The organism is Yonghaparkia sp. Root332, assembly GCF_001425665.1.
GTDB lineage: Bacteria > Actinomycetota > Actinomycetes > Actinomycetales > Microbacteriaceae > Microcella.
The window spans coordinates 964,138-1,015,765 of sequence record NZ_LMCX01000002.1 but is presented as its reverse complement, the minus strand read 5'-3'; the positions used below and the strand labels follow the sequence as shown (position 1 = coordinate 1,015,765).

Sequence of the window (51,628 nt, the reverse complement as noted above, 5' to 3'; positions counted from 1 at the left end):
TGGGTTGATAGGCAGGATGTGGAAGAGGGGACTAAAGACCCTTGCAGCTGACCTGTACTAATAAGCCGATGACTTGACAACACCCCCACCCTCGCGGTGGGGTGAGTATGCGCTTGCGTCCACTTTGTGGTTCTCGATTGACGGTCGGGATCCGCGCACAGAAACACTTGTTGTGTTCTGTCCGTAAACGATTGATAAATCAATAGTGTTTCGGCGGCCATAGCGAAGGGGAAACGCCCGGTTACATTCCGAACCCGGAAGCTAAGACCTTCTGCGCCGATGGTACTGCGAGGGTGACCTCGTGGGAGAGTAGGACACCGCCGGACTTCTTTGTGAAATGGCCACCCAGTAATGGGTGGCCATTTTGCGTTAACGCAGCGTCACGACGACGCGCATCGAGACAACACCACAGGAGTCACCATGGCCGAGCGCCCCGATCGACCCGAGCGCGACCGCGATCGACCCCGCCGAGACGTTCGGCCGTCGAGCGGGAACGGCCGTGGTGGTCCCAGTGGCGCGCCGCGGAGCGGCGGGACCGGCGGAGGCTCTCGCGGTGCCGCCGGTTCCGGCGGCGCGGGCGGCGGAGCTCGATCGGCGTCAAGTGCGTCACGCCCCCGTCGGGAGGGCGACGCGCCCCGAGGGGATCGCCCGTGGAAGCGGGACGGCGAGGCTCCGCGTGGTGCTCGCCCGGAACGCACCGATCGGCCCCGGCGGGACGGCGAGGCCCCGCGTCGCGACCAGCCCTGGAAGCGGGACGGCGAGGCCCCGCGTCGCGGTCAGCCGTGGAAGCGCGATGGCGAGGCTCCGCGTGGCGCTCGCCCGGATCGCACCGATCGGCCCCGCCGTGAGGGCGACGCGCCCCGCAGCGATCGCCCGTGGAAGAAGGACGGCGCGCCTAGCGGCGACCGGCCGTGGAAGCGGGATGGCGAGGCTCCGCGTCGCGATCAGCCGTGGAAGCGTGACGGCGATGCTCCTCGCGGGGCACGGCCGGACCGCGCCGATCGTCCTCGCCGTGACGGCGATGCGCCTCGAGGCGACCGCTCGTGGAAGAAGGACGGCGCCCCGAGCCGCGACCGCCCCGGGAAGCGCGACGGGGATGCGCCGCGCTACGACCGTCCGCGGCGCGATGACGCGCCGCGCGGTGCGCGGCCCGAGCGGAGCGACCGCCCGGCTCGGAGCGCCGGCGCACGCCAGGAGGGCGTGCGGACGCGCCGAACGGACGAAGTGGAGGCTCCTCGTCACGTCGACCCGAGCATCCCTGAGGAGATCACGGGGCGCGAGCTCGACAAGAGCGCGCGCTTCGAGCTGAAGACCCTCAGCAAGGAGAACGCCGACCGCGTCGCGCAGCACCTCGTCATGGCGGCGACGCTCATCGAGGAGGACCCTGCGCTCGCGCACGAGCACGCCCTCGCGGCCGGGCGTCGCGCGGGTCGTGTCGCGGTCGTGCGCGAGACGCTCGCGATCACGGCGTACGCGACGGGCGACTTCGCCCTCGCGCTGCGCGAGCTGCGCACCTATCGCCGGCTCTCGGGATCGAACGAGCAGCTGCCGCTCATGGTCGACTGCGAGCGCGGGCTCGGCCGGCCGGAGAAGGGCCTCGAGCTCGGCCGTTCGGTCGACCGCTCGACGCTGAGCGAGCCGACCCGGGTCGAGCTCGCGATCGCGATGTCGGGCGCGCGCCTCGACCTCGGTCAGAACGAGCTCGCGCTCACCGAGCTGGAGATCCCGCAGCTCGACCCGACGACGGCGTACAGCTACAGCCCGGCGCTGTTCGACTCCTACGCGGTCGTGCTCGCCGAGCTCGGGCGCGACGAGGAGGCCGCCACGTGGGCCTCTCGCGCCGATGTCGCCGCGCAGGCGATCGGCGACGCCGAGGGCGACGTCGACGAGATCATCGAGATCGTCGAGGAGGAGCTCGAGGAGCTCGACGGCGAAGCGGCCTCCGAGCCGACCGTCGAGCGCGTCGCCGAGAGGGCCGCCGAGGCGGGGGAGGACGAGGCCGGGAAGAACGAGGCCGGGGAGGGCGCGGATGCTCGGTAGGTTCCGCAAGGCGCTCCCGACGCCGCTGACCGACCGGGATGCTCTGCTGCTCGACCTCGATGGCGTCGTGTACACCGGGCCCGGGGCGATCCCGCACGCGGTCGAGTCGATCAACCGCGCGGCCGAGCAGCTGCGGGTCGGGTACATCACGAACAACGCCTCGCGCACCGATGAGTCGGTCGCCGAGCACCTGCGCGAGCTGGGCCTGCACGTCTCGGCGCCGGACGTCGTGACGAGCCCGCAGGCCGCGGTCCGCGTGCTCGCGACGCTCGTCGAGCCCGGGTCGCGCATCCTCGTCGTCGGCGGCGACGGCCTCGTGAGCGAGGTCGAGAGCGCCGGGTTCACGGTCACGCGATCGGCCGAGGACGACCCGGCCGCGGTCATCCAGGGCTTCGCGCCGCACGTCGGGTGGGAGCACCTCGCGGAGGCGAGCTTCGCGCTGCACACGGGCATCCCGTGGGTCGCGACCAACACCGATTGGACGATCCCCGTCGCGCGCGGCATCGCTCCCGGCAACGGGACGCTCGTCTCGGCCGTGCACCTCGCCGTCGGCCGCCTGCCCGTGTTCGCCGGCAAGCCGGAGAAGGCGATCTTCGACGTCGCGGCCGAGCGGTTCGGGGCATCCCGCGCTCTCGTCGTCGGCGACCGCCTCGACACCGACATCCTCGGCGGCAACCGCGCCGGCATGGACACCGCGCTCGTGCTCACGGGCATCGACCGCGCCAAGCAGGTGCTCGCGGCCAATGCGACGATGCGGCCCACGTACATCCTCGACGACCTGCGCGGGCTGTTCGAGCCGTACCCGGAGGTGCGCGAGACGACCGATGTCGACGGCGTGCGCACGATCGAGGTGGGCGAGACGGTCGTGATGATGCGTGAGAACGTCGTGCGCGTCGCCTCGCGCGGTCGCGACGACCTCGACCTGCTGCGCGCGGGCGCCGCGGCGATCCACGGCAGCGGGCTGCAGATCTACGGGATCGACGTCGACCCCGCCCTGCTCGCCCTCGCCGGAGGCTGAGGAGTAGCCTCGACGCATGAGCGACCCCGAGGGAATCAGCAGCAGCGGTGGCGCCCCGGTCAACGACCCGGGCGTCGTGCACGAGGTGCAGGTCGACGAGGCCTTCCTCACGCGCATCTCGCTCATCGACGACCAGCCGCTCGGCGACCGCGCCGCGTCCTTCGGTCAGCTCGCGGACGAGCTCCGGGCGCACCTCGAGGGCACTGACGGCGACGTGCGCCGGCCCGGCGCCTGACCGCGGCGTGATCGACGACTCGATCTCCCGACTCGACGTCGCCCTCGTGGAGCGCGGGCTGGCTCGCAGCCGCGCCACGGCCCGCGCCGCGATCGAAGCGGGCCGCGTCTCGGTCGACGGGCGCGCGGTCGTGAAGGCCGCGCATCCGGTCGCCGCAGCGTCGGTCGTCGCGGTCGAGGGCGAGGACCACTACGTGAGCCGCGCGGCACACAAGCTCGTCGCCGCGCTCGACTCGAGCGGCATCGATCCGGCGGGGATGCTCTGCCTCGACCTCGGCGCGAGCACGGGCGGGTTCACGCAGGTGCTGCTCGACCGCGGCGCCCAACAGGTCATCGCGCTCGACGTCGGGCACGGACAGCTCGCCGCGAGCATCGCGCTCGACCCCCGTGTGGTGTCGGTCGAGGGCGAGAACGCGCGTAATCTGACGGCCGAGCGGCTCGCCGAGGTCAGTGGTGTCGCCGAGCGGCCCGACCTCGTCGTGGGCGACCTGAGCTTCATCTCGCTCGCGCACATCCTGCCCGCGATCGTCGAGACGGTCGGCACCGGGGTGCCGGTCATCCTGCTCGTGAAGCCGCAGTTCGAGGTGGGCCGGACGGGCATTCGCGAGGGCATCGTGCACGACGCGGCGCTGCGGGAGGACGCGATCATGGGCGTGCTGTGGGCGGCGTTCGACCTCGGGCTGCTCGCGAGCGACGTCCGCTCCTCGCCCATCGTGGGGACGAACGGCAATTCCGAGTATCTGGCGGTCTTCCGGCCGGGCGCGGGGGAGCATCCGACAGAATGGAGGAGCCGCGTCGCCGCGATCGCGCGAGCGGCACTCGCCCCGTAAGGAAGGCTCCCCGTGACCGCTCGCCACATCCTCGTCGTCGCCCATACGGGGCGGCGCGAGACGCTCGACGCGGCCGTCACGGTGTGCGGGCTCCTGCGCGACGCGGGGCTCGTGCCCGTCGTCGACGCCGAGGCGGTCGATGACCTCCAGGGCGCGATGAGCGACGGCGAGCTGCACGTGCTCGGCGCCGATACCGCCGCCGGTCAGATCGGCGTCGGCGACATCGAGCTCGCGATCGTGCTCGGCGGCGACGGCACCATCCTGCGCGCGGCGGAGCTCGTCCGCGGGGGCAGCGCGCCGCTGCTCGGCATCAACCTCGGCCACGTCGGCTTCCTCGCCGAGAGCGAGCGCGACGACCTGGGTGCCGCGGTCGGTCGCGCCCTCGACCGCGACTACCTCGTCGAGGAGCGCATGACGCTCTCCGTGCGGGTCAAGCTCGACAACGAGATCATCCACGAGACGTGGGCGCTCAACGAGGCGACCGTCGAGAAGGCGAGCCGCGAGCGCATGCTCGACGTCGTCATCGAGGTCGACGGGCGCCCCCTGTCGAGCTTCGGCTGCGACGGCGTCGTCATGGCCACGCCGACCGGCTCGACCGCCTACGCGTTCTCGGCCGGCGGCCCGATCGTGTGGCCGAGCCTCGACGCGCTGCTGCTCGTGCCGCTCAGCGCGCACGCGCTGTTCGCCCGCCCGCTCGTGGTCGGCCCGAACTCGTCGCTCGCGGTCGAGCTGCTCGACCGCACTCCCGGCCTCGGCATCCTCTGGTGCGACGGGCGTCGCGCGTTCGATCTGCCGATCGGCGCACGCGTCGTCGCCCGCCGCTCGTCCACGCCCGTGCGGCTCGCGCGACTCCACCAGGGGCCGTTCACCGACCGGCTCGTCAACAAGTTCGCGCTGCCCGTGACGGGGTGGCGCGGTCCGGTCGACGGCCCGGAGGGAGGCGCCGCGGCGTGATCGACGAGATCAGCATCCGCAGCCTCGGCGTCATCGGCGAGGCCACGCTGCCGCTCGGGCCCGGCTTCACGGCGCTCACGGGCGAGACCGGCGCTGGCAAGACGATGGTCGTCACCGCGCTCGGGCTCCTGCTCGGATCGCGCGCCGACTCCGGCGCCGTGCGCCTCGGCAGCGACCAGGCGCTCGTCGAGGGCCGCTGGCGCGTCGACCCCGAGGGGGCCGTCGCCGAGCGGGTGCGGGATGCCGGGGGCGACATCGACGGCGACGAACTGATCCTGAGCCGCTCGCTCTCGACCGAGGGCCGCAGCCGCGCGGTCGTCGGGGGTCGCTCCGCCCCCGTCGGTGTGCTCACCGAGATCGGCGAGCAGCTCGTCGTCGTCCACGGCCAGAGCGACCAGCTGCGCCTGCGCTCGACCGCCGCGCAGCGCGACACCCTCGACCGCTTCGCCGGCGCCGAGCTGCAGACGGTGCTCGGGGACTACCGCGAGGTCCACGAGCGCTGGATGGAGGCGCGTGCCGACCTCGACACGCTCATCGCCCACCGCGACGCGCGCGTGCGGGAGGCGGAGGAGCTGCGGCTCGCCCTCGACGAGATCGAGGCCGCAGCGCCGCAGCGCGGCGAGGACGACGAGCTCGCCGTGCGCGCCGATCGGCTCGCGAACGTCGAAGATCTCCGTCTTGCCGCGGCGCAGGCGCACGACCTGCTCTCGAGCGAGTCGCTCGACGACGGGCGCGATGCCGTGAGCCTCGTCGAGGCCGCGCGCCGCGCCGTCGACCGGGTGGCCGGGCACGACGCGCAGCTCGAGCCCATCGTCGAGGCCATCGCGAACGCCGGCTACGTGCTCGGCGAGGCCGCCGTGCAGCTCTCCGGCTACCTCGCCTCGCTCGACACCGACGGCGGCCGCGAGCTGGAGACCGTGCAGGAGCGCCGAGCCGCGCTCTCCGCGCTCGTGCGCAAGCACGGTTCGAGCCTCGACGACGTGATCGATACCCTCGAGCAGGGCTCGGCGCGGCTGCTCGAGCTCGACCAGGACGACCTGCGGGTCGAGCAGCTGCGGGCGAGCGTCGACGCCGACCTCGCAGCGCTCACCGCTCTCGCCGAGCGCCTGACCGCGCTGCGGACGGCGGCGGCCGAGCGACTCGGCGAGGCCGTCACCGCCGAGCTCGCCGCCCTCGCGATGCCCAACGCGCGCCTCACGGTCGAGGTCGCCACGCGTGACGACTTCGCCGCGCACGGCCGCGACGACGTCGCCATCCTGCTGCAGCCCCACGCGGGCGCCGAGCCCCGGCCGATCGCGAAGGGCGCGAGCGGCGGCGAGCTGTCGCGCGTCATGCTCGCCCTCGAGGTCGTCATCGCCGGCTCCGACCCCGTGCCGACGTTCATCTTCGACGAGGTCGACGCGGGCGTCGGCGGCGCGAGCGCGATCGAGATCGGTCGGCGGCTCGCGCGCCTCGCCGAGACCGCGCAGGTCATCGTCGTCACCCACCTCGCCCAGGTCGCCGCGTTCGCGACCAACCACCTGCGGGTCATCAAGGGCGACGACGGCGAGGTGACCGCCTCGAGCGTGCAGCAGCTCGACGGGGAGGAGCGCATCGCCGAGATGGCGCGCCTGCTGAGCGGCCTGCCCGACAGCGAGAGCGGCCTCGCCCACGCGCGCGAGCTCATCGACGTCGCGCAGGAGCGCGCGCGGGCCTAGGGCGCTGTTGCCGGAGGGTCTGCAGCCATCGGTGCGACCGACCGTACGCTCACGGCGTGCGCGCGTCGAGGTGCGGCAGGTCACGATTCGGATAGCATGGAACCCCGTGGCGAACACTTCCGACCAGGGCCCTTCATCCGACCGAACCGCGCGGATCACCAAGCACATCTTCGTGACCGGGGGTGTCGTCTCCTCTCTGGGCAAGGGCCTCACCGCCGCGAGTCTGGGCAATCTGCTCACTGCGCGCGGGCTGCGCGTCGTCATGCAGAAGCTCGACCCGTACCTCAACGTCGACCCGGGAACGATGAACCCGTTCCAGCACGGCGAGGTCTTCGTGACCGACGATGGCGCCGAGACCGACCTCGACATCGGGCACTACGAGCGCTTCCTCGACATCAACCTCAGCCAGGCCGCGAACGTCACGACCGGCCAGATCTACTCGCAGGTGATCGCCAAGGAGCGCCGTGGCGAGTACCTCGGCGACACCGTGCAGGTGATTCCGCACATCACCGACGAGATCAAGCGCCGCATGCGGCTGCAGGCGCAGGACGACCCGCAGCCCGACGTCATCATCACCGAGATCGGCGGCACGGTCGGCGACATCGAGTCGCAGCCGTTCATCGAGTCGGCCCGCCAGGTGCGCCACGAGCTCGGCCGCAGGAACGTGTTCTTCGTGCACGTGAGCCTCGTGCCGTTCATGGGAGCCTCGGGCGAGCAGAAGACCAAGCCGACGCAGCACTCGGTCGCGGCCCTGCGCTCCATCGGCATCCAGCCGGATGCCCTGGTCCTGCGATCGGACCGCCCCGTCACGAGCGCCAACCGCCGCAAGATCGCGCTCATGTGCGACGTCGAGGAGGCCGGTGTCGTGAACGCGGTCGACGTGCCGTCGATCTACGACATCCCGTCGATGCTGCACAGCCAGGGTCTCGACGCCTACATCATCGACCAGCTCGATCTCGAGGCCGGCGAGGTCGTGTGGGACGGCTGGCGCGAGCTGCTCACGGCCGTCCACGAGCCCAAGCGCGAGGTCACGATCGGCCTCGTCGGCAAGTACATCGACCTGCCCGACGCCTATCTGAGCGTCACCGAGGCGCTGCGGGCCGGCGGCTTCGCGCACCAGGCGAAGGTCGTCATCCGGTGGATCCCCAGCGACGAGTGCGAGACCCCCGAGGGCGCGGCGAAGATGCTCGGCGACCTCGATGGCATCTGCGTGCCGGGCGGCTTCGGCGTCCGCGGCATCGAGGGCAAGCTCGGGGCGCTGAAGTTCGCCCGCGAGAACAAGATCCCGACGCTCGGCCTGTGCCTGGGACTGCAGTGCATGGTCATCGAGTACGCGCGCAACGAGGCGGACCTGCCGGGCGCATCCTCGACCGAGTTCGACCCCGAGACCGAGTTCCCCGTCATCGCGACGATGGCCGAGCAGGTTGCTCATCTCGCCGGCGGCGACCTCGGCGGCACGATGCGTCTGGGCCTGTACGAGGCGAAGCTCGCGCCCGGGTCGATCGTGGCCGAGGTGTACGGCTCTGAGGTCTCGCACGAGCGCCACCGCCACCGCTACGAGGTCAACAACGCCTACCGCGAGCAGATCGCCGCCGCGGGCCTGAACTTCTCGGGCACGAGCCCCGACGGCACGCTCGTCGAGTACGTCGAGCTTCCGCGAGAGCAGCACCCGTACTACGTCGCGACGCAGGCGCACCCCGAGCTGCGGTCGCGCCCCAATAACGCGCACCCCCTGTTCGCCGGGCTCGTCGGCGCCGCGATCGAGCGCCAGCTCGCGAGCCGGCTGTTCGACGACGAGGCGTCGGCCGAGGCGTGAGCGCGAGTGCGAGTGCGAGTGCGAGTGCGAGTGCGAGTGCCAGCATGAGCGCGGGCGGCGCGGCGGCCGGCGACGCGAGCGACGACCTGCTCGCCGACGCGGCCCACTCGGTCGAGGTGCTCGACTCCGAGGTCGTGTTCGATGGGAAGGTGTGGGACATCCGGCGCGAGCGCTTCGCGTACGGCGACGTCACGCTCGTCCGCGAGTTCCTGGAGCACCCCGGCGCCGTCGCGGTGCTCGTCATGGACGAGGCGGAGCGCATCCTGCTGATCCAGCAGTACCGCCACCCGATCCAGTCGCGCGACTGGGAGATGCCCGCGGGGCTCCTCGACATCGAGGGGGAGGATCCTCTCGCGGCCGCGCAGCGCGAGCTCGCCGAGGAGGTCGACCTCGTCGCCGAGCACTGGGAGCCGCTGCTGACCCTCCACACGAGCCCGGGCGGCTCGGACGAGGTCATCACGATCTACCTCGCGACGGGTCTCTCGCCCACCGAGGAGGCCTTCGCCCGCGAGGCGGAGGAGGTCGACATGACCCTGCGCTGGGTGTCGCTCGACGAGGCCGTCGACGCCGTGCTCGCGGGCCGCGTTCGCAACGGAATCCTCATCGCGGCGGTGCTCGCCGCGCACGCCCGGCGCAGCCGGCCATGACCGCGCGCGCGACGATCGCGGGGGATGCCCCTCCCGCTCTCGTGCGCGCGATCGAGACGTACGTGAGGCACGTCGCCCTCGAGCGCGGACGAAGCCCGCACACTGTGGCGGCGTACCGCCGCGACCTGCTCCGCTACGCCGCCTTCGTCGGCGGGCTCGGACGGCAGGAGCCCGTCGAGATCACGAGCGCGGACGTCGCGGCGTTCGTGACCGAGCTGCGCGACCCGAGCGTGCCCCTCGACGAGAGCGGTGCGGCTCCGGCGGCCGTGAGCGCGTCGAGCGCCGCGCGCATGCTGTCGAGCGTGCGCGGCTGGCACCGGTTCCTCGTCGAGGAGGGCATCCTCACCGCCGACGTCGCGCGCGATCAGAAGCCGCCCCGACAGCCCAAGCGCCTGCCGAAGGCGATCTCGATCGCCGAGGTCGAGGCGCTGCTGGAGGCGTGCGCGGGGGACGACCCGCTCATGCTGCGCGACCGCGCCCTGCTCGAGCTGCTGTACGCGACGGGCGCGCGCGTGAGCGAGGCGATCGACCTCAACGTCGACGACGTGATCGGCGACGACGCGCGCGTCGGCACGGCCGTGCGGCTCTTCGGCAAGGGCCGCAAGCAGCGCATCGTTCCGCTCGGCCGCTACGCGCAGGAGGCCTTGGACGCCTACCTCGTGCGGGCGCGACCGCTCGCGGCTCCGCGCGGGGCGGCGACTCCGGCGCTCTTCCTCGGCGCGCGCGGGGCGCGGCTCAGTCGGCAGTCGGCGTGGCTGGTGATCCGCGCGGCGGCGCAGCGCGCGCACCTCGACGTCGAGCTCTCGCCGCACACGCTGCGGCACTCGTTCGCGACGCACCTCATCGAGGGCGGTGCCGACGTGCGCGTCGTGCAGGAGCTCCTCGGCCACGCGAGCGTCGCGACGACCCAGATCTACACGCTCGTCACGGCCGACGCGATGCGCGAGGCGTGGGCGACGGCGCACCCGCGGGCCCGGTAGCGGCGGCAGCGCAGCGGCTGCTGCGGAACTGTCCGTGCGCGGCGGATCCCGCGCGGCGCCTACCCCGCGGGCTCGGCTGTGCGGCGCGGCTCGAGTCGGGCATCCCCGGTCGGACCCCACCGCACGATCTGCTGCTCGCCGTCGACCGTGACGATCGGGGGCGGCTCGTCCAGCGGCAGGAAGCCGCGGCGCGCGACGTCGAGCGTGCGCATGCAGCCGGCGAAGAACTCCTGCTCGGATCCGCGGCGCGTCGTGAGCAGGCAGATCTCGGAGTCCGGCGCGCCATCGCCGGCGTCGAGTCGCAGCGCCCACACGTCCTGCGACCGCTCTCCCTCCTCGGTCGTCAGCAGGAGCCGGACGTCGGGTCGCTCCTGGAGGTAGAACACGGAGCCGGTCGCGAACTGCTCGGCGCGCTCGCGCTCGGTCGCGGTCGGCGGTCGCTCGAAGACCGCGAGCGAGCGCGGCGGCGGGGTCGTCAGGGCGGCGGTGCCGGCGGCGCTGACAGCGAGGATGCCCGTCGCGACCGCGGCGGCGACCAGGCTCGCGCGGCTCACGACGAGGCCTCTTCGTCGGCAGCGCGCTCCTCGAGCACGAGCTCGCCGGAGGGGAGCCACGTCGCCGCGAAGGGCTGGCTCGCCCCGCCCGCGACGCCCCCGACCTCGGGCGCCTCCATGCCGTTCTCCGCGAAGTCCTCGACGCTCGTGCAGGCCCCGGCGTTGCCGCTGCGATCGCCGACCCACAGGCAGAACTGCGGGGCGTCGCCGAGGCGTCCGAAGCCGTCCTGGTCGTCGGTGAGCAGGCCGACCCACTGCGTGCCCTCGACCTCGGCGAGCAGGAGCGGCCCGGCGATCGTGCCCGGGGAGTAGTTCCAGATCAGCTGGTCGGCCGGGGTCGGCCCGGCCTCGAGCTGCTCCAGCGCCGGGATGTCGAGGGCGCGGACCTCATCGAGCGTGATCGCGCCCCGCTGCTCGACCTCGAGCGTCGACGACCCATCGGGCCGCCAGGCGTAGACGACGGTGAAGGCCCCGCCGTCCGTCCACTCCTGTTCGAGCCCCTCGGTGCGGAAGGCCTCCTCGGTCGTGCACGTGTGCCCGGTCAGGAACCCCCGATCGATGAGCAGCGCCATGCAGGGCTCGGTGATCGAATCGGAGACCCGCTGACGGTAGACCACGAGCCGCGGGTCGCTGCGCGGCTCGCCGAGCGCGCGCGGGCCGGCCGCGAGCTCGACGGCCGCGCTCTCGAGGTCGCGTGCGGCGCTCTCCTCATCGCGCTCGGAGCTCGCGCCGCCCGCCGAGCTGCCGTCGGCGCCGTCGGCACGCGCGCCGTCGGCGAAGACGGCGTACGCGGGCGGCGGGGAAGTGAGCGCGACGTGCACCCCGGCGAGGATGCCCGTGGCGGCGAGCAGCGCGACCGCGGCGATCGCGGCACCGCGCCGCTCGGCGCGGGTCGCGCCGCGCATCCGCGCGACGGTCGCCCGCCACGCGCGCTCCGCGGGGGAGGGGTCGTCGTCGAAGGGGTCGTCCCGCTCCGCTGCGTCCCTCTCGGGCAAGGCGTTCGTTGCGGGCGCTCGGACGGTCTCGAGCGATCGCGTCGTCGCGGCAGGCTCGCGCGCCGGCATCAGCGCGGCGAGCTCGGCCGCGGCCCGCTCCGCGTCGGCCGCCTCCTCATCCGTGCGGGGGCGGGAGAACGCGCGACGCTGCAGCTCGCGCAGGCGCTCGACGTCGGTCGAGTCGCTCATGACCCCTCGTCGTCGCGCGGGGGCGTGGGCACGTCGATGAGCCGGGCATCCCCCGTCGGACCCCACTCGACGGCGCGCTGCTCGCCGTCGACGAGCAGCGTCGGTCGCGGCTGGTCGATCGGGATGAAGCCCCGCCGCGCGACGTCCTTCTCGTCCATGCAGCCGATGGTGCTCCAGCTCTGCTCGATCGGGCCGGTCGCGAGGCACACTACGGCGTACGGGTTCTCCAACTGATCGCTCAGGTCGCTTCGCAGCGCCCAGATCTCGCGCGCCGTCGTCTGCGCGGTGTCGGGGAGCTCGAGGACCAGCCGCGCCTGCACCGCCGCGCCGGGGATGAAGAGCGAGCCCTGCGTCGAGAGGCGCTCCTCGACCCCGCGCTCCTGCTCGGTGGGCTCCCGGTCGAACACGGCCAGGGAGGGGGCCGCGGCGGGGCCGAGCACGACCGACGCGACGCCGATGATCGACGCTGCCGCGATGCCGCCGACGACGCTCGCGGCGATGACCCGGCGGCGACGGGATGCGGGGGCCGGCGCCTCGAGGACGGGCGCCGCGGGCGAGGGCTCGGTGTCACCTCCCCCCGCGGGCTCCTGCTCGGGAGCGGGCCGTGGCGGTGTCATCGCCGGCGGTTCGGCGCCGGGCTCCGGTCGGCCGTAGAGCCGGCGGCGCTCCTCGTCGATCACGGCAGCTCCGCGTCGAACACGTTCTGCGCGTCCCACTGCGCGACGACCCCGTCATCGGTCTGCACCGAGAGACCGTCCTCCTGGAAGCGCTCGGCGGGCGCGCAGCCGACGACGATGCCGTTGCCGTCAGCCCGGGTGCGGTCGTCGCGCGCGGCGAGGCAGAGCTGCGGGCGAGGGGCCGACTCCCAGGGGGCGGCTTCGATCTCCACGATCAGGGCGAAGAACCGCCAGCGGTCGAACTCGCCGAGCTCGAGCGGGCCCGCGAGCACGTCGGGGGCCCAGGGGAGGACCTCGCGGGCGATACCGAGGTCGAGCCCCGCCGACTCGATCGCGGCGACCGCCGGAAGATCGAGCGCCCGGAGCTCCTCGAGAGTCTGGACCCCCGTCTGCTCGGTCTCGAGCAGCACCTCGCCGTCGGGCATCCACCCGTACTCGATTCGCACCCCCTCCTGGTCGAAGGTCGAGACCAGGCCCGAGCGGCGGAACTCGGCCTCGCTCGTGCACGTCGTCCGGAAGCTCCAGGCGTTGTCGACAACGAGACCCGCGCACACCTCGGTGCGATCGGCGTCGAGCCACTCGCGGTACACCCCGACGCGCAGCATGTCGTCGCGCTCGCCGAACAGGTGCGGACCCTCCAGGACGATCGTGCCCCGCTGCTCGAGCTCGCTCTCCCAGGCGATGCTGTCGCCCGAGATCAGGCTGACCCGGTCGCCCTCCGGCACCTCCTCGGCGAAGACCGCGTAGGCCGGCGGGGGAGCGGTGAGCGCGGCGTGGACCGTGCCGCCCGCCGCGGCGACGAGACCGAGCGCGAGGGCGGAGGCCCCCAGTCGCCGGATGTCGCGGCGGGTGAGACGGCGGGCGCGGGCGTGCAGCGCGGCCCCGGTTGCGCGGGCGATCGCGGCGGCGCGCTCGCCGAGGGTCGGCGGGAGGTCGGCGACATGGCCGGCGATGTCGTCGGCGACAGCGTCATTCCGGCCGTCGCCGGATCCGTCGAGCGCAGGACGCTGCACGACGGGAGCGCGGTCGGCCCCGCCGAGGCGGTCGGCCCCGCCGACGCGGTCGGCTGAGGCGAGGAGGTCGGGCGCGACGACGCGGTCGGGGGCGCGCTCGTCCTCGACGGCGCGGAGGCGCGCGAGCTCGGCGGCGGCCGCGGCGGCGTCCGCCGCCCCGGCGCGCGAGCTCGGGCGCGCGAAGGCGCGCCGTTCGAGGTCGCGCACGTGCGCGGCGCTCGCCGCGATCGCGGCCGTACGGGCGCCCGCGGGGGCCGGCGCGCCCGCCGGCCGCGGAGCATCCTCACTCATGACGATCAGTCAATACGCTCGCACCCGGTGACGCAACGAGCGACCCGCCGCGGTGCGAGCGGGGCGCCAGCTCCCACGTCGCTCCTGGCTCATGCGCAACTCAGGAACGGTGAGCGCCGACGGCGGGATGCGGCCCGGAAGCACGCGGGCCGAGGCAGCCGCTTCCTGAGTTGCGCACGGTCGCTGTCTCGGCGTTCGACCCCCCGCCCGCACCAGGGCGTCCCGGCCGCCCGACTCGCGCCTGTCCGGCCTGCTCGCGCCCGGCCCGTCGCGCGGCTCGACGGCCGGGCGCTCAGTAGACTCGAGCGCTATGAGCGGCAAGACGACGACGGGCACCGAGCTGCCGGGCATGACCGCGACCCCGGACGTGAAGAACGGCCCCACGGGGCGCCCCGCCCGCGAGTTCGCCGCCCCCGCCCCCCTCGACCAGCACGGCCCCGCCCGCATCATCGCCCTCTGCAATCAGAAGGGCGGCGTCGGCAAGACGACGACCACGATCAGCCTCGGCGCGAGCCTCGCCGAGTACGGCCGCCGCGTTCTCGCGATCGACTTCGACCCGCAGGGCGCGCTCTCGGCCGGTCTCGGCGTCGAGAGCCACGACGTCACGACGATCTACGACCTCCTGCTCGGCCGCGAGAAGGACACCAAGGCCGCCATCCAGCCGACGAGCGTGCCGGGCTTCGACATCATCCCCGCCAACATCGACCTGAGCGCCGCCGAGGTGCACCTCATCAACGAGGTCGCGCGCGAGCAGATCCTCGCCCGCGTGCTGCGCCCCGTCCTCGGCGACTACGACGTGATCCTCATCGACTGCCAGCCGAGCCTCGGCCTGCTGACGGTCAACGCGCTCACGGCCGCGCACGGCGTGCTGATCCCGCTCGAGTGCGAGTACTTCGCCCTCCGCGGCGTCGCCCTGCTGGTGGAGACGATCGAGAAGGTCCAGGACCGCCTGAACCCCGCCATCCAGCTCGACGGCATCATCGCGACGATGTACGACCCGCGCACGCTGCACTCGCGCGAGGTGCTCGAGCGCGTCGTCGACGCGTTCGGCGACAAGGTCTTCGAGACGGTCATCGGCCGCACCGTGAAGTTCCCCGACGCCTCGGTCGCGGGCACGCCGATCACGAGCTACGCTCCCGAGCACCCCGCCGCGAAGGCCTACCGTCAGCTGGCCCGAGAGCTGATCGACCGTGGCGCGGTCGCCTGAGCCCGAGGCTCCGGCGGCACCGACCGACGTGGCGGCGACGGATGCTCCCGCCGGGTTCCAGGTGCACCTCGCCTCCTTCGACGGACCGTTCGACCTCCTGCTGAGCCTCATCAGCAAGCGCGAGCTCGACATCACCGAGATCGCGCTGAGCGCGGTGACCGACGAGTTCCTGACCTACCTGCGCGGGCTCGACGGGCCGGACGAGCTGGAGGAGGCGAGCGAGTTCCTCGTCGTCGCCGTGACGCTGCTCGACTGGAAGATCGCGAGCCTGCTGCCGCAGGGCGAGCTCGTCGACGCGGAGGACGTCGCGCTGCTCGAGGCCCGCGACCTGCTCTTCGCCCGCCTGCTGCAGTACCGCGCGTTCAAGGAGGCGAGCGGCTGGTTCGCCGGCCGGCTCGAGGCCGAGGCCGGCCGTCATGCGCGGAGCGTGCGCCTCGAGGACCGCTTCCGCGAGCGCACGCCCGAGCTGCGCTGGACGACGAGTCTCGACGACTTCGCCGCGCTCGCGCTGCTCGCCTTCACGCCGCGCGAGATCCCGATGGTCGGGCTCGACCATCTGCACGCGCCGCTCATCTCGATCCGCGAGCAGGCCGCGCACGTCGTGAGCCTGCTGCGCCGCGGCGACCCCGTGACCTTCCGCCAGCTCATCGCCGGTGCCGACCAGAAGGGCGTCGTCGTGGCGCGCTTCCTCGCCCTGCTCGAGCTGTACCGCCACGCGGCGGTCGGCTTCGAGCAGCTCGAGCCGCTCGGCGAGCTCACCGTGCGCTGGACGGCCGAGAACTGGAGCGACGAGAACCTCGTGAACCTGGGAGCCGATTATGGCCAGTGAGACCCGAACCGATGCCGCGGCCGACGCCGCGATCGAGACCGCACCGCGGATCGACGGTACTGACGTCGAGAGCGCGCCCGCGGGCATCCCCGAGGGCGTTGACGTCGCCCGCGCCCTCGAGGCGATCCTCATGATCGCCGACGAGCCGCAGAGCGTCGTCGGCCTCGCCGCGGGCGTCGGCCGACCGGTGGCGGATGTCCGCGCCGCCCTCGCCGCGCTCGTCGCCGATTACGACGGCGCGGCCGGCGGCCCCCGCCGCGGCTTCGAGCTGCGCGAGGTCGGCGGCGGCTGGCGGCTCTACGTCCGCGGAGAGTTCGACGGCGTGGTGCGCGACTTCGTGCACACCCAGAGCCCCGCGAAGCTGTCGCAGGCGGCGCTCGAGACCCTCGCGGTCATCGCCTACAAGCAGCCGATCAGCCGCGGCGCGATCGCGTCGATCCGCGCGGTCAACGTCGACTCGGTCGTGCGCACGCTCCTCGGCCGCGGCCTCATCACCGAGGCCTTCACCGACTCCGAGACCGGAGCGATCCACTACGCGACGACCGAGCTGCTGCTGACGCAGCTCGGCATCAACTCGCTCGACGAGCTGCCGCCGATCTCGCCGCTGCTCGACGACGGCAGCAAGGGGTTCGACGATGTCTGAGCACGATCAGCAGGAACCGCTCCCGTGGGATGTCACCGCGCACGACCGCGCGGGTGACAGCCCCACGAGCGAGCGCCTGCAGAAGGTCATGGCGGCGGCGGGCGTCGCCTCGCGCCGCGTGAGCGAGCAGATGATCATCGCCGGCCGCGTGAGCATCAACGGCGTCGTCGTCGACGAGCTCGGCGCGCGCATCGAGCCCGGCACGGACGAGCTCGCGGTCGACGGCGTCGTGATCCAGCTCGACCAGACGAAGCGGTACATCATGCTCAACAAGCCGACGGGCGTCGTGAGCACGATGAAGGACGAGAACGGCCGCCCCGACCTGCGCCAGTTCACCGACAGGTACGAGGAGCGCCTCTACAACGTCGGCCGCCTCGACGCCGAGACGAGCGGCCTGCTGCTGCTCACGAACGACGGCGACCTCGCGCACGTGCTCGCCCACCCGAGCTTCGGCGTCGAGAAGACCTACATCGCGCAGGTGCGCGGCACCGTGTACCCGGCGACGATCCGGAAGCTCCTCGCGGGCGTCGAGCTCGACGACGGCCCGATCGCCGCCGACAAGGTTCGCGTCATGGGCGAGCCGAACGGCGGGCGCAGCATGGTCGAGCTGACGCTGCACTCCGGCCGCAATCGCATCGTGCGACGGATGCTCGCCGCCGTCGACCACCCCGTCGAGGAGCTCGTCCGGCGCCGCTTCGGCCCCCTCAATCTCGGCACCCTGCCCGTCGGCCGCACGCGCGAGCTCTCGACCGCGGAGCGCGGCGCACTGCTGACCCTCGCGCGCGACGCCCGAGCCGCACGCGCTCGCGAGACCGCCCCCGAGAGCGAGGGCGAGGAGTGAGCGACCGCCGCCTCCAGCTCGACGTCCGCGTCGTCGGCGCGGGCCTCCTCGGCACGAGCATCGGCCTCGCGCTCACCGAGAAGGGCGTCGACGTCGCGCTCGACGACCTCTCGCCCACGGCCGTCCGTCTCGCCGTCGACTACGGCGCCGGACGCCCCGCGCGCGACGACGATCGTCCGGGTCTCGTGATCGTCGCGGTGCCGCCGGATGTCACGGCCCGCACGGTCGCGCACGAGCTCGCTGCGCATCCGGACTCCCTCGTGACCGATGTCGCGAGCGTCAAGGCGGGCCCCCTGCGCGAGCTGCACGAGCTCGGCGCCGACGTGAGCCGCTACCTCGGCACGCACCCTATGGCGGGGCGCGAGCGCGGCGGACCGATCTCGGCGCGCGCCGACCTCTTCCTCGGCCGGCCGTGGGTGCTCGCCGGCCACGACGGCATCAGCTACGTCCGCGCCGGAGCGATCGAGGACCTCATCCTCGACCTCGGCGCCGTTCCGGTCGAGATGACGGTCGACGAGCACGACGCGAGCGTCGCGATGATCAGCCACGTGCCGCAGCTCGTCTCGACGATCATGGCCGCGCGCCTCGCGGCGGCGACGGACGACGCCGTCGGTCTCGCGGGCCAGGGCGTGCGGGACGTCACGCGCATCGCCGGGAGCGACCCGGGGCTGTGGGTGCAGATCCTCGCCGCCAACGCCGACCCGGTGGCCGCGATCCTGAAGCGCGTGCGCGACGACGTGACGACCGCGATCGAGGCCCTCGAGCATCCCGATGCCCCCGGGGCGCGCCGCGCGATCGCCGACCTGATGGGCGCCGGCAACGCGGGAGTCGCGCGCATCCCCGGCAAGCACGGCTCGACCCGCCGGTACGCGCAGCTCGTCGTCATGATCGACGACACCCCCGGCCAGCTCGCGCGCCTGCTCACCGAGATCGGCGAGCTCGGCGTCAACATGGAGGACCTGCGGCTCGAGCACTCGCCGGGCGCCCAGATCGGCTTCGCCGAGGTGTCGGTCGTTCCCGAGGCGGAGGCGCCGCTCATCATGGCCCTCACCGAGCGCGGCTGGCGCATCGCCGGCGCGAGCTGACCCCTTCACTTCCCCCTCTGACTCTGACCCCCCAGGAGACGCAGTGACCGACCTCATCGTGGCCGTCGACGGCCCCGCCGGCAGCGGCAAGTCGAGCGTGAGCCGCGAGGCCGCCCGCCGCCTCGGCTTCGGCTACCTCGACACGGGCGCCGCCTACCGCGCGCTCGCCTGGCACTGCCTCGACGAGGGCGTCGACGTCGAGGATGCCCGTGCGGTGGCGTCGCGCGTCGCCGACTTCGACTACGCGATCGGCACCGATCCCGACTTCTACTTCGTCCGCGTGGGCGGGGAGGAGATCACGAGCGACATCCGCGAGCCGCGCGTGACGGCGGTCGTGAGCGCGGTCGCGCGCGTTCCGGAGGTGCGGCAGGGTCTCACGGCGCTCTTCCGGCGCATCGCCGCCGACAGCGATCGGGCGGGCATGATCATCGAGGGGCGCGACATCACGACGGTCGTGGCGCCGGATGCCCTGGCCCGCGTTCTGCTGACGGCGAGCCCGGAGGCTAGAATGGCCAGAAGGTCGGCCGAACTGGGCAGTGAGCCGACCGAGTCGACAGCGCAGCAGCTCGCCTCACGCGATGCGCAGGACCTCAAGGTCGTCGACTTCATGAACGCCGCCGAGGGTGTCACGACCCTCGATTCCACCGAGCTCGACTTCGAGCAGACGGTGCAGGCGTTGATCGATATCGTGCGCGCCGCTCCTTCCGCCTAGGGGAGGGGGCGCGGAACACGCCTCGCCGGTGGGCGAGGGAACAGTGGGAGGATCCCATGACCGCCGACCAGAACCCCGACGCTCCCGTCTCGACCGACGAGAGCGACGCCGAGTACCCGCAGCTGAACCAGGAGGCGGCCGAGCAGGTCGCCGCGCGCCTGGCCGAGCTCGACGACGACCTGGCGCTCGCGCGCGCGGAGTCGCTGCGCAAGGGTCTCGCCGACTACGACCTCGATGACGACGACCTGGACCTGCTCGAGAGCGCGGAGCTCGGCGAGGACGGCATCATCACGCTGCCCGCCCTGCCGGTGCTCGCGATCGTGGGCCGGCCGAACGTGGGCAAGAGCGCGCTCGTGAACCGCATCCTCGGCCGCCGGGAGGCCGTCGTGGAGGACACGCCCGGTGTCACGCGCGACCGCGTCACCTACAAGGCCGAGTGGAACGACAAGCGCTTCACCCTCGTCGACACGGGCGGCTGGGAGCCCGACGCGACGGGCATCAACGCCTCGGTCGCCGCGCAGGCGGAGGTCGCCGTCGAGCTCGCCGACGCCGTCCTGTTCGTCGTCGACGCCATCACGGGCGCGACCGCCACGGACGAGTTCGTCGTGAAGATGCTGCGCCGCTCGAAGAAGCCGGTGATCCTCGTCGGCAACAAGATCGACGACACCCGCCAGGAGCCCCTGACGGCCGAGCTCTGGGGCCTCGGCCTCGGGCAGCCGTGGCCGACGTCGGCCGTGCACGGCCGCGGCGTCGCCGACCTGCTCGACCACGTGCTCACGGTGCTTCCCGAGGTGTCGGCCGTCGCGAAGCAGGAGTTCGGCGGTCCCCGCCGCGTCGCCCTCATCGGCCGCCCGAACGTCGGCAAGTCGAGCCTGCTCAACAAGGCCGCGCGCGAGGAGCGCGTCGTCGTCAACGAGCTCGCCGGCACGACGCGCGACCCGATCGACGAGCAGATCGAGCTCGGCGGGAAGATCTGGAACTTCGTCGACACCGCCGGCATCCGCCGCCGCGTGCACCTGCAGCAGGGCAGCGACTTCTACGCCTCGCTGCGCACGGCCGCGGCGCTCGAGAAGGCGGAGGTCGCGGTCGTGCTCATCGACGTGACCGAGCCGATCAGCGAGCAGGACGTCCGCATCATCGAGCTCGTTCTCCAGTCGGGCCGCGCGCTCGTGCTCGCGTTCAACAAGTGGGACATGCTGGACGACGAGCGCCGCCGCTACCTGGAGCGCGAGATCGATCAGGATCTCGCGCACGTCGCGTGGGCGCCGCGCGTCAACATCTCGGCGCGCACGGGCCGTCACCTGGAGAAGCTGGTCCCAGCGCTCGAGCTCGCGCTCCAGTCGTGGGATACGCGCATCCCGACCGGCAAGCTCAACGCGTTCATCGCCGAGCTGACGCAGGAGCATCCGCACCCCGTCCGCAGCGGAAAGCAGCCGCGCATCCTGTTCGCGACGCAGGCGTCGACGCGCCCGCCGACCTTCGTGCTCTTCACGACCGGGTTCCTGGACCCGCAGTACCGCCGCTTCATCACGCGCCGCCTGCGCGAGGTGTGGGGCTTCGAGGGCTCGCCCATCCAGGTCAACATGCGCGTTCGGGAAAAAAGGGCACGCAAGTGACCGGCGGAGGTCATTTCTGACCTCCGCCCCGAACGCGCCGCGATCCGTCTCGGATCGCGGGCGCGAGAAGCGCCCCCGTGCGGCTCGTCCAGCGCGCAGACGCTCCGACGCGCCGCCCGCCGAAACTCGCGTGCCCGCCCAGCGCCCTCCCGTTGTTGAGGAGTGACGTAATTGATTTTCGACACTCCTCAACAACGGTAGGTGGCGCGGCCCGCGGCACGTCCGCGCGCGCCCGGCGGCCTGCCGCTCAACCCACGCGGCGGGCGGCCGCGAACTCCGTCACGACTCCGCGGCCGGGCGGCGTCGCGAGCACCGAGTCGGGCGCGCGCCCGGTGAGCCCCGGGAACCCCGCGGCCTCGAGCAGCTGATCCTCGAGCGTCAGCAGCGTCGCGTCGACGAGCGGCCACGGCTCGTGCGCGTTGCGCGCGTGGATCGTGCGACCGAGGTGCCGCTCGTGGAACCCCCACCGGTCGGTGAGGAAGCGGCTGAGCGGGGTGTCGACGGGCGACCCCGAGACGCGGGTGCGGATGCGCGTCGTCGGGCGATCGACGAGCGGGTGCGCGGCTCCACCGGCGAGGCGGTGACGTCGGCTGCGGTACTCGAGCTCGTCTCCGTCGACCGTGAGCGCAGCATCCGCCCACTGATAGGGGAGACCGAACAGCGCGCGCGCCGCGAGCACCGGCGGGAGGTGCTGCGCCTCGAGGGAGCGGAAGACGACGCCGCGGTTCCCCGCCCCGTCGATCGAGTAGGTGCGGACGTTGATCTCGATGAAGGTTCCGAGACCGGGGACGGGCGGGAGCGGGAGGAACTGGTGACCCCCCAGCACGAACGGGATGAGCCCCACCCACGCGCTGCCGTCGAACACATCGGGGCGCGTGCCGGCGGGGAGGAACGGCGCGACGAGCTCGGGGTCGACGCGCCAGTGGAGGAAGAGGAAGTCGCTCCAGTGCTGGCGGATGATCGCGCGCCCCGGAAGCGGCGGCGTCGACGAGGCGGCGGGGGCAGATAGGCGGGGCGCGGGGTCGGGCACGGATTCATTGTGCTCGCCGCACCCGAGCGCAAGCCCCTGCGCACACGGGTTCGCGTACCGTAGCGTCGCGAGGATGGAGATCGCCACCTCATTCGGCACGGCCGCAGATGCCTACGAGCGCGCTCGACCCGGCTACCCCGCCGCTGCGATCGAATGGCTGCTGCCGCGCCCGGGCGCCATCGTGCTCGATGTCGGCGCCGGAACCGGCAAGCTCACAGCGCAGCTCGCCCGCGCCGGCCACGCCGTGCGCGCGGTCGACCCCGACCCCACGATGCTCGCCACCCTCGCCCGTCGCCTGCCGAGCGTCGCGACCGCCGTCGGCACCGCGGAGGACCTGCCCGTCGATGACATGTCGGTCGACGCCGTCACGTTCGGCCAGTCGTGGCACTGGGTCGACCCGGCGCTCGCCACTCTCGAGGCCGCTCGCGTGCTCCGGCCGGGTGGGCGCCTCGGACTCTTCTGGAACATCCGCGACGAGACCGTGCCGTGGGTGAAGGAGCTCAGCGGCATCATGCACTCGAGCGCCGCCGAGCGCCTCCTCACCGAGGGCATGCCCGAGGTCGGCCCGCCGTTCACGGCCCTCGAGCACGCCATGTGGGAGTGGACAGCCACCCTCACCGTCGACGGCCTCATCGACCTCGCCGCCTCGCGCAGCGACGTCATCGCCCTGCCGGACGACGAGCGCGAGACCGTGCTCGCGGATGTCGGCGCGCTCGGCGCAAGCGTCGCGACCGCCGACGGCGACATCCTCATGCCGTACCGCACGCACGCCTTCCGGGCGATGCTCGCCTGACGCGGCCCCGCCCGTCGAGCCCCCGCACCGTGCCGACCGCCCCGCCCCGTTTCGCAGGTTTCGCGCCGTAGCCTGAGCACCATGTCGACCCCGCCCTCCGCCGTACCCGACGGAGCCGCGCGCCGCACCCCGCCGCCCCTGCCCCCGCCGCACCTGCGCGACCCCGGCGACGCGTGGGTCGAGGGCCCCGACGGCCAGCGATTCTGGGGCCGCTTCGGCGCAGCGGGCCTGCTCGCGTGGCACGCCGAGGCCGGCATCCTGCTGCAGCACCGCGCCGAGTGGTCGCACCACGGCGGTACGTGGGGCATCCCAGGAGGGGCGCGGAAGCTCGGCGAGAGCGCGTCCGACGCGGCCCTCCGCGAGTCGAACGAGGAGGCCGGCGTGCCGCTCGACGCGGTCAGCGTCCTGTTCGAGAGCGTCGTCGACCTCGGATTCTGGTCGTACACGACGGTCGTCGTCCGGGTCGACGCGCTCTTCGAGCCGGTCGTCGCCGATCTCGAGAGCCTCGAGCTGCGCTGGGTCGCGATCGAGCAGGTGGATGCCCTGCCCCTGCACCCCGGATTCGCTAGTTCGTGGCCCGCCCTCCGGGGGCGGCTGCCCGTCCTCTAGCCGTCGCGCCCGGCGGTCGTGCCGCCGCCGCCCCAGAGGGAGCCCCCGCCGTACCCGCCGGGATATCCGCTCTCGGAGTGGCTCGGGCGCGTGCCGCCGCCCGGGCCCGAGCCGCTGCTCGTGAACGACAGGCCGGCCAGGACGAGGCCGATGATGAGCAGTCCGATGCCCATCGGCGTCGAGTCGAGCAGGGTGATGAAGACGACACCCGCGACGAGCAGCACGATGCCGGTGATCAGGTAGCGCAGCTGCGGCCGACGACGCGCGGATCGGGGTTCGGATTGCGGGTGGGAGGACGACGCCGGTTCGGTCATGACCTCATTCAAGCGCTCGGTCGAGGGTTCCGCACGCATCTCGCGATGATTGCTCAGTGATGCGCCCTCCCCGCCTTTCCGCACCCGGAGTACGCTGTGGCTCGCACAGGAGGGTTCGACGGCCCTCCGGGAGGCCCTCATGGTCACCGCAGCGCTCACCCCCCTCCGGCGCCGACTCGTGCTCGCGGTCGTCGCCGTCTCGCTCATGACGGTCGTCTCGGCGGTGAGCGGCCTCAACGTCGCACTGCCGAGCCTCGCGCGGGGCACCGGCGCGACGCAGACCGAGCTGACCTGGATCGTCGACGCCTACACCGTCGTCTTCGCCGGGCTTCTGCTCTCGGCCGGGGCGATCGGAGACCGGCTGGGGCGCAAGGGGATCCTCATGGTCGGGCTCGCGGTCTTCGGCGCCGCCGCCGCGACCGCCGCGTTCGTCGAGGAGCCCGCAGCGCTCATCGCCCTGCGCGCCGTCATGGGGATCGGAGCGGCAGCGATCATGCCGACGACGCTCTCGGTCATCACGACGAGCTTTCCCGTCGAGGAGCGCCCGAAGGCGATCGGCGTCTGGGTGGGCGTCGCGGGCAGCGGCGCCGTGCTCGGGCTCTTCGGCACCGGCTTGCTGCTGGAGTTCTTCGAATGGCACTCGTTCTTCTGGCTCAACGTCGTGCTCGCGATCCTGGGCCTCATCGGGGCGACGCTCGTGATCCCGCCGAGTCGTGACGCGCATCCGCCCCGCTTCGACGGCCTCGGCGCACTGCTGTCACTCGTCGCAGTCGGCGGCATCGTGTTCGGCATCATCGAGATCGCCGCGACCGACGGCGAGGAGGCGGGGCCTATCATCGTTCTCGCTGTCGGGCTCGCCGCTCTCGTCGCGTTCGTCGCGTGGGAGTGGCGCCGGCCCGAGCCCCTGCTCGACCCGCGCCTGTTCGCCGTGCGGGCGTTCGGGGCGGGCGCGCTGACCCTCACCGTGCAGTTCTTCGCGGCGTTCGGATTCTTCTTCACGGCCCTGCAGTACCTGCAGTTCGTCGTCGAGCTGAGCCCGCTCATGGCTGCGGTGTGCATGCTGCCGCTGCCGGTCGCGATGATCCCGCTCGCGCGGTTCGCGCCCGTGCTCGCGCAGCGCGTCGGGTACCGCAAGGTCGCCCCGGTCGGGCTCGTGCTGATTGCGGCTGGGTTCGCGACGCTCTCGCTGCTCGAGGTCGACTTCGACTACGCCGTGTTCGTCGTCGGTCTGCTCCTGTTCGGCGCGGGCATGGCTCTCGCCGGGACCCCGTCGACCACGGCGATCACGACCGCGCTCCCGCACGAGAAGCAGGGCGTCGCCTCCGCCGTCAATGATGTCGCGCGCGAGTTCGGCAGCGCGCTCGGCATCGCCGTGCTGGGCAGCGTGCTCGCGGCCGTGTACCGGTCGGGCGTCGCCGACGCGGCATCCGACCTGCCCGCGGATGCCCGCGACGCCGTCGAGGGATCGGTCGCCTTCACGCAGTCCCCGCTCGTCGACGCGCTCGGGCCCGCCGCCGAGCCAGTGGTCGCGGCCGCCCGACAGGCGTTCCTCGACGGGACGACGACGGCCCTGCTCGTGGCGTCGGGGGTGCTGCTGGTGACCGCGGCGGTCACGGCCGTGGTCGGCCCGCGGCACGTGCCGCGAGAAGCACACGGCTCATCCACGCCGGCGCGCGCCCGTCACGCACGGGAGGGCGCGGGATCGCACGGTCGACGGTCGTCACCGGCGCGTCGCAGTTAGCTCAGCCCCCGGCCCCGGGCCCACCCCCGGCCCCGCCACCGACCTCTGCCCCGCCACCACCGCCGGCGTCGCCCGGCGAGAGCGACAGCGCGATGAACACGACGCCGACGGGAAGGAAGACGAGCCCGAGCGCGACGGAGTCGAGGGTCGCCATGAAGACCGCGCCGAGCATCATGAAGGTGATGCCGATCGGCAGGTAGGCGATGTTCGGGCGCTTCGTCGCCGAGTCGTCGGGGGCGTCGCCGATGGGCGGGTGGTCCTGGTCGTCCATCCCTCCAGGAAACCTCATGTCCGTCAGCGCCGCATCCTTCGCGGGAGGGAATCTGCCCGCTCGCCGATCCGGCGCGAGGGGGAGCCGGGCCGCGACCCCGGCACCGAGGTCATTTCCCGGGCATCAGCGGCAGCATGTGCTCGGTGATGAGCGGCGCGACGGCGGTGGTGGCGAACTCGTCGGGGTGCATCCAGCGCACGTCATCGATCTCGGCCGCCGCGACGCACGGCTCGGTGATGACGGCGCGGAAGACGTCGGCGACGAGCGTCGTCGCGGCCTCGTTCGCGGCGGCGGTCGTGAAGCGCCCGAGCGGCTCGAGGGCTGCGACGGGCACGTGCACGCCGAGCTCCTCGAGCAGCTCGCGGCTGAGGGTCTCGGCCGGGGTCTCGCCGGGCTCGGGCTTGCCGCCGGGCTGCATGTAGACGGTCGTCCCGCGCTTGCGGACGACGAGCAGCCGGCCGGCGTCGTCGACGACGAGCGCGGCCGAGACGTGGATGACCGGCCTCATGCCGCGGGCCACCACGGCGGCTGCATGGCGCGCCAGCGGCGCAGCAGCAGCTCCCGGTCGCGGGGCTCCGGGTCGCGCAGCCAGTCGGTGATGACGGCGACCGTGGTCGCGGCGAGGGCGGCGGCGACGGTCTCGGCGAACCGGTCGGGGTCGTCGTGGATCGCGGGAGGGGTGAGCGCGCCGTGCTCGATGAGGAGCGCGATCGAGTGAGCGAAGTGCTCGGCGAGCATCGCGCCGAGGCCGGAGGTTCCGGCGGCGAGCTCGCGCGCGTAGACGGGGGAGTGCCGCTCGACGTGGGCGAAGACCTCGTCGGCGGAGGAGCCGATCGCGGCGACGATCGTGTCGGGGGTCGCGGGCTCGATGCAGCGGCGGCGGATCTCGTCGAGCTCGGCGCGCAGCGCGCTGCGGAGGAGGTCGGCCGGGTCGGCGCCGTGCTCGTAGATCGTCGAGCGATGGACTCCCGCGGCGCGCGCGAGGGCCGCCCCCGTGATCGCCGACGCGGGCGAGGTGCGCGCGAGCTCGAGCACCGCCGCGTGCAGCCGATCGCGCGACCGCACCCACCGCGGGTCGTGGCCGACGGGGGTCGTCTCGGCCGCGGTCATGCGGCCCATCGTATCCGTCAGCTGTCGGGGAATAGCCCTGCCTCGGCCACCGTTGCATGTAAACGACACCTGTCGAATACACCGCCGGACGCGCGACCGAACTCGCCCACCCGGCCGAGCCATGGGAGTGATCATGAACCGCCTCGAGAACCGCATCGCCCTCGTCACCGGAGCCGCGAGCGGCATCGGCCGAGCGACCGCGCTCCGCCTCGCGAGCGAGGGCGCGAGCGTCGTCGTCGCCGACCTGCAGGACGACCGAGCCGCCGCCGTCGTCGCCGAGATCGAGCAGGCCGGGGGTCGCGCGAGCGCCATGCACCTGGATGTGACGGACGAGTCGAGCTGGGCATCCGCCATCACCGCGACGACGGAGGCGTTCGGGGGCCTGGACATCCTCGTCAACAACGCCGGCATCGGCGACACCGTGCCGCTCGAGCAGAGCACGACCGACGAGTACCTGAAGGTCGTCGCGGTCACGCAGAACAGCGTCTACTTCGGCCTCAAGGCCGCCGCCGAGGCGCTCAAGGCGAGCGGCAACGGCGCCGTCGTGAACGTCTCGTCGATGTTCGGCATCGTCGGCGGCTTCGGCACCTCGCCCGCCTACGCCGCCGCGAAGGGCGCCGTGCGCACGCTCACCAAGTCGGTCGCGCTCGGCTGGGCGACGGAGGGCGTGCGGGTCAACTCGATCCACCCGGGCTTCGTCGACACGCCGATCCTGGGCGAGACCGACCGCTCGATGCTCGCCCAGACCACCCCCATGGGCCGCATCGCCCAGCCGGAGGAGCTCGCCGCCGCGATCGCCTTCCTCGTGAGCGACGACGCGTCGTTCATGACCGGCTCCGAGTTCGTCGTCGACGGCGGCTACACCGCCCGCTGACGTCGAGAGCGCCGGGGGCGCGTCCCCTGTTCAGGTCAGTGGATGCTGCCCCCGGCGACCTTCGCATCGGTCGTCGTCCGCACCGCCGTCATGATGGCGAGGCGGATGCCCCGCTCGAGCTCGTCGATCGTCATGGTCGGCACGCTCGACCCGGGCGGCACGAGGTCGGGCGTCGCGGGCACATGGATGAACCCGCCCCGCAGCCCCGGATCCCGCTCGACCGCCCCGCCCACGAGGTATGCGACGTGGTTGCACACGAAGCTGCCCGCCGTGAGCGACAGGCTCGCCGGCAGCCCCGCCTCGGTGAGCGCGGCGACGATGGCCTTGACCGGCAGCGTCGAGAACCGAGCCGCGGGACCGCCCTCCTCGATGGCCGCGTCGATGGGCTGATCCCCGTCGTTGTCGGCGATGCGCGCGTCGTCGAGGTTGATCGCGACGCGCTCGGGCGTGATGCCGCTGCGCCCCTCCGCGAGCCCCAGCGCGATGACGACGTCGGGAGCGTGCGCCTCGATCGCCGCCATGAGCGCAGGCCCGGATGCCCGGTACGACACGGGCAGGATCACCCCGCGTACTTCGACCCCCGCCTCGGCGAGCTCGGGCTGAGGAACGCTGACGAGCCGGCGCACGACCTCATCGCTCGGGTTGGATGCGGCCCCCGCGAACGCCTCGAACCCGGTCACCAGCACGCGTGTGGTCGTCATGGGCTCCAGCCTCGCACGCGGGCCGCGCGATGCGCTCACCCCCTCCCGGATGCCGCTAGACTCTCCTACGGCCCACCCCCGCGGAGGGCCAGCCACGGGCTGTGGCGCAGCTTGGTAGCGCACTTGACTGGGGGTCAAGGGGTCGCAGGTTCAAATCCTGTCAGCCCGACAAATGCCGAAAGGGCCGTCCAAAGGACGGCCCTTTCGGCATTTCCCGGGCGTGGTGGCTCGGGACCTGCGAGCAGGTGGGCCCACGGCGCGAGGGGCCCCGGGCGCGGCTCCGCCGCGTTTGGGGTAGCGGTGGGGACAAATCCCGACCTGCCAGGCAGCAACCGGCGGCGAGCACCGCTCGACGCCGAGAGCCGGGAATAGCCGCCGTCAGCGCCTCCTTGCACCGACCATGCGAGCCATCACCTTCTCCCGCCCCGGCCCCTCTTCCGTCCTCGAGCTCACCACCCGCGAGCCCGCGACCCCCGGTCCGGACGAGGTGCGCATCCGAGTCGCCGTGTCTGGCGTCAACCCGACCGACTGGAAGGCCCGCGCCAGCAAGCCGGTCGACTCCGGCGAGATGGTCCCGAATCAGGACGGCGCCGGCGTCGTCGATGCGGTCGGCTCGAACGTCGAGCACTTGAGCGTCGGCGACCGCGTCTGGCTCTTCCTTGCCGCCCACGAACGCCCGACGGGCACAGCGCAGGAATTCACCGTCCTACCGGCGAGCCGCGTCGTTCGCCTCCCCGACTGCATCGCGTTCGACGTCGCCGCGAGCCTCGGTGTTCCCGCGATGACCGCCCACCGTGCACTCACTGTGCACGAGTTCGGGCCGACGCGTCTCGCCCCCGGCAGCCTCGACGGCCGTGTGGTGCTCGTGCAGGGCGGGGCAGGGGCCGTGGGGCACGCCGCGATCCAGCTGGCGATCTGGGCTGGAGCGACCGTCATCGCCACGGTCAGCAGCGACGAGAAGGCGGCTCTCGCTAGTGCAGCGGGCGCGCATCACGTCCTCCAGTACCCGGATGGCGCGCTAGCGGCCAAGGTGCTGTCCATCGCCACCGGCGGCGTTGACCACATCGTCGAAGTCTCACTCGCGCAGAACGCCGCCTTCGACGTCGACGTGGTCGCCAACCACGGCAGCATCGCGTACTACGCGAACAACAACGGCGAGGAGTTCACCGCTCCGATCGTGGCGAGCTTCGCCAAGAACGTCCGTTGGCAGGGCCTCCTGCTCTATACGGTCGGGCCGGATGCTCTGGCCGTCGCCGCAGAGGACATCACTGCCGCGCTCGAGGCAGGTGCGTTGCCCGTGGGCGATGAGGCGGGGCTACCCCTGTCGTGGTTCCCGCTCGAGGACACGGCGGCCGCTCACGACGCCGTCGAGGCCGGAGTCACGGGCAAGGTGCTCATCCGCGTCGCGGAGGACCTCCGCTGAAGTAGTTCCACCCGCTTTTCCGCGGGACTGTGTCCTCCCACCCCACCCCGCTCCGTCGTACTGGTGTAATCACCCTCAACGGAAGGCAGGGCAGCCAGTGCGCTTCATGATCCTCATCCACTCCAACGAGACGGCCGAGGCCGCCTGGGCCGACGGCCAAGACGCAGACCTAGACGCCGGCCACGCCGCCGTGCTCACCGAGCTCAAAGCGACCAACGAGCTCATCGACTCCAACGAGCTCGACACCGAGAACGTCACGGTCATCGGCCACCACAACGGCACCCCGTCACCACCCGCGGCCCATTCACCGAGGGCTCCGAGTACATCGGCGGCTACTACATCGTCGACGTCGCCTCCCATGAGCGCGCCGTCGAGATCGCCGGCCGCTTCGCCGAGACGAAGTACTCGCCCATCGAGGTCCGCCGCCTCATGCACACCCCGAACTGACCAAGGAGACCACCATGGAATACCTGCTGCTGATCGTCGACGACCCTGCCGCCCCGACCTACGTCCCCGAGGAGGACAACATCCAGGAGTGGGTCGCCGACCTCGACCGGCGCGGAGCCTCCCGCGTCGGCAACCGCCTGCGCCCGCCCTCCGACGCCACGACGGTGACGGTCCGTGACGGAAAGACGATCCTCACCGACGGCCCGTTCACCGAGTCGAAGGAGACCATCGCCGGCTTCGACCTCATCGACGTCGAGAACCTCGACGAGGCGCTCGAGATCGCCGCCGCGCACCCGATGGCCCGCTTCGGCCGCGTCGAGGTGCGCCCGGTCTGGCCGTTCGAGTGAGCAAGAACGAGGTGGGATGACCGGCCTCACGTCTGAGGACGCGACGACCGAGGCGAGCGCAGTGCTCGCCGAGGTCGTCGCGTCCGAGCGCCTGCGTATCGTGGCGAGCCTCATCCGCACCACCGGCGACTGGGATCTCGCGGAGGACAGCCTCCACGACGCCGTCGCTCGCGCGCTGTCCACGTGGCCCGAGCGCGGCACCCCCGACAACCCGGGCGCCTGGCTGACGACGGTGGCCAAGAACATTGCCGTCGACGCCATCCGCAAGGCGGCAGCCGAGCGCAACACAGCCCACCGCGTGGCGATCGAGACCGAGATCGACGCCCAGGAGCACGGGGGAGAGGAGCCGACCATGCCCATCGACCTCGCCGACCCCCTCAACGACGACCGCCTGCGACTGATCTTCACCTGCTGCCACCCGGCTCTCGCGATGGAGTCTCGCGTCGCTCTCACCCTCCGCACCGTGCTCGGGCTGACAGTGGCCGAGACGGCCCACGTCTTCCTGGTGAGCGAGCAGACTATGCAGAAGCGGCTCGTTCGCACGCGCGGCAAGATCCGCGCGGCGGGCATCCCGTACCGCGTGCCGCCGCCGCACCTGCTGCCCGAGCGCACCGCGGGAGTGCTCGCCGTCCTCTACCTGCTCTTCACCGAGGGCTACTCCTCCGGCAGCGGAACCGACCTCATCCGCCCCGCCCTCGCCGACGAGGCGATCCGCCTCACGCGTCTCGTGGCGCAGCTCATACCGGACCAGCCCGAGGTGCTCGCCCTGCTCGCCCTCGAACTCTTCCAGCACTCCCGCGTGGCCACGCGCCTCGACGCCGCCGGCGACATCGTGCTGCTCGAAGACCAGGACCGCTCCCGCTGGGACCACTCCGCAATCGCCGAAGGCTCCCGGATGCTCGCGGAAGCCGAACGCACGCTCGAGCCCCTCGGCAACGCGCCTGGGCCTTACCTCCTGCAGGCCCAGATCGCCGCCGAGCACGCGAATGCCCCAACGGCCGGAGCCACGAACTTCGCCCGCATCGCCACCCTCTACGCCCACCTCAGCCAGGTGGCCCCGTCGCCCATCGTCGACCTGAACCGAGCGATCGCTGTTGCGTTCGCCCAGGGCCCGGATGCTGGCCTCACCCTCCTTGACACCCTCAGCCTCGACGCCACCCTCGGGGAGTACCACCTCCTGCACGCCACCCGCGCCGACCTGCTCCGCCGCGCCGGCCGCCCCGCTGATGCCCTTACGCACTATCGACGAGCCTTCGAGCTCGCCCCCTCCGACGCCGAGCGCCGCTTCCTCCAGCGGAGAATCGACAATCTCTGATTCCGGCCAACGTGATCCGTTGACGCGCACCTGGCACCTCGCTCTTGTTCATTTGGCGCTCGATACGTAGTCGCGTTCCATCTTGGTCTTGCCCTTCACGGCATTGCCATGCCGTTTCTGCGCGATCGTGTTACGCAACCGCTCAGGTGTAAGGCAATGGTGCTGAGGACTCGACTCGTTGAAAGCTTCAAGATGTTCACCGGACGAGCGCACCGGAACCGCCTTGGGAACGTCTGCACCTGGACGTCCGCCACCAACCAGGTCAGCGCCAAGTGCACCGACCATTGGGTCGGGTTGAACGGCGATACCCATGGCAGCCATCTCACGAGTTGCAGACTTGACTGTGCAGGCCATTACTCGACGAGAAGGGCCACGGGCGCAACGTTGATCGAACTTGGGCCTGAGGATTTGACCTGCACCTGCAGATCTCTCCTCAGAGCGCATAAACGCGTCCAAGCGCGACCTAGTGAGTATCGAACGCCTTCAGCTCTACTACGCTCTCCCAGAAACCCTCGAAAAGACGGGTCGACAACAGCTAGACGCTCTCCAAAGATGCCGTGGGCACTCTCTCGAGGCTTGAGATCGGAGAATCCATGGGTGCGAGCAACGAGCCGCTATGGAGTCACGAGCGCCAGCAATTGCATGTCCAGTTGGCTTCACTTAGCCCGGGTGTTGCCGGTATGTATCGCTTTCTGATTCGACTGCTCGACACCCCTTCAGCGGCTGGAGACGAAGCGGCTGCTCGTGTTGCCCTGATCGCTCACTGTCTCCGCGAGATCATCAATCCACTGCCCGACCTACTAGAGGAAGGAGCCAAGAGCCTAATTACTCGAGCGGGCCGGCGAGCAGACGACATCAGGCTAGATTTCCCGGACGTCGTGGAGAGGTATCTGCAAGGACGGGATCCCGGCATAGTGCGAGCCGAGCTAGCACCGGCCGACTCGAATGAAGCGATTGAGGAGCTACCTTCTATCGAGTTCGTGACCGTTCCGCCAGAACTAGTCGCGCTTGCTATCGAACTCTCTGAAGCCGTCAAGGAAGAGAGCGCCACGCGCGCCGAACGCGACGCATTGCTCATTGCTGGAAAGACGTCTGCAGTCGGCCCGGCTCTGAAACCGTGGAACCACGCGCGCCGCTTCTTCATGAAGTGGGTCCATATCGACCGGATCATTGCGGACGGGCGCGAACGTGTGCTGCCAACGGATGAGTTGATCCTGGAGCACCTCACTGCGATCGAAAACGTGCTCGCGTCGCGGCTACTCGAATTCTTCGATGCCCGCCGCCTCATTGACGACATGCTTGAGCGCTTCAATCGCAAAACGGAGGACAACCAGTGAGCAACTATCCACCTCCCTCCGACGCGGACATTCGCGAAGCCATTACTCGCCTCACCGATCCTCAGTTGCGTCGCGTGTTCTACTCCGGGCTGCAGAATCCACTTTGGGTTTCCCCCCTCGCCAGGGCCGGTGCTTTCGACAACCCACCAGTTCCTTTCGAAGACGAGAGTGGACAAAGACGAGAAGAGCCGTGGCCAGAAATGGACTACCTCGTTCAAGTCGCTAAGGCCGCACCCGATGCCGTCACGGATGTGGCTCTCGGTCTGGTCAAGAGTGAAAGCGCTTGGGTTCGTCGCGGCATCGTGTCCATCGCGGCGTCGGTGCCTGCAGTGAATGCAGCGCCATTGGCGAAGGCGATCCTGGGGTGGAAGTCTCAGGGCATAGGGTGGCGCACCGACCCTCAAGAGCTCAGCCAGGTCGCCATTCACCTCTTGCAAGGTGGCTTCAATTCACTCGGTCTCAAAATCGCCGAAAAGCTCTTTCGGCCACGTCGACGAGATGGCTCGAGGCGCTCGGTGCGCGCAGACTTCGCGTTAGACGACTACTGGTACGACGAGTTGCTGCCGCCCGTGGTCGCTGCACTCGGCGACATGAGGTTGAAGGTACTGGCACAGTGGCTCGAAGACTACGAAGTGCATGCGGAACGCGTTGCGAAAACAGCCGATCTCGACTTAAGCCATATCCATAGGCCATCAATTGAGAGCCGGGGTCAGTACAACCTAGACATCGAGGAAGCGCTCATCGACGCTGTCCGCGACGCCTCGATCGACGCAATGAAGATCGACCCGACGAATGCTGTCGAGATCCTTCGGTACAGCGGTCAGACCCTCTCACGGCGGATCTGTGTGTACGCCACCGCGGTAGCGCTCCGCGACTCGCCCGAGGATCAGGCGCTTCGAGCAGTGGCCATCGACATGGCAGGGTGGCCAGAGCTCGGACGCCCTGGATTCCTGATTGAGTTCTCTTTGCTCATTCAGGCGGCTGTTGCGTCAACTGGGTCCACTGCGATCTTCGATCGCATCTTGCCGACTCTTGCTTCCGGCCCAATGGGTTCCCCCGAAGAGCTTGCCGAACGGCTAAAGAGACCTGATCAGTCCGCGGATGAACTCGACTCGGAGATCGCAAGTTATGTCGAGCACTGGAGGCACCGCATTCTCTCGGGCATCGGTGCGCCGGCACTTCCACCGACGCTCCGCGACGAACTCGTTGCTCTTGACGAGAAACGCGGAGGAGTTCCGCGCCCCGAGCGCGAGTTTGAAGTTGTCACCTGGAGTGGGCCGGAGAGCCCGCTTGACAGTGAGGCGCTCGACGCGATGACTAGGGATGAACTTCTGAATTATCTCGAAACCTGGCATCCCGATCCCGACACCTGGCGCGGACCGAGCTACGAAGGACTGGGCCGTGAGCTCGCGGGCGCAATTACGCGTCGCCCCGACCTCCTTCTAGGCAAGGCCGATCGCGTAGTTGAGCTCCGACCTACCTATCTACGGTCGATTCTGGGTGGATGGCGGGAAGCGATCAGGAGCGGTGCTTCAGTTCCTTGGCTAGAAGTCGCCCGTATCGTGGCAACAACCGTGGGCGAACCCATCGAGTCACCGATCCCAGTAGAGGAAGGTAGGTCGGAGCGCGACGAGGCACATCGTGACGCTCGCGACGCTGCCCTTTGGCTTGCCGTTGCGCTCATCGAACGTACAGACGACCGCGTGGCCGCTCCTAGAGAAGCGGTTGAGCTGGTTGCCCCAGTCCTCATTGCTTTGGCAACCGATGAGCGCATTCGTGAGGGGTATGCCTCCTCGGGGCCGGCAGGAATGGACCCGCTTACTCTTTCGCTGAATCAAGCTTTGCCGGTCGCCGTTCGCGGCCTCACCCTCCTTGCGGGTTCGGAAGATCTAGCGTCCGATGCCGAGGTGATGGCCGTGCTGGCAGACCTCGCTGCTTGGGAAGATCCGCACGGAGCGGTGGCGTCCGTGCTCGGCGAGGCCACATCGCGCTTGTACGTTCGACAGCGGACCTGGCTTGAAGCTCATGCCGCCGAGATATTCGGCACTGCCGAGGGCTTGAGCCGTCAACAGCAAATCGCTTTCACGACTGCACTTGCCACGAACCATGCGCACGCGCAGTTGTTAGGGCTTCTGCGGGGTGGCATTGAGTGGTCGCTTACGAGCGGGACAGAGCTTGCAGTCGGCTGGCGTGGCATGAGGACGCCGGGCCAACTGATTGGAGACTGGATCACGACGATGTACCTGAGGAGTTCGATCGACCGAGACCATCCGCTGCTTGACCTCTTCTTTGAGAAATCGCCGCTGGAAACTCGTGCCGAGGTCCTCGGTCATATCGGGTGGAGCTTTATGCATGCCAAACTCGTCGACCCTGAGCCGCTCGCCCGGGCCATGAGGCTCTGGGACGAACGTGTCGAGCACGTTCGGAGACACCCCGAAGAAGTCGGTGAGCTTGCAGACTTCTACTGGTGGGCTCGAAGCGAGAAGTTTCCACTTGAGTGGTGGCTATCACGCCTTCGTGCGGCCACCGAGCTGCATCCCAACCTGAGGACCCGGGGCATGTTGGGGGAGCGGCTCGCGCAGGCGGCGCGGACCTTTCCCGGCTTGGTTCTGGCCATCGTTCGCAACATCATCAACGCTCGGGAGGACCCGGAAGACTTCCGCAACTACGACCTAATGGAACGTGCAATTCCTCCAACGATCGCAGCTGCCCTCGACAGTGGGGATGCTGAAGTTGCGGACGACGCACGCAAACTCATGAACGAGCTTGGTCGCAGTGGTTTCATCGATTTGGAGGGTCGTGTGAACGATCTCCGGAAGCCCGACGCTTAGGTGGACTTCGACTCATCGAGTCTCCCTATTTCGCGTTGGTACGTTGCGGCCCGGTGACTGGCCAGTCATCAAGAGGTGGTGGTCTCGAATTCGCGGGACTTCGGGGGCTTCTATGTCCGGCAGAGTCCGGCCTCCATGAGGGTTCACCGTCAGTTCAGGCCGCGATGACCCCTCGCAGACGACAGTCGAAAACGCAACAGTCCCGGAGACCAAAGCCCAGTTCATGTGTTGGGCACCGTATCGAGCCGGCACTTTCACGTGCGACGAAACGACCGATCGAGACTGAGCTTTCGCCGAGTACAGTCTCAAAGTGCGTTGATCGGCCAGCCTGGCCAGAATCAAAATTCACCATTGCCTCGTGAATGGCTCTACCGCGTCGCGATGGCCCTAGTCTGGCGTCACTGCGCAGATGGGAGCTCTTGCGAATGAAGCCCTCGGAGACCACCCGTGGTCGCGAATGGCTCCTCCAGTTTGAGCTGGATGACTTGCCTGCAGCTTCGGCGTTGATCGACCTGATCCGTTTCGTGCCGGGAGGTGAGGTCATCGCTGGAATCCGACGCACGGTCGAGGAAATGCTGATTGCCCATTCGATCGAAAGCCCCATCGCCGTGGTGCCCATCATGTCTTTAGAAGACATGATCCCGCTCTCGGCGGGAGTTCTGCCTGTACTTCCCGCTGTATTCACGGACTATGATCCCTCGCAACGACACGCGGGCGAGCCCGGCAGTGAGGCACTGCTCGCCCAGCTGGTGCGAGAGATTCGGACTGCTGCTGGTCCAAGCGGGCTATTGCCTTTTCCGGTGACGCTTGACGCGATGAGGGCGGAACGAGCCCGGACGGTGCTGTTCCTCACTGACTACATCGGCTCGGGGCGCCAGGTGCTCGATTACGTAGCCTCCTGGCAACGCCACCCGAGCATACGTAGCTGGCGGTCGGGGCACCGGGTCAAATTCCTGGTGGTCGCTTATGCGGCTACGACGCTCGGGCTTAGCGCCGTGCGGAATGATGCCAACGTTGATCGAGTCACTGTCGTGGAAGTTGTGCCGTCTGTCTCGGACCTGGTGCTTCAAACCTCGGGTGAAAAGCTTGAGGAGATTTGTCGGAACTATGCCCGGCGCGGACGCCTAGGCGGGAACCCGCTTGGGCATGGTGGCGCCGGTGCGTTGTTTGCGAGCTCGTTCTCGGTGCCGAACAACTTGCCTGCAATTCTCATTCGACAGTCCAAGGTGTGGACCCCGTTCTTCCCGGGTCGGTCTGTTCCAACAGCGATCAGTGACGAGATCGGTGCTCATCGGCCCGCGGTTGACTTCGCTACCGAGCTCTCAGCAGCAAGAGAGTTGAGACTTGCATTTCGCTTGAGCGATGAGACAGGGCTGAAGCGATGGGAAGTTCTGGTCGCGACCCTCGCCCTGAATCTGTCGAGTGCGGAGGAGATCGCCCATCGGCTTGCAATTGATGTTGCGGAAGCCGATCGGGTCCTCCGGTCCATCCATGCATTGAACTTAAGGGACTCGAGGTCGCGAGTTACAACAGCTGGGCAAGGCGTACTTGCGATGGCCAGGCGTCGGACACGCGCCGTTTCAGCCGGGCTGGAACCGGGTGAATCGCCGTACTATCCTCGTCTTACGAGGTGAGTAGGGAGAGGCAACTTAGTGATGAAGCCGTCTCCTCGAGACGGCTCCTAGAGTCCAGCTCCGGCTGCAGACTCATGGACCGCGGCTGACTGCGGTCGAAGGACTATCAGTGGCTACGCGTGGGACTGGATGGCAATCGCCTTTCCCACGGGGACTCGGGGCATTGCCATCCAGTCCAGCGGGACCCTGAAGGGCCGAAAGGTAAGTGATGTCTCTCCCTCCTCACCTCTTCAGAAAGGGTGCTCTCGAGCACGGGCTCACATCTGACGAGGTAGACACAGCGATCGCACAGCGGGCTCGATTGCTCTCGCACGGGTCCTACCCGCTCTTGACGCTGGGCCAACTCGCGTCTGAAACAGGAGCAAGCTACACGTATCTCCGCGAAGTTGTTACCCGGTCAAGGGATCCATACAACGCAATCGCGGTGCCAAAGTCGAGCGGCGAGCTGAGAAGCATTTCTGCCCCAGAGCCGATCCTTATGGACGTTCAGCGATGGATGCTCTCGAACCTATTCGGGTCAGTTCCGCAGCATTCGGCAAGCTTTGCGTACCGCCGAGGCGTGGGAATCGTGCAATGCGCGAATCAACACGTTGGCTCCCGTTGGATGGTCAAGATGGACATCCATGACTTCTTTGATTCAGTTACCGAGTCGGATGTCTATCGCGTTTTTCGTCGGAGCGGCTATTCGAAGCTGCTGTCATTTGAGCTTTCGCGGCTGGCTACCCGCGCTATCGGAGCGGTTCGCCCAACCTGGCGAATGCCCTACTACTCAATTAAGGCGTACACAGTTGACCGCCAGGGAGTATTGCCTCAGGGCGGGCCCACAAGTGGACTACTCGCCAATGCAGTTGCGGGTAGGTTAGACCGGCTTGTTGGAAGCTACGCTTTGCACCGCTCGCTGGTCTACACGAGATATTCCGACGATCTCATGTTGTCTGCGCCCGGTGACTTCGACCGGGACAGTGCCGTCAGGATCGTGAACGACGTCGCGGCGCTCGTAAGGCGCGCTGGCTTTGAACCACACCGAAGGAAATCGAGGATCATTCCACCGGGTGCCCGACGGGTTGTCCTCGGCCTGCTGGTGGATGATCAAGTCCGGCTCCTCCCCGAGCATCGCCGGAAGATCGACGTCCACATTCGAGGGTGCGAGAAGTACGGGCTCGCTGCACACGCCGCGCATCGAAGTTTCGAGTCAGTCCTGTCATTCGTGAACCACGTCGATGGCTGGATATCATTCGCGATCGGAGTTGAGCCAGACCGGGGAAGGGAGTGGAGATCAAGATTCAACAAGGTTTTAGATGAAGCGGAGCTGCCGCATGCATCGATTCCGTTTAGACCATAGCGGTTGATTCAGACGTAACCCGGTCAACAAATTGCGGAGGCCGCTCGGATGTGGGCCCTCCTCAGTACGCTGACATGCCCCCAACTACTCGCGAAGCCCAGCGCGCCGAACTCCACAAGGCCATCTGGCGGGTAGCCAAACAATGCCTAATCGTCTCGGCTCCAGAACTCGGTCCAAGTGTCGGGGTAGCGACTTCGAGAGTCTCGAGCCGTGAAGTCAGTCGAAAACTGGGCGGAAACAGCGGGGCCCGCGGGCCACCGGCGAATTTCCTCGCGATCGGTCGCGGCAATCACCGCGTTCAGCCTCGCTTCGACCTCGTTCTGTAGCTCGCCGAGGCGATCGCTGAGTACTGTGATCAACTCCGCCCACGCATCGAGCACCTCTGGGGGCAGCACCTGCGAGGTGGTGAGACCGAAGACACCCGGCCGCGGTGAACCGTTGGCGTCCAGCACGATGACGGCAAAGGTGCTCGCCAGCTGGGAATGCGAGTGGGCGACGCGCCGATTTCGATAGTCGGTGATGAGCGCGTGGACGGCACCGTGCTCAGTGGGGATGCTGACGTAGTCGGTCATCGGCCTGCGCACCTTGGACGGAAAGTAGGTTCGGCAGTAGGCCATCGCGGCGTATCCGATCAGAAACCCGGTGGCATCGTCGAGGGGGCCGTCATCGGCGCGCGATCGGAAAGCGAGGTCGATCGCGGCGCTCGCCTCGAGGAGGTCCGCTGCGTAGCTCGCGAGCTCGACGAACAGTCTCGAGTCGACGGAGTCGGGCAGTAGACGAGGCGTCAGGCCGGGCGACTGAGGTGTGCTCATGCAGTCAGTATGCCGAGCCTCGACGTCGGCGCTCCCACGGGTCGCGAATACCGCGAGAACGATCGGGTCGCCGTCGTCCGGCCTCGCGAACTGGGCTGCGCCAAACAGCCCGTCGAGGCCAGAGCCATGCACTGGTTCGGCGAGAGCGCGAAGGTAGCCGTGCCACGCGTGCCAGCCTCGTGGTCTTTAGCGAGGGCCGCAGCTGCAAACGTGAGATCTAGTTGGAAGGCGGCGTCGCTAGAAGTTCTCCGGGATGAAGCGCGTGTTGTATCTGACGCAGAAATCAAAGGTGCTTTGCCAATACTCGCGGGCGGCCTGTTCCCGTTCGTCGGCATACCAGCGCCGGATGTACTCCTCTCCGTCCGTTCTCCCCTGAGATAACGCCGCGTTGACGTCGATTCCGAGACTGTTCGTGTCTTCCGAGTCGAGTCGGTACTTGTGAGAGCCGTCAGGCCCACTGGCGGTCACGACCGTAGACCTAAGGCAATGTGAACAGCTTCACGATAGGTCCCAGCGTTGCCGCGGTGAACGGCTGCCGCGGCACCCGAGTAGTGGGGTATTCCGATCACACTGGTCGGTCCGAGCGAGGCATGGATGCGACCCGCGTGAGCCGAGATCGATGTGTGTGATCTTCGTCCAACGCAGATGATTGCTCGGACCGAGCCGAGCAACCGCGCTTGCTCGATGAGGCCATCGACTGACTGCGCGATTGCTTCCTTTGCCGGCTTTACCAGCCCGGACTTCGATTCCCACACTTCGGGATGCAAGTCGGTCATGTAGGAACCCCAGTACTGCGTCCCGATCAGCGCGGCAGCGAGAAACCCGTCGTTGTGTCGTGGGTGAGGGCTGTGGAAATTGGCCCAGTTCGGGTGGTCTCCTGTCCCTTCCGGGTTCTTTCTCGACGCGGGGTTCAGCGAAACGATCATCGCGCGGCCATGAACGTGCTCAATGTCTGTCTGCGGGAAAGCGTTTGAGGCCGAGAGCTCGCCCGAGGCATCCGTTTCCCAGACCGCCCACGACGCCTCATCGCGATAGGCACCCATTCTTTCCCGGAGAGCAGAGCCTGTGAGTTCTTCCATGTTCCTGACAGTAGGGGCCGCTCACGACATCTGTTGACGTGTCTCGCCGAAGAAGACAACTAAGTGACCAACTCACGACGGGGTCGAGCGATTGTCGCCGAAGAGGGGCCGTCTGGCGGGTCGCGCCCGCAGACCTGGGCTCACCCTGTGCATGCCGCCCGCGGGGCTAGCCACCACCCTGAGCCGCTTCCTACCGTGGCCGGATGACAAAGGGACTGAAGAAGATCAAGGGCGCCACCGTCGTCATCACGGGGGCGTCGTCGGGCATCGGCCGGGCATCCGCGCTGCGCTTCGCGAAGAAGGGGGCGAACGTCGTGCTCGCCGCCCGCCGCGAGGAGGCGCTGCGGGAGGTCGCCGCCGAGTGCGAGAAGCTCGGCGCGCAGACGCTCGTCGTTCCGCTCGACGTCACCGACGCGGCGGCGGTCGACGCGCTGGCCGATCGGGTGATTGCGACGTTCGGGCGCATCGACGTGGGGTGAACGACGCGTCGGTCACGATGGCCGGGTCGCTCACCGAGGTTCCGCTGGAGGACTTCCGGCGCGTGCTCGACGTCAACGTCATGGGCTACGTGCACGGAGCGCGGGCGACGCTGCGGGTGTTCCGCAGCCAAAGGCGCGGCGTGCTCGTCAACGTGTCGTCGGTGCTCGGCTCGGTGCCGCAGCCGTACACGGCGGCGTACTCGATGTCGAAGACGGCGGTCACGGCGCTGTCGGCGAGCATCCGCTCAGAGCTGCGGCTCGACAAGCTCAAGCACATTCACGTCGTGACGGTCATGCCCGCCGTCATCGACACCCCGATCTTCGCGCAGGCCGCCAACTACACCGGCCGCCGCGTGCTCGCGCCGCCGCCCGTCAATGCGCCGCAGCGCGTGGCCCGCGAGATCGTGAAGAGCACGCGGAAGCCGCGCGCGGAGGTGCCGGTGGGCAGCGGAGGGCGCGCCCTGCTCGCGCAGCACCGCGCGTCGCCGGAGTCGGCCGAGAAGTCGATGGCGACCTACGTCGACCAGCTGCACCTCTCCAAGACGGAGACGGCACCGGCCACGAGCGGCAACCTGTTCGAGTCGGCGCCGCTTGAGATGGCGACCGTCGAGGGCGGTTGGGGCGGCCGGCCTCGACAGGCGGGTCGACGGATGCTCGGGGGAGCGCTGCTCGTCGGCGCCCTCGCCGTGCCCGCCATTGCGCGGTCGCGCGGCCGACGCGCACGCGGGCCAGGGCGCCGCCGCTCGCGATGAAGCGAGCGGGCGACCGCGACGACGTCCCATCCGAGCAGTGCACGACACCTGTCGGGTGACCGGTACCCTGACCGTATCCGCGCACAACTCGCGGCTTTTTTCTGCTCCACGGAGGCCTCCCCATGCTCGCTCTCGACCCCGCTCTGCAGCCCGTGTTCGACGAGGTGGTGCACCGGAATCCGGGTGACACCGAGTTCCACCAGGCCGTGCTCGAGGTGTTCGAGAGCCTCGGGCCGGTCGTGGCGAAGCACCCCGAGTACGCCGACGCCGCGATCATGCAGCGCCTCGTCGAGCCCGAGCGGCAGCTGATCTTCCGGGTTCCGTGGGTCGACGATGCGGGGAGCGTGCAGCTGAACCGCGGCTTCCGGGTGCAGTTCAACTCGGCGCTCGGCCCGTTCAAGGGCGGTCTGCGCTTCCACCCCTCGGTGAACGTCGGCATCATCAAGTTCCTCGGCTTCGAGCAGACGTTCAAGAACGCGCTCACCGGCATGCCGATCGGCGGCGGCAAGGGCGGCGCCGACTTCGACCCGAAGGGCAAGAGCGACGCCGAGGTCATGCGCTTCTGCCAGTCGTACATGACCGAGCTGCACCGCCACATCGGCGAGTACACCGACGTGCCCGCGGGCGACATCGGGGTCGGCGGCCGCGAGATCGGCTACCTCTTCGGCCAGTACAAGCGTCTGACGAACCGCTACGAGTCGGGAGTGCTCACCGGCAAGGGCATCGGCTGGGGCGGCTCGCTCGTGCGTCGCGAGGCCACCGGCTACGGCGCGGTGTTCTTCGTCGACGAGATGCTGCGACGCCACGGCGGAAGCCTCGAAGGCAAGCGCGTCGTCGTCTCGGGCTCCGGCAACGTCGCCCTCTCCGCGATCGAGAAGGCGCACCAGCTGGGCGCGACGGTGGTCGCGTGCTCCGATTCCGGGGGCTATGTGGCGGATGCCCGGGGCATCGACCTCGAACTGCTGACCGACATCAAGACGGTGCGTCGCGGTCGCATCTCCCAGTACGCCGACGAGCGAGGTGGCGAGGTCAGCTACGTCGCGGGCGGCTCGATCTGGGACGTGCCGTGCGACATCGCGCTGCCGTGCGCGACGCAGAACGAGCTCGACGACCGCGGAGCGCGGGCGCTCGCTCGCAATGGCGCGAAGGTCGTGGCCGAGGGGGCGAACATGCCGACCACGCCGGCGGGCGTGCGCGTGCTGCGGGAGGCGGGCATCCTCTTCGCCCCCGGCAAGGCGGTGAATGCGGGCGGTGTGGCGACGAGCGCGCTGGAGATGCAGCAGAACGCGTCGCGCGACTCGTGGAGCTTCGAGCACACTGAGCAGCGGCTCGCCGAGATCATGCGGCAGATCCACGACCGGTGCCTCGAGACGGCCGACGAGTACGGGGTGCCCGACGACTACGTCGCCGGCGCCAACATCGCCGGGGTCACCCAGGTCGCCGATGCGATGCTCGCGCTCGGGGTGGTGTGAGGCCCCCCCGGACCTGAAAGCGACCACGTGTCGGTGGGTGCCCGTCGCCTCGAGCGGTAGTCGTGGCGCGGGTCATCCGTAATGCGCCGGCGGACGTCATCAGCGTCAAGGTCGGCGTCAACGTCGTCGACCTCGACGCGATGCGGCTGCGCAGCTTCGTGCCCGCCGTCCACGGCTTCCTCGACACCATCCGCGACGGCCACCCCGTGCTCATCGGCGCCCTCGCCGTGCCGGCCCTCCTACGGTCGAGCGGCGTCGCACCTACCCGCCGAGCGACGCGAGCTCTCAGATCTCGGTGAAGTGCTCCCATCGGCCTTTAGGCCCCCGCCATGCCGAGCTCGTGGGCGAGGATCACGGCCTGAACGCGATCGCGGAGGTCGAGTTTCAGCAGGATCCGCCCGACGTGCGTCTTGACCGTCGACTCGGTCAGCCGAAGTTCGGCGCCGATTTCTCCGTTCGTCGCTCCGCGCCCGATGAGAAGGAATACGTCGCGCTCGCGCGCGGTGAGCGGTGCGAGTGCTGCCTCTGCATCGCGCCGGATGCGATGGGCGCCGGTAGCGAGGTGCGGGGCGGCCATCTCGATGAGCTTCGCCGTGATCCGGGGCGAGACCACCGCATCCCCTCGATGAACGGCGAGGATGGCGGTCACCAGCTCGGCGGGTCGGGTGTCTTTGAGCAGAAAGCCCGACGCGCCCGCCTGGAGGGCGCCGAACGCATACTCGTCGAGGTCGAAGGTCGTGAGCGCGAGCACGCGAACGCCCGGGAGACGGGAGGTAATTCTCTCGGTCGCGGCGAGCCCGTCGATGCCGGGCATCCGGATGTCCATGAGCACGACATCGGGGCGAAGCCGGTCAGCCGCCTCGACCGCCTCCAACCCGTCAGCGGCCTCGCCGACGACCTCGAGGTGCGGATCGGCGTCGAGCATAAGCCGAAAGCCGTACCGCACGAGTTCTTGATCATCGGCAAGGAGGACTCGGACAAGCGCCGTCACGATGTGCTCCTCTCCAGGGGCAGTGTCGCGCGGACCCGCCATCCCCTGGCGGACCGCGGCCCGGCCTCGAGCTCGCCGCCGTAGAACGCCACGCGTTTGCGCATGCCGAGGATGCCGCGGCCGACGTCGCCCGTCGTCGACGGCGCGGTGGGGCCGTCGTCTTCGATGACGACCTCGACGGTCTCGGTGGTCCAGGTGAGCGACACGCTCACCGATGTCGCCTGCGGCGCGTGTCTGAGCGCGTTGGTGAGTGACTCCTGGACGAGCCGGAAGACGGTCAGTTCCAACGCCGGGTCGCGGACGGGGGAGCCGCTCATGGAGAGCGACACGGGCAGGCCGGCACGCGTGAACTCGGTCACGAGCGCCGGCAGCTCGTCGACTCCCGGCTGCGGGGCGCGAGTGACCTGCTGGTCTCCGCCGTCACCGCGAACCGACCCCAGGAGCCGTCGAACCTCAGCGAGGGTGCGCCGCCCGGTCTCGGCAGCCCGGCCCATGGCATCCTGCGCTCGTTCCGGATGCTCGGGTGCGGAGGCGCGGGCTCCCTCGGTGAGCGCGATCATGACGGACAGGCTGTGCGCGATGACGTCGTGCATCTCCCGTGCGATGCGCTCGCGTTCGTGCGCGCTCGCGATTTCCGCTTGCGCGTCACGCTCTCTGGCCAGCTGCGCGGCCCGCTCGAGGAGTGCCGCGACGTATCGCTTGCGGCTGCCGACGTTGGTGCCGATGAGGGTTGCCACGAGGAGGAAGACGATGGCCGTTGCCGTGTTGTTGAACCAGACCCCCACGAAGTCTTGGCTCGCATCCGCAGCCGCGCCCGGGAGCGCCGGCGCGCGTGCAGCCGCGACGAGGCCCGCGACGATCGCTGCCGCCGAGCCGGCTCCGAAGCTGATCCACGCAGCGCGCGTGGGGCGGTAGACGCCGACGGCGTAGATCGTGAGCAGTGGCAGCAGAATCTCCGCCGTCGAGCCGATGGCCGAGCCGATGATGATCAGCACGTTGGCAAGGGCGAACATGAGGAGGGGGTACCGGCGTCGCAGCAGCACGACGGGCGCCCCTGCAACGCCAAGTGCGATGACCGCCCACAGCGGGGGCATGTCGGGTGCGACCGCGGCGACGACGGCGAAGATCGCGGCGAACAGCAGATAGACGAGGGCGACGAGGGAGTCAGTGAGCCACGGGTGTCGGTGCAGGTATCGACGGATGGTGCCAGGCGGGCGGGGGAGCGCGAGATCATCCGGCGCCCCCGAGGAGGCGCCGGATGATCCGTTCGTGGCGTGCGTCAGGCGTCCCTCCGGCGGAGTGCGATGGCACCCAGGGTAAGGGAGACGAGAGTCCACGCAAGGACGACCAGACCGCCGAGCCCGGGTTCGAGAAGGGTCTGGCCGATTGATTCTTCGACGGACTCCGTGGAGGGCAGGCGAGCCATGGCGACTCCGGCATTCGAGAAGATGTACGGCGCGACCTCATCGGCCCAGTCGACGGCGAGCGAGAGGAGGGGGAGCACCGTCGGGATAACCAGGATCACACCGAGCGACGCCGCGATTCCGCCGGCGGAGGAGCGCAGCAGTGTGCCGAGGCCCAGGGCGAACACGGCCGTCAACCCGAGGTACACAGCGGCGCCAGCGAGTGCGGGCGCGAGCCCGGGCTCGGCCAGTCCGACGGCAAGGCCCTGCGCGTCGAGCACCGGGTAGGTGGCGGCCCACGATCCGAACATGGTGATCGCGCCGACGGCGGAGACGAGCAGGAAGAGCACCAGCGACTTGGCGGCCAGCACGGGCAGTCGAGCAGGCACGGCCGCGAGGGTCGAGCGGATCATCCCGGTCGAATACTCGCCGGTGACCATCAGGACGCCGAGAACGGCCGCGATCAGCTGACCGAACGACACGCCGATCGTTGCCGTCGTCACCACTGCGCCGGGGTCAGGTGCCGATGCGCCCTCCATGCCGAAGCCCAGGGATGCGACGAGGAAGCTCAGTCCGACGCCGAGCGCGACGATGAGGCCGAGCGACCAGAGCGTCGAGCGCAGGCTCGTGAGCTTGATCCACTCCGATCGCAGGATGCGCGGGAACGTCAGTCGCGCATCCGATCGGACAGTGGGGCTGGGGGTCAGGGTTGCGGCGGTCATCGCGCAACCTCCTCAGGGGTTCGGGTGACGTGCGCGGAGCGGTACTCCACGTCGTCGGCGGTCAAGGTGAGGTAGGCGTCTTCGAGCGAGCCGCTCAGCGCTACGAGTTCGTGGATGGCGACTCCCGCGCTCGCGGCAGCGTCACCGATCTGCGTCGGCGTGAGACCGGAGACGACGGCGGCGCCGTCATCGAGCGTGGTGACGGTGACGTCGCCCGCAGCGATGGTGCGATGGAGCCTCGCCAGGTCGGGAGTGCGCACTCTCACCGAGGATCCCGTGGCCCGGGCGATCACCTCGTCCACCGTGGCGTCGGCGACGACCCGCCCCCGACCGAGCACGATGAGGTGGTCCGCCGTCTGCGCCATCTCGCTCATGAGGTGCGAGGACAGCAGAACTGTGCGCCCTTCCGCCGCGAGACCCCGGACGAGCGTCCGCACCCAGCGCACGCCTTCGGGGTCGAGCCCGTTGACCGGCTCGTCGAGGATCACGGTCGCCGGGTCGCCCAGGAGCGCTGCGGCGATACCCAGTCGCTGACCCATGCCGAGGGAGAAACCGCCGACCCGCTTATGGGCGACGGACTCGAGGCCCGCGAGCTCGATGACCTCGCGCACGCGTGATGCGCCGATGCCGTGGGTCGCGGCCATGGCGAGAAGGTGTCGGTAGGCGGTGCGGCCGGTGTGCACGGCTTTCGCGTCGAGCAGGATGCCCACTTCGCGGAGGGGCGCCCGGTGCTCGCGGTAGTGGCGCCCGTTGACCGTCACCTCGCCCGAGGTCGGGCGGTCGAGCCCCGCGATCATGCGCATGGTCGTCGACTTGCCGGCGCCGTTCGGGCCGAGGAACCCCGTGACCTGACCGGGCTGAACCCGGAAGTCGATGCCGTCCACGGCTGTCCGCTTGCCGAACTTTTTTGTGAGTGCGCGTGCTTCTATCATCCAAATGGCCTTTCGTATCGTGTGTCGCGAACCACGCTACGAATCACGGCGACGCGGGTCATCGGTCTGCAGGCCGATCTTGATCCGGACCTCGTGGTACCGAGGTACGACGGCGCGGCGGTGCCGTCGCCCACGTTGACGGAACGCATCCGGCACCCGCACGACCATGAAGGAGGCATCGTGATCACCATCCCCCTCACCCCGGATCTGATCCTGGGAGCGACGGAGCTGGAACGAACAGAGCGAGGCGTTCGCCCGCACCGTCTGCCGCGATCCGTGCGCGAACGCGACGCTGATCCGCAGCTGGCGATGATGGAGGCGCAACCCTCGGGTGTGCGGGTCCGATTCGCGACGAGCGCCACCTCGATCACCCTCGAGCTGCACGCCACGCGCGTCTTCTATCGCGGGTTCTCCCGCCCGCGCGGCGTCGTCGACGTCGTCGTGGACGGCGAGCTCGTGGCCTCGCACGAGCTGCAGGCGGGCGACGCCGTCGAGCTCGACCTGCAGACGGGCGGCCGGGAGCTGACGCCGGGGGAGCCCGATCGCATCGAGGTGTCGCTGCCCGGGGCGGGCGAGCGGGTCGTCGAACTGTGGCTGCCCCACAACGAGAAGGTCGACGTGGTGGCGCTGCACGCCCGTGCCCCGGTGTCGCCCGCTCCGCCTGTCGGCCCGGTGTGGGTGCACCACGGCAGCTCGATCAGTCACGGTTCGAACGCCGCCACCCCGACCGGCATCTGGCCCGTCGTGGCGGCCCGAAGCGCCGGTGTGCAGCTGCGCAATCTCGGGTTCGGCGGCAGTGCGCTCGTCGACCCGTTCATGGCGCGCGTCATCCGGGATGCTCCGGCCGACGTCATCAGCGTCAAGCTCGGCATCAATGTCGTCAACCTCGACGCGATGCGGCTGCGCAGCTTCGTGCCCGCCGTCCACGGCTTCCTCGACACCATCCGCGACGGCCACCCGGATACCCCGCTGCTGCTCGTGTCGCCGATCTTCTGCGGCATCCACGAAGACACGCCGGGGCCGGGGGCAGTCGACCCGACCGGTTTCGCGGCCGGCGAGATGCGGTTCATCGCGACGGGTTCGCCCGGCGACACCGCTGCCGGCCGACTGACGCTCACCGTCATCCGCGACGCGATGGAGCAGCTCGTCGCCGCACGCGACGACGCGAACCTCGGCTACATCGACGGCCTGTCGCTCTACGGCCCCGACGACGCCGAGCGGCTGCCGCTGCCGGACGGGCTCCACCCGAGCGCAGAGGCGCACGCGCTCATCGGCTCGCGGTTCGCCGCGCGGGCGTTCGGGGCGGCCGGCTCCCTGCGCCCGGCAGCGACCGCGCGCCTCGCCTAAAGCGGCAGTCTCGAGCGGCCTGCCCACCGCGCGGCTCAGTCAGCGACGTCTGAAGGGGGCTGCTCGCCGGCGGTGCGCATCTCCTCGGCGAGCTCGAGCGCCCGCGCGTTCGCGCGCACGAAGACCTCGAGCTGCGGGCGGTTGTACAGCGCTTTCATGCTTTCGGCGAGCGCTTCGCCGGCGGATGCCCGGTCACCGGTGAGCCGTGAGCCGGGGTCGGCGAGCCAGGGGTGCTCGATGATGCTGCGCACGAGGCTCGGCGCGAGCGCGTCGGCGAGCCGAGCGACGGTGGCCTCGTCAGCATCGGCCGGAAGACGGTCGATCTCGGCTTCGACCTCGCTGTCGCACAGCTCGACGCTCGTGCGCAGGTCGGCGAGCGCCTCCTCATCGAAGACGCGCGAGTAGAGGTGGATCATCGAGCGGTCGGCGTCCGACATCCGCGACGCCACCGATTCGAACCCGGCGGGCACGTCGGCCGGCACCTCTTCGCGGAGGATCGCCGCGATCCCCGCGCGTGCGCTCTGCAGCCGCTCGATGCTCTGCGCGAGCTCGGCGTCGACCTCGTGCAGCGCCTGGTTCGCGGCGGGCGTCGCACTGAGCTCGCGGATCTGCCCGAGCGGCACGCCGAGGTCGACGAGGCGCCGGATGCGCAGCAGCGCCATGAGGTGCGCGACCTCGTACTGCTTGTAGCCGTTGTGGCGTCGCTCCGGCTCGTCGAGCAGCCCGAGCTGGTGGTAGTGGCGCACGGTGTTCACCGTCGTTCCCGCCAGTTCGGCGAGCTCTCGCGTGCTCCACGCCATCAGCCGAGCTCCTCCAGCACGACGGCGGCGACGTCGGCGACGAGCGCGTTGTCGTACTCGGCGTCGGCGGCATCGCGCGTGGTGAGCACGGCGATGACGATGGGGTCGCCGTCGGGCGGCCACACGATGCCGAGGTCGTTGCGGGTGCCGTAGCCGCCGGCACCCGACTTGTCGGCGACGGCCCATCCCTCGGGGGCTCCGGCGCGGATGAGCGGGTCACCGGTCGCGTTGCCGCTCATCCAGTCGATGAGCGTCGCGGCCTGGGTGTCGTCGAGGAGCCCGTCGAGCGCGAAGCCGCGCAGCGTCTCGGCGAGCGCGCGCGGCGTGCTCGTGTCGCGCGTCTCACCCGGCACGGCCGTGTTGAGCTCGGTCTCGCGGCGCTCGGGCTGCGTCGTGCGGTCGCCGACGCGGGTGAGAGCGTCGGCGAACCCTGCGGGCCCGCCGAGCTCGTCCAGCAGCAGGTTGGCGGCGGAGTTGTCGCTCGTCCGCACGGTCGCCTCTGCGAGCTCGCGGATGCTCATCCCGCCATCCACGTTCTGCTCGGTGACCGGCGAGTAGTCGACGAGCTCGTCGGCCGAGTAGGTGATGACGCGGTCGAGGTCGTCGACGGTCTTCAGTACGACGGCGGCGAGCAGCGCCTTGAAGGTGGACGCGTAGGCGAAGCGCTCGTCCTCCCGGTAGGCGACGGTCTCGCCTGAGCCGGTGTCGACGGCGTAGACACCGACGCGGGCGTCGTACTCGCCCTCCAGGTCGGCGAGGTCGTCGTCGAGGTCGATGGTGGGGCTCGGTTCGGCGGCCACCGGGGCGGAGGGGCTCGGCGTCGGTGCTCCGCCGATGCCCACGGCCGAGCATCCGGACCCGACCAGCAGGACGAGGGCTGCCAGGCCCGCGGTCGTCGCGCGCACCGTCTGCGGGGCGCGTCTCGCCGTTCGGCGCGTCTGAATGCTGGACCTCGCTCGAGTCGTTCCGGGCCTCGGTTCGGCGCCCATCATGCCAGGCCCAGGTTGATCGCGAGCGGGACGAGAAAAGCGGTGGCGTTGTTGGTGGCGTGCAGCGCGACGCCCGGCCAGACCGAGCCCGACCAGCGGTACAGCAGCGCGGTGCTGACGCCGACGACGAATGCGATCGGCAGCACGGGATTGATGCCGTGCGCGACGGCGAAGACCGCGGCGCTCACGAGCACGCCGACCCACGCGCCGTGGCGGGCGATCAGGGCGTTCGCGAGCACGCCGCGGAAGAAGGCCTCCTCGCCGAGGGGAGTGATGACGGCGCCAGCGATGAGGGTGACGGCGAGCGACAGCCACCCGCCCGCCGCGGCCGCCTGGTAGCCCGCCTGCACGTTCTCGGCGTCGCCCGTGACGGTGATGTACGCGATCGCGACGAGCACGCCCAGCAGGTAGGTCGCGATGCCGAGACCGGCGCCGACGAGGATGCGGGCGGGTGTCGTGCGTCGGAATCCGAAGGCGTCGATCGATCGGATGCGCAGAAGCACGGCCGCACCGAACGCGACGAGCCCGAGCGCTCCTGAGGCGAAGAGCCCCGCGATGCCCTGCGTGGCCGGGTCGTCGATGAGGGGGAGCGTGAGCGCGATCGCGGCGAATGCGAGGAGGAAGGCCGCGCTGCCGGTGAGGATCTCGGGCCACCCAGGCGTCTTGGTGCGAGGTGGGGCGGTGGGTTCGTCGGTCGTGGACGGGGCGCTCATGGCGGCCTCCCGGAGGTCGTCGGAGTCGTGCGGGCGAACACGGTCGAGTGAACACCGTGTGGCTACCACAGGGTCAAACCCGCGGGGGTGGCCCGCGGAGGTCAGCGCGAGCTGTTCGCCGTGCGCCCGCGCACGATGCCGATGAACTCA

Annotated in this window: 53 protein-coding genes, 1 tRNA gene, 1 rRNA gene and 1 pseudogene (1 of these 56 cut by a window edge); 34 read left to right on the top strand and 22 right to left on the bottom strand. The window is 70.0% G+C overall.

What is annotated here, in order from left to right; translation table 11 throughout:
- The first annotated feature begins 209 nt into the window (after positions 1–209).
- From rrf to ASC54_RS12445, 10 genes are all read left to right on the top strand, one after another.
- Positions 210–326 (top strand): 5S ribosomal RNA (gene rrf, locus ASC54_RS12495).
- 874 nt (positions 327–1,200) lie between these two features.
- Entirely contained in the window at positions 1,201–2,040 is an 840-nt protein-coding gene (locus tag ASC54_RS13210; protein ID WP_235451474.1) for a hypothetical protein, read from the top strand.
- Positions 2,030–3,058, top strand: a complete 1,029-nt coding sequence (locus tag ASC54_RS12480; protein WP_055899339.1) for an HAD-IIA family hydrolase — start codon at positions 2,030–2,032, stop codon at positions 3,056–3,058. Before ASC54_RS13210 ends, ASC54_RS12480 begins: the two co-directional genes overlap by 11 nt.
- 16 nt (positions 3,059–3,074) lie before the next feature.
- Positions 3,075–3,293 carry a hypothetical protein gene (locus ASC54_RS12475; protein ID WP_055899337.1) on the top strand — a complete coding sequence of 73 codons (219 nt, stop codon included), beginning with the start codon at positions 3,075–3,077 and terminating at the stop codon, positions 3,291–3,293.
- Positions 3,294–3,300: 7 nt separating this feature from the next.
- The gene (locus ASC54_RS12470) at positions 3,301–4,122 is read left to right on the top strand and encodes a TlyA family RNA methyltransferase (RefSeq protein WP_235451473.1); all 822 of its coding nucleotides are present in this window, start codon (positions 3,301–3,303) and stop codon (positions 4,120–4,122) included.
- Positions 4,123–4,134: 12 nt separating this feature from the next.
- Positions 4,135–5,076 carry an NAD kinase gene (locus ASC54_RS12465; protein WP_055899335.1) on the top strand — a complete coding sequence of 314 codons (942 nt, stop codon included), beginning with the start codon at positions 4,135–4,137 and terminating at the stop codon, positions 5,074–5,076.
- Positions 5,073–6,773 carry a DNA repair protein RecN gene (gene recN / locus ASC54_RS12460; RefSeq protein WP_055899333.1) on the top strand — a complete coding sequence of 567 codons (1,701 nt, stop codon included), beginning with the start codon at positions 5,073–5,075 and terminating at the stop codon, positions 6,771–6,773. The genes ASC54_RS12465 and recN overlap by 4 nt, the downstream gene beginning before the upstream one ends.
- A 106-nt stretch (positions 6,774–6,879) precedes the next feature.
- Positions 6,880–8,589 carry a CTP synthase gene (locus ASC54_RS12455; protein WP_082515092.1) on the top strand — a complete coding sequence of 570 codons (1,710 nt, stop codon included), beginning with the start codon at positions 6,880–6,882 and terminating at the stop codon, positions 8,587–8,589.
- A 44-nt stretch (positions 8,590–8,633) separates the two neighbouring features.
- A complete protein-coding gene (locus ASC54_RS12450) occupies positions 8,634–9,236 on the top strand; it encodes an NUDIX hydrolase (RefSeq protein ID WP_082515091.1) in 603 nt (200 codons plus the stop codon).
- Entirely contained in the window at positions 9,233–10,216 is a 984-nt protein-coding gene (locus ASC54_RS12445) for a site-specific tyrosine recombinase XerD (RefSeq protein ID WP_055861881.1), read from the top strand. Before ASC54_RS12450 ends, ASC54_RS12445 begins: the two co-directional genes overlap by 4 nt.
- Positions 10,217–10,275: 59 nt before the next feature.
- Here the strand turns inward: ASC54_RS12445 and ASC54_RS12440 are convergent, their stop codons facing one another.
- The 4 genes from ASC54_RS12440 to ASC54_RS12425 are packed head-to-tail and all read right to left on the bottom strand — an operon-like array spanning position 10,276 to position 13,935.
- Complete coding sequence (locus ASC54_RS12440; protein ID WP_055899331.1) at positions 10,276–10,770, bottom strand: hypothetical protein; 495 nt, start codon at positions 10,768–10,770, stop codon at positions 10,276–10,278.
- Positions 10,767–11,954, bottom strand: a complete 1,188-nt coding sequence (locus ASC54_RS12435; RefSeq protein WP_055899329.1) for a hypothetical protein — start codon at positions 11,952–11,954, stop codon at positions 10,767–10,769. The genes ASC54_RS12440 and ASC54_RS12435 overlap by 4 nt, the downstream gene beginning before the upstream one ends.
- Positions 11,951–12,634, bottom strand: coding sequence for a hypothetical protein (locus tag ASC54_RS12430; RefSeq protein WP_055899327.1), 684 nt, complete (start codon positions 12,632–12,634; stop codon positions 11,951–11,953). Before ASC54_RS12430 ends, ASC54_RS12435 begins: the two co-directional genes overlap by 4 nt.
- A complete protein-coding gene (locus ASC54_RS12425; protein WP_055899325.1) occupies positions 12,631–13,935 on the bottom strand; it encodes a hypothetical protein in 1,305 nt (434 codons plus the stop codon). Before ASC54_RS12425 ends, ASC54_RS12430 begins: the two co-directional genes overlap by 4 nt.
- Positions 13,936–14,245: 310 nt before the next feature.
- Between ASC54_RS12425 and ASC54_RS12420 the strand changes: the two genes are divergently transcribed.
- The 7 genes from ASC54_RS12420 to der are packed head-to-tail and all read left to right on the top strand — an operon-like array spanning position 14,246 to position 20,868.
- Positions 14,246–15,142, top strand: coding sequence for a ParA family protein (locus tag ASC54_RS12420; RefSeq protein ID WP_055861867.1), 897 nt, complete (start codon positions 14,246–14,248; stop codon positions 15,140–15,142).
- The gene (locus ASC54_RS12415) at positions 15,126–15,971 is read left to right on the top strand and encodes a ScpA family protein (protein WP_055861863.1); all 846 of its coding nucleotides are present in this window, start codon (positions 15,126–15,128) and stop codon (positions 15,969–15,971) included. The genes ASC54_RS12420 and ASC54_RS12415 overlap by 17 nt, the downstream gene beginning before the upstream one ends.
- The gene (gene scpB / locus ASC54_RS12410) at positions 15,961–16,614 is read left to right on the top strand and encodes an SMC-Scp complex subunit ScpB (protein WP_082515090.1); all 654 of its coding nucleotides are present in this window, start codon (positions 15,961–15,963) and stop codon (positions 16,612–16,614) included. Before ASC54_RS12415 ends, scpB begins: the two co-directional genes overlap by 11 nt.
- Complete coding sequence (locus tag ASC54_RS12405; protein ID WP_082515089.1) at positions 16,607–17,455, top strand: pseudouridine synthase; 849 nt, start codon at positions 16,607–16,609, stop codon at positions 17,453–17,455. Before scpB ends, ASC54_RS12405 begins: the two co-directional genes overlap by 8 nt.
- Complete coding sequence (locus ASC54_RS12400; protein WP_055899322.1) at positions 17,452–18,540, top strand: prephenate dehydrogenase; 1,089 nt, start codon at positions 17,452–17,454, stop codon at positions 18,538–18,540. The genes ASC54_RS12405 and ASC54_RS12400 overlap by 4 nt, the downstream gene beginning before the upstream one ends.
- Before the next feature lie 43 nt (positions 18,541–18,583).
- Positions 18,584–19,252 (top strand): (d)CMP kinase, encoded by a 669-nt coding sequence (cmk, locus tag ASC54_RS12395; RefSeq protein WP_055899320.1) that lies wholly within the window; start codon positions 18,584–18,586, stop codon positions 19,250–19,252.
- 56 nt (positions 19,253–19,308) lie between these two features.
- Positions 19,309–20,868 carry a ribosome biogenesis GTPase Der gene (gene der / locus ASC54_RS12390; RefSeq protein ID WP_082515088.1) on the top strand — a complete coding sequence of 520 codons (1,560 nt, stop codon included), beginning with the start codon at positions 19,309–19,311 and terminating at the stop codon, positions 20,866–20,868.
- Between the two features lie 247 nt (positions 20,869–21,115).
- On the opposite strand, the gene ASC54_RS12385 is transcribed toward der, so the two are convergent.
- Positions 21,116–21,898 (bottom strand): YqjF family protein, encoded by a 783-nt coding sequence (locus ASC54_RS12385; protein ID WP_055899318.1) that lies wholly within the window; start codon positions 21,896–21,898, stop codon positions 21,116–21,118.
- Positions 21,899–21,971: 73 nt separating this feature from the next.
- Here ASC54_RS12385 and ASC54_RS12380 point away from each other — a divergent pair, with 73 nt between their 5' ends.
- A complete protein-coding gene (locus ASC54_RS12380) occupies positions 21,972–22,691 on the top strand; it encodes a class I SAM-dependent methyltransferase (RefSeq protein ID WP_055899316.1) in 720 nt (239 codons plus the stop codon).
- Between the two features lie 81 nt (positions 22,692–22,772).
- Positions 22,773–23,300, top strand: coding sequence for an NUDIX domain-containing protein (locus ASC54_RS12375; protein WP_082515087.1), 528 nt, complete (start codon positions 22,773–22,775; stop codon positions 23,298–23,300).
- Here the strand turns inward: ASC54_RS12375 and ASC54_RS12370 are convergent.
- The gene (locus ASC54_RS12370) at positions 23,297–23,614 is read right to left on the bottom strand and encodes a hypothetical protein (RefSeq protein WP_055861852.1); all 318 of its coding nucleotides are present in this window, start codon (positions 23,612–23,614) and stop codon (positions 23,297–23,299) included. The genes ASC54_RS12375 and ASC54_RS12370 overlap by 4 nt on opposite strands.
- A 139-nt stretch (positions 23,615–23,753) precedes the next feature.
- Between ASC54_RS12370 and ASC54_RS12365 the strand changes: the two genes are divergently transcribed.
- Positions 23,754–25,355 carry an MFS transporter gene (locus ASC54_RS12365; protein ID WP_082515086.1) on the top strand — a complete coding sequence of 534 codons (1,602 nt, stop codon included), beginning with the start codon at positions 23,754–23,756 and terminating at the stop codon, positions 25,353–25,355.
- A 1-nt stretch (position 25,356) separates the two neighbouring features.
- Here the strand turns inward: ASC54_RS12365 and ASC54_RS12360 are convergent, their stop codons facing one another.
- The 3 genes from ASC54_RS12360 to ASC54_RS12350 form a co-directional block, all read right to left on the bottom strand.
- Entirely contained in the window at positions 25,357–25,626 is a 270-nt protein-coding gene (locus ASC54_RS12360; protein WP_055899312.1) for a hypothetical protein, read from the bottom strand.
- Positions 25,627–25,735: 109 nt separating this feature from the next.
- The gene (locus tag ASC54_RS12355) at positions 25,736–26,134 is read right to left on the bottom strand and encodes an NUDIX domain-containing protein (RefSeq protein WP_055899428.1); all 399 of its coding nucleotides are present in this window, start codon (positions 26,132–26,134) and stop codon (positions 25,736–25,738) included.
- Positions 26,131–26,736, bottom strand: a complete 606-nt coding sequence (locus ASC54_RS12350) for a TetR/AcrR family transcriptional regulator (protein WP_055899309.1) — start codon at positions 26,734–26,736, stop codon at positions 26,131–26,133. Before ASC54_RS12350 ends, ASC54_RS12355 begins: the two co-directional genes overlap by 4 nt.
- A gap of 133 nt (positions 26,737–26,869) precedes the next feature.
- Between ASC54_RS12350 and ASC54_RS12345 the strand changes: the two genes are divergently transcribed.
- Entirely contained in the window at positions 26,870–27,610 is a 741-nt protein-coding gene (locus ASC54_RS12345; RefSeq protein WP_055862187.1) for an SDR family NAD(P)-dependent oxidoreductase, read from the top strand.
- 35 nt (positions 27,611–27,645) lie between these two features.
- On the opposite strand, the gene pcp is transcribed toward ASC54_RS12345, so the two are convergent.
- Entirely contained in the window at positions 27,646–28,311 is a 666-nt protein-coding gene (gene pcp / locus ASC54_RS12340; RefSeq protein ID WP_055899307.1) for a pyroglutamyl-peptidase I, read from the bottom strand.
- A 95-nt stretch (positions 28,312–28,406) separates the two neighbouring features.
- Between pcp and ASC54_RS12335 the strand changes: the two genes are divergently transcribed.
- The 5 genes from ASC54_RS12335 (at position 28,407) to ASC54_RS12315 (ending at position 31,843) form a co-directional block, all read left to right on the top strand.
- Positions 28,407–28,480: transfer RNA gene (locus ASC54_RS12335), tRNA-Pro, on the top strand.
- A gap of 231 nt (positions 28,481–28,711) precedes the next feature.
- The gene (locus tag ASC54_RS12330; protein WP_055861840.1) at positions 28,712–29,734 is read left to right on the top strand and encodes an NADPH:quinone reductase; all 1,023 of its coding nucleotides are present in this window, start codon (positions 28,712–28,714) and stop codon (positions 29,732–29,734) included.
- A gap of 144 nt (positions 29,735–29,878) precedes the next feature.
- A complete protein-coding gene (locus ASC54_RS13290; protein WP_082515128.1) occupies positions 29,879–30,181 on the top strand; it encodes a YciI family protein in 303 nt (100 codons plus the stop codon).
- Positions 30,182–30,195: 14 nt separating this feature from the next.
- Positions 30,196–30,528 carry a YciI family protein gene (locus ASC54_RS12320; RefSeq protein ID WP_055899303.1) on the top strand — a complete coding sequence of 111 codons (333 nt, stop codon included), beginning with the start codon at positions 30,196–30,198 and terminating at the stop codon, positions 30,526–30,528.
- Positions 30,529–30,544: 16 nt separating this feature from the next.
- Positions 30,545–31,843, top strand: a complete 1,299-nt coding sequence (locus ASC54_RS12315) for an RNA polymerase sigma factor (protein WP_082515085.1) — start codon at positions 30,545–30,547, stop codon at positions 31,841–31,843.
- Positions 31,844–31,891: 48 nt separating this feature from the next.
- On the opposite strand, the gene ASC54_RS12930 is transcribed toward ASC54_RS12315, so the two are convergent.
- Positions 31,892–32,155 carry a hypothetical protein gene (locus ASC54_RS12930; protein WP_156376839.1) on the bottom strand — a complete coding sequence of 88 codons (264 nt, stop codon included), beginning with the start codon at positions 32,153–32,155 and terminating at the stop codon, positions 31,892–31,894.
- Positions 32,156–32,436: 281 nt separating this feature from the next.
- On the opposite strand from ASC54_RS12930, the gene ASC54_RS12925 reads away from it, so the two are divergent.
- From ASC54_RS12925 to ASC54_RS12690, 4 genes are all read left to right on the top strand, one after another.
- Positions 32,437–33,180: a hypothetical protein gene (locus ASC54_RS12925; protein ID WP_156376838.1), complete on the top strand. Its 744-nt coding sequence runs from the start codon at positions 32,437–32,439 to the stop codon at positions 33,178–33,180.
- Between the two features lie 200 nt (positions 33,181–33,380).
- Positions 33,381–36,011, top strand: coding sequence for a hypothetical protein (locus ASC54_RS12920; protein WP_156376837.1), 2,631 nt, complete (start codon positions 33,381–33,383; stop codon positions 36,009–36,011).
- 425 nt (positions 36,012–36,436) lie between these two features.
- Entirely contained in the window at positions 36,437–37,645 is a 1,209-nt protein-coding gene (locus ASC54_RS12915) for a hypothetical protein (protein WP_156376836.1), read from the top strand.
- A 208-nt stretch (positions 37,646–37,853) separates the two neighbouring features.
- On the top strand, positions 37,854–38,987 hold the full coding sequence (locus ASC54_RS12690; protein ID WP_156376835.1) for a reverse transcriptase family protein: 1,134 nt from the start codon (positions 37,854–37,856) through the stop codon (positions 38,985–38,987).
- Between the two features lie 146 nt (positions 38,988–39,133).
- Here the strand turns inward: ASC54_RS12690 and ASC54_RS12300 are convergent, their stop codons facing one another.
- The 3 genes from ASC54_RS12300 to ASC54_RS12910 all read right to left on the bottom strand — a co-directional run bounded on the left by ASC54_RS12300 (position 39,134) and on the right by ASC54_RS12910 (position 40,878).
- Positions 39,134–39,799 (bottom strand): hypothetical protein, encoded by a 666-nt coding sequence (locus tag ASC54_RS12300; RefSeq protein WP_156376834.1) that lies wholly within the window; start codon positions 39,797–39,799, stop codon positions 39,134–39,136.
- A 237-nt stretch (positions 39,800–40,036) separates the two neighbouring features.
- Positions 40,037–40,267 carry a hypothetical protein gene (locus ASC54_RS12295; protein WP_055899299.1) on the bottom strand — a complete coding sequence of 77 codons (231 nt, stop codon included), beginning with the start codon at positions 40,265–40,267 and terminating at the stop codon, positions 40,037–40,039.
- Entirely contained in the window at positions 40,264–40,878 is a 615-nt protein-coding gene (locus ASC54_RS12910; RefSeq protein ID WP_156376833.1) for a hypothetical protein, read from the bottom strand. Before ASC54_RS12910 ends, ASC54_RS12295 begins: the two co-directional genes overlap by 4 nt.
- A 203-nt stretch (positions 40,879–41,081) precedes the next feature.
- On the opposite strand from ASC54_RS12910, the pseudogene ASC54_RS12290 reads away from it, so the two are divergent.
- From ASC54_RS12290 to ASC54_RS13285, 3 genes and pseudogenes are all read left to right on the top strand, one after another.
- Positions 41,082–42,109 (top strand): annotated as a pseudogene (locus tag ASC54_RS12290) (SDR family NAD(P)-dependent oxidoreductase).
- A 122-nt stretch (positions 42,110–42,231) separates the two neighbouring features.
- A complete protein-coding gene (gene gdhA / locus ASC54_RS12285; RefSeq protein WP_055861809.1) occupies positions 42,232–43,581 on the top strand; it encodes an NADP-specific glutamate dehydrogenase in 1,350 nt (449 codons plus the stop codon).
- A 62-nt stretch (positions 43,582–43,643) separates the two neighbouring features.
- A complete protein-coding gene (locus tag ASC54_RS13285) occupies positions 43,644–43,880 on the top strand; it encodes a hypothetical protein (protein ID WP_055899297.1) in 237 nt (78 codons plus the stop codon).
- Between the two features lie 17 nt (positions 43,881–43,897).
- On the opposite strand, the gene ASC54_RS12275 is transcribed toward ASC54_RS13285, so the two are convergent.
- From ASC54_RS12275 to ASC54_RS12260, 4 genes are all read right to left on the bottom strand, one after another.
- The gene (locus ASC54_RS12275) at positions 43,898–44,506 is read right to left on the bottom strand and encodes a response regulator transcription factor (protein WP_235451472.1); all 609 of its coding nucleotides are present in this window, start codon (positions 44,504–44,506) and stop codon (positions 43,898–43,900) included.
- Positions 44,507–44,568: 62 nt separating this feature from the next.
- Positions 44,569–45,585 carry a sensor histidine kinase gene (locus ASC54_RS12270; RefSeq protein ID WP_162242513.1) on the bottom strand — a complete coding sequence of 339 codons (1,017 nt, stop codon included), beginning with the start codon at positions 45,583–45,585 and terminating at the stop codon, positions 44,569–44,571.
- Between the two features lie 266 nt (positions 45,586–45,851).
- On the bottom strand, positions 45,852–46,697 hold the full coding sequence (locus ASC54_RS12265; RefSeq protein ID WP_055861795.1) for an ABC transporter permease: 846 nt from the start codon (positions 46,695–46,697) through the stop codon (positions 45,852–45,854).
- Entirely contained in the window at positions 46,694–47,629 is a 936-nt protein-coding gene (locus ASC54_RS12260) for an ABC transporter ATP-binding protein (protein ID WP_055899295.1), read from the bottom strand. The genes ASC54_RS12265 and ASC54_RS12260 overlap by 4 nt, the downstream gene beginning before the upstream one ends.
- Before the next feature lie 120 nt (positions 47,630–47,749).
- Here ASC54_RS12260 and ASC54_RS12255 point away from each other — a divergent pair, with 120 nt between their 5' ends.
- Positions 47,750–48,976: a GDSL-type esterase/lipase family protein gene (locus ASC54_RS12255; protein WP_369813328.1), complete on the top strand. Its 1,227-nt coding sequence runs from the start codon at positions 47,750–47,752 to the stop codon at positions 48,974–48,976.
- Between the two features lie 35 nt (positions 48,977–49,011).
- On the opposite strand, the gene ASC54_RS12250 is transcribed toward ASC54_RS12255, so the two are convergent.
- The 4 genes from ASC54_RS12250 to ASC54_RS12235 all read right to left on the bottom strand — a co-directional run.
- Entirely contained in the window at positions 49,012–49,776 is a 765-nt protein-coding gene (locus tag ASC54_RS12250; RefSeq protein ID WP_055861786.1) for a MerR family transcriptional regulator, read from the bottom strand.
- Positions 49,776–50,681 (bottom strand): class A beta-lactamase, encoded by a 906-nt coding sequence (bla, locus tag ASC54_RS12245; protein WP_055899291.1) that lies wholly within the window; start codon positions 50,679–50,681, stop codon positions 49,776–49,778. Before bla ends, ASC54_RS12250 begins: the two co-directional genes overlap by 1 nt.
- Positions 50,682–50,764: 83 nt before the next feature.
- A complete protein-coding gene (locus tag ASC54_RS12240; protein ID WP_055861780.1) occupies positions 50,765–51,478 on the bottom strand; it encodes a CPBP family intramembrane glutamic endopeptidase in 714 nt (237 codons plus the stop codon).
- A gap of 101 nt (positions 51,479–51,579) precedes the next feature.
- On the bottom strand, positions 51,580–51,628 hold the 3' portion of the coding sequence (locus ASC54_RS12235; protein ID WP_055861777.1) for a LysR family substrate-binding domain-containing protein. 509 nt of this gene lie beyond the right edge of the window; the window shows 49 of its 558 coding nt (coding positions 510–558); its start codon lies off the right edge, out of view; it ends in the stop codon at positions 51,580–51,582.

What these genes read in the sequence shown, in the direction of transcription:
- ASC54_RS12480 (WP_055899339.1), top strand. Translation starts at nt 2,030, where the DNA reads ATGCTCGGTAGGTTCCGCAAGGCGCTCCCGACGCCGCTGACCGACCGG.
- ASC54_RS12475 (WP_055899337.1), top strand. Translation starts at nt 3,075, where the DNA reads ATGAGCGACCCCGAGGGAATCAGCAGCAGCGGTGGCGCCCCGGTCAAC.
- ASC54_RS12450 (WP_082515091.1), top strand. Translation starts at nt 8,634, where the DNA reads ATGAGCGCGGGCGGCGCGGCGGCCGGCGACGCGAGCGACGACCTGCTC.
- ASC54_RS12445 (WP_055861881.1), top strand. Translation starts at nt 9,233, where the DNA reads ATGACCGCGCGCGCGACGATCGCGGGGGATGCCCCTCCCGCTCTCGTG.
- ASC54_RS12435 (WP_055899329.1), bottom strand. Translation starts at nt 11,954, where the DNA reads ATGAGCGACTCGACCGACGTCGAGCGCCTGCGCGAGCTGCAGCGTCGC.
- ASC54_RS12425 (WP_055899325.1), bottom strand. Translation starts at nt 13,935, where the DNA reads ATGAGTGAGGATGCTCCGCGGCCGGCGGGCGCGCCGGCCCCCGCGGGC.
- ASC54_RS12420 (WP_055861867.1), top strand. Translation starts at nt 14,246, where the DNA reads ATGAGCGGCAAGACGACGACGGGCACCGAGCTGCCGGGCATGACCGCG.
- scpB (WP_082515090.1), top strand. Translation starts at nt 15,961, where the DNA reads ATGGCCAGTGAGACCCGAACCGATGCCGCGGCCGACGCCGCGATCGAG.
- ASC54_RS12405 (WP_082515089.1), top strand. Translation starts at nt 16,607, where the DNA reads ATGTCTGAGCACGATCAGCAGGAACCGCTCCCGTGGGATGTCACCGCG.
- der (WP_082515088.1), top strand. Translation starts at nt 19,309, where the DNA reads ATGACCGCCGACCAGAACCCCGACGCTCCCGTCTCGACCGACGAGAGC.
- ASC54_RS12380 (WP_055899316.1), top strand. Translation starts at nt 21,972, where the DNA reads ATGGAGATCGCCACCTCATTCGGCACGGCCGCAGATGCCTACGAGCGC.
- ASC54_RS12375 (WP_082515087.1), top strand. Translation starts at nt 22,773, where the DNA reads ATGTCGACCCCGCCCTCCGCCGTACCCGACGGAGCCGCGCGCCGCACC.
- ASC54_RS12370 (WP_055861852.1), bottom strand. Translation starts at nt 23,614, where the DNA reads ATGACCGAACCGGCGTCGTCCTCCCACCCGCAATCCGAACCCCGATCC.
- ASC54_RS12365 (WP_082515086.1), top strand. Translation starts at nt 23,754, where the DNA reads ATGGTCACCGCAGCGCTCACCCCCCTCCGGCGCCGACTCGTGCTCGCG.
- ASC54_RS12360 (WP_055899312.1), bottom strand. Translation starts at nt 25,626, where the DNA reads ATGGACGACCAGGACCACCCGCCCATCGGCGACGCCCCCGACGACTCG.
- ASC54_RS12355 (WP_055899428.1), bottom strand. Translation starts at nt 26,134, where the DNA reads ATGAGGCCGGTCATCCACGTCTCGGCCGCGCTCGTCGTCGACGACGCC.
- ASC54_RS12350 (WP_055899309.1), bottom strand. Translation starts at nt 26,736, where the DNA reads ATGACCGCGGCCGAGACGACCCCCGTCGGCCACGACCCGCGGTGGGTG.
- ASC54_RS12345 (WP_055862187.1), top strand. Translation starts at nt 26,870, where the DNA reads ATGAACCGCCTCGAGAACCGCATCGCCCTCGTCACCGGAGCCGCGAGC.
- pcp (WP_055899307.1), bottom strand. Translation starts at nt 28,311, where the DNA reads ATGACGACCACACGCGTGCTGGTGACCGGGTTCGAGGCGTTCGCGGGG.
- ASC54_RS12330 (WP_055861840.1), top strand. Translation starts at nt 28,712, where the DNA reads ATGCGAGCCATCACCTTCTCCCGCCCCGGCCCCTCTTCCGTCCTCGAG.
- ASC54_RS12320 (WP_055899303.1), top strand. Translation starts at nt 30,196, where the DNA reads ATGGAATACCTGCTGCTGATCGTCGACGACCCTGCCGCCCCGACCTAC.
- ASC54_RS12315 (WP_082515085.1), top strand. Translation starts at nt 30,545, where the DNA reads ATGACCGGCCTCACGTCTGAGGACGCGACGACCGAGGCGAGCGCAGTG.
- ASC54_RS12930 (WP_156376839.1), bottom strand. Translation starts at nt 32,155, where the DNA reads ATGGGTATCGCCGTTCAACCCGACCCAATGGTCGGTGCACTTGGCGCT.
- ASC54_RS12925 (WP_156376838.1), top strand. Translation starts at nt 32,437, where the DNA reads ATGGGTGCGAGCAACGAGCCGCTATGGAGTCACGAGCGCCAGCAATTG.
- ASC54_RS12920 (WP_156376837.1), top strand. Translation starts at nt 33,381, where the DNA reads ATGGACTACCTCGTTCAAGTCGCTAAGGCCGCACCCGATGCCGTCACG.
- ASC54_RS12915 (WP_156376836.1), top strand. Translation starts at nt 36,437, where the DNA reads ATGAAGCCCTCGGAGACCACCCGTGGTCGCGAATGGCTCCTCCAGTTT.
- ASC54_RS12690 (WP_156376835.1), top strand. Translation starts at nt 37,854, where the DNA reads ATGTCTCTCCCTCCTCACCTCTTCAGAAAGGGTGCTCTCGAGCACGGG.
- ASC54_RS12300 (WP_156376834.1), bottom strand. Translation starts at nt 39,799, where the DNA reads ATGAGCACACCTCAGTCGCCCGGCCTGACGCCTCGTCTACTGCCCGAC.
- ASC54_RS12910 (WP_156376833.1), bottom strand. Translation starts at nt 40,878, where the DNA reads ATGGAAGAACTCACAGGCTCTGCTCTCCGGGAAAGAATGGGTGCCTAT.
- gdhA (WP_055861809.1), top strand. Translation starts at nt 42,232, where the DNA reads ATGCTCGCTCTCGACCCCGCTCTGCAGCCCGTGTTCGACGAGGTGGTG.
- ASC54_RS12275 (WP_235451472.1), bottom strand. Translation starts at nt 44,506, where the DNA reads ATGCTCGACGCCGATCCGCACCTCGAGGTCGTCGGCGAGGCCGCTGAC.
- ASC54_RS12270 (WP_162242513.1), bottom strand. Translation starts at nt 45,585, where the DNA reads ATGTTCGCCCTTGCCAACGTGCTGATCATCATCGGCTCGGCCATCGGC.
- ASC54_RS12265 (WP_055861795.1), bottom strand. Translation starts at nt 46,697, where the DNA reads ATGACCGCCGCAACCCTGACCCCCAGCCCCACTGTCCGATCGGATGCG.
- ASC54_RS12260 (WP_055899295.1), bottom strand. Translation starts at nt 47,629, where the DNA reads ATGATAGAAGCACGCGCACTCACAAAAAAGTTCGGCAAGCGGACAGCC.
- ASC54_RS12250 (WP_055861786.1), bottom strand. Translation starts at nt 49,776, where the DNA reads ATGGCGTGGAGCACGCGAGAGCTCGCCGAACTGGCGGGAACGACGGTG.
- ASC54_RS12240 (WP_055861780.1), bottom strand. Translation starts at nt 51,478, where the DNA reads ATGAGCGCCCCGTCCACGACCGACGAACCCACCGCCCCACCTCGCACC.